Origin of the sequence: Lentibacillus jeotgali, from assembly GCF_000224785.1 — a bacterium.
Lineage (GTDB): Bacteria > Bacillota > Bacilli > Bacillales > Amphibacillaceae > Lentibacillus > Lentibacillus jeotgali.
Genome location: NZ_AGAV01000011.1, coordinates 1 through 44967, shown reverse-complemented (window position 1 = coordinate 44967; position 44967 = coordinate 1). Strand labels below are relative to the sequence as shown.

Below are 44967 nucleotides of genomic sequence, written 5' to 3'. Positions count from 1 at the left end.
GGTGTGACTTAAAACATCTATTCAAAAAACCAAATACAGCTGCCAATGTAATGATAATAAATCGCAACCCACAACGAGTTCATATTATCATCTTGTTTGTAAATTGAACTTCGATTACCGCGCCTTTTTTTGAATAACCATCTTGCGTAAACAGTACCATTTACCCCATGAAAATGGTATTTTCCTAAATAACTACCGTTAAATGTATACGACAGCCGCATCGAATATGATATAATAAGTAAAGGTAGTACCCCCCCTTTTGAATAAACGAATAAAAGACTGTGGACTTTGCAATGACAATGTCCGGTATAATGACATCTTTCCATCGAGCGATGGCATTTAAAAAAGATAGCTCCTTTCATGAGTTACATGCTTTGAGAGGAGCTATCTTTTTCGATTCACATTCATAACAAGCGATTACGAGCGGAAAACGACTTTATTGTTACTGGTTACTACGTAGTGAGTGAATCCCGTAATTATGGTACAGGTTCTAAATGCTTGCATAATGTTTCACGACCACGGTGCACTCTTGTTTTTACCGTTCCAATAGGAATCTGCATGATGTCACTAATCTCCCTCAGTGACAAATCTTCCATATATTTCAATACAATGGCCGAGCGATATTCTGGTGCTAACTGAAAAACTGCTTTCTGTACAGTATCCTGTAATTCCATTCCGATTACTTGATCCTCCGGTAATTGATGATTGTCAGGAATCCGGGTATACATCGTCATACCTTCCGCACCAGCCACTTCAGCATCTAAATAATAATCCGGCTTTTTCTTTTTCAACCGATCAATTGTTAAATTTGTGGCAATGCGGAATAACCAGGAAGAAAATTTTTTATTGCTGTCATGACTGTTAATGTTCTGATAAGCTCGCAAAAAGGCTTCTTGGGCAAGATCTTCTGCTTCATAGCGGTTTCTGATTAGTCGGAAACAGATTCGGTAAACCTCATGTTGGTAGAGCTTGATTAACTCACTAAAAGCAAGTTGGTTTCCTTGTTTCACCTTTTTGACCAGACATTTGACTGTATCGTTCATTGGGCTACCCCCACACCTGTGAGCACTGATTCAATTTTAACATGATTTCATTCCGCAAAATCATCCAATAATGCGATTTTATACCCTGTCATCTATTCCGTTTTTTCGCCCTTAAAGGTACTATATACAACATAAACTAGAATTGGGTGAAGATGTATGCAGCAAAGCTTACAATATAAAGAGCAAATAGTCCTAATGCGGACTTGGTCCACTTGTTACCCAAAAAGGATGTTTTATGTTTTTCAGAAAAGACATTTTGAAGAAAATTTAAGATGCTGGTCAAGAATAGAACAAAGCATCCACCTAATGAAACCAAAGCAATGATCATTGTTATCTGTTCCAACGGAAACCCTCCTTGCAAAGCATTTGTAATTCAAAATAAAGGATAAGAAGGATTATGTAACATCGATTTACCTTACCTCTTTCTTACAATTCTGTAAGAAAGGAAAGTGGCCAAGATATATTTACTTAAAAGGACAAGACATTATTCCATAATCTGGCCCTTCGTATATAAGCAAAAACGGCGCAAGTCTTATTCCGGTATGGCGCCCGAAACAATCTTTTCAGATATATAAGCTGGTGTTACTGAACAACCTAACTATCTATAATTCACTTATTCATGGCATCTATTTTATCAATACCATAGGTTTGCTTGCTCTAGTAGCTAATCCAAATAGGACAACTGGCAGTACAAAGGGGCTACTTAGGGTCTACTGAATAACCAGTGTTACAAAAATTCAATTACTCAAATACTGTAAAGATGATTATTTTTTCTTGAAAGTGTCACATGGAAAATAAACAAAAAAGCGAAAACCCCGAAGGATCTTTCCGATGTTCATCATGAGTAAACTGATTGATATGGCTGTCTCGCTTGTGCCCTGAAGGCATGCTGAAATAAGACCCACCCCATACGTGCGCTTGCCTTCTCCAAATTTTCCTTCGATCGCGTTCCGCTCGGAGACATCCTGACGCTCCACCCGCTTTTGGGCCGCGTTAATCTGTTCATCCTGGACGGTCTGCCAAGCTTCGGACCACTCAGGCGAATTCTGCGTTTCTTGCAGTATTTACGGTTTTCGCGTGTCCGATAGATGGTATCGGCTAATACGGCCTCCGGATAATGTCCATGGCGTTCTTGATACTTTTGAACCGAGTCCCGCAACCGGGTGCCTTCGTGATAGGGATCCCACGACAACACATCCAGAAAAGCACACCCTTCTACGAGGCTGACAGATAGTTTGGCACCAAATTCGACACGGGCGTTTGTCTTTCCACGCACAACGGGACGAACATGGGGTTAGTTGATACTGACGATACGGTCTTCGATGCTTGAGCTTTTTGTTTCAAACATGATGGCTTGTTGGCGATACAATTCTTGAATGACCAGAAGATCTCGATATTTCTTTTTATTTAACCTGTGGAGACCAGCCCCCATGGTAAGTATCCTAACATGTTTCAAGTTACGGCGAACATAGCCTAGCTGCTGATGAATGCCTTTCCAGATTTTATCTGGACTAGGCTTGCGTTGTTTGGGCAGAGATAGATACTGTTTGCGCGCTCTACGCCGATACGTGCGGGGTTTACGCTGTTGGCCCACCAATGGCCCATTAAGTGTATCGATGATACTCTCAAGCTTTTCACGGGCTTCATTCAGTGACCCTATATCGGTCGGATAAGCAATATCTGAAGGAGCACAAGTGGCATCCAACAAGAGCTTACCCTGATTGGACGATGGCTCATTCTGATTCCCTTTCGGCTGGCTTGATCCACCTCCGGTTGCAGAAGGAGGGCCATCATCATGATCCGATGGATCATGTTTCGACCGCTTTTGAGATTTTGTTTTCTGTTGTCCTTCAACGATACGCTCATTGAGATCGTTGACAAAATCAACGTCAAAACGCTTGCGGAAATGCGTTATCGAGGAAGAATCAAACGGTGCTTTTTCCTGAAAAGCATGCAGGCCGATGAAGTAATGGAAAAAAATAAGGTCCCCAAGTTACATAAGAAAATCTTCGGCGTGTTTGGACAACTTTTCCTTGGCAATTGTCTGCAGCTTGAATTTTTGAATCTTTCCCGTTCCGGTTAATGGCCAGTCATTGGCTGTAACAAACCAAACATAACGCGGGATTTTAAAACGGGCAACGCGCTCTTTGCACCATTCCCTGATTTCACGCTTCGTACAGTGAACACCCTGCTTTAATTCAATAAAGGCGGCACCGGCTTCCGTTGTCAATTTATCAGGAACACCGATGATATACACTTGGTTAACCGCTGAATGAAGCGAAATGACGTCTTCTATTTCTTTGGGAGCAACCGTTTCACCAGATACTTTGTAAAGATCCTTGCTTCTTCCAAAAAGCTGAATATAACCCTGTTTGTCGATTTGACCCAGGTCCCCACTACGGAGGAAGCCGTCATGATTGATTGCAAAGGCGGTTTCCTCAGGGTTTTTGTAGTATCCAGGAGTAACAACATTCCCGCGCACTGCAAGTTCACCAACTGACCCCTCTGGCAAATCAGCACCGGTATCCGGATCAATCACTTTATACATTACACTTGCAGAACCAAATTCTGGATCACCTGCTGCACCAGCTAATTTGATTTTGCCGACTTTCGTGGAAATAATGTCCAGCGAATCACCGATTTCAGTCAGCATAGTCGTGGAAGAGGCCTCCGTTCCCCCACATCCTGTCCCAATTTCCGTTACCTGTAATGCTTCGACAGCACGTTTCCAAAGTGGTACAGGAGAAGGAGCAGCACAACATAAAAGTGCATATAGATGATCCAGCTGGAACGTTTTACATTCGGACCGATTCAACATGGCGACAAGCATGGATGGCACTGCAAGAAAGTCATGGACTTGATACTTTTCCATCAACCCAAAGGCTTGCAATGGAGAAAAACCAAGGCAGGTGACCATAGTTCCGCCGACAAATGAAACCGCGAACAGACCTTCCTGAAGAAAATAGACATGATAAAAAGGTAATGGAGCGAAAATACGTCTGCCGTCTTCATAAGCCCTACTCAAACAAGTCGCAAACCCCGAACGTAACATCATTTCATCGGTTAGCATTACCCCTTTTGGCAATCCTGTTGAACCAGACGTATAAATAATCGCAACACAGTCGTCAGGCTCATCTACTTCCTGCCACCGTTGATCCACCTCATAGTCAGAAACAGTATCCGCTCCCGAAATAAAATCCGACCAACCGATAAAACCATTTGGTACGGGAGCATCTGCATTTGGTATACAAACAACCTGTTTGAGATAACTATTAGGTGATGCGTTAAGGTTTTCGGCAATCCTTTTAATCACTTCCGCATGGTTTTTCTTCCCTGAAAATTGATGGAACAACAACCAATTCGTATCAGATTGCCTGATGATATAAGTTAATTCCTCCTCCCGAAGCTGTGTGTTTATTGGAACGACAACTGCTCCAACAATGGAAGCAGCAGTGAACAAAGCAAGATAATCAGGATGATTAGTCATCAGGATGGCAACATGATCTCGACGTTTAACCCCCATGCTAAGAAATGCCTTTGCATATAAAAAAGATCTCTTCCACATTTCTCCATACGTCATAACATGGTCTGGCATCACGATAAGCGGGCGATCATGATACATGTGACATTGCTTTTTAAAATGGGTGGCAAGGCTATTTTTTTCCCATACCGGAAATTGTTCTTCTAAAGCTCGCCGTCTTTCCAGAACAGAAGGGATGGTTTGCTGGTTGCTTGACATCGTATCATCCTCCATTTTACGTAATTGGAAAACTTGCCTATGTCTTCTTTGTCATTGCTGAATATCAAGGGGCTTGCCAAATTAAAATACCATTTTGGCCACCAAAGCCAAATGAATTACTCATCGCCGTTGTAATACGTTGTTTTCGACTTTTATTTGGTACCACATCGGGCGGCGTTTTCTCATCCCGTTTTTCACAATGTAATGTAGCGGGAATAATTCCTGATTCCAATGCTTTGATACACGCTGTACTTTCAATCGCACCTGCAGCGCCAAGTAAGTGGCCGATGCCTCCTTTAATCGAGCTGACCGGAATTGAATCCAACTTTTTGCCAAATATCGATTGTAATGCTGTTGTCTCTGCAGCATCCCCAGCAAGAGTTGAAGTCGCATGCGCGTTCACATAATCAATGTCGGAGGCAGTTAACTGTGATGAACGAAGAGCCCGCTTAATGGCTAAAGCAGCACTGTAACCTTTTGGATCCGGCGCCGTATCATGATGGGCATCATTGGATGCCCCATAACCTTTTAATGTGGCATATATATGGGCACCACGCGCTTTGGCACGTTTTAGTGGCTCGAGCACAAACAATGCTGATCCTTCCCCCATTATCATCCCCGTCCGATTGACATCAAATGGACGTGACCATGTAGTTGGGTCGTCCGGACCTTTCACTGCCAAAGCACCCGCATCACGCAATCCTGATAAGAAAACATTGGACCATAAGCTATCAACTCCACCCGCTATTACGAAATCAACATCATCACGAAAAAACCAGAACATGGACTCACCAATCGCATTTGCCGAAGCCGCACAAGCGGTCACATAGGTAACAGATGGTCCATGGAAACCATATTGCATAGAAATGGTGCTGGATGCTGCATTGGGAATCGCCTTGGAAATCATTCGCGGTCCGACCCGCTTGGAATTTCCAGTTGCTAGTTTTTTGGAACCAGATTCAAGGGATTGAATACCGCCAAAGGCTGTGCCAATTGCGCTCCCGACTCGATCCGGATCAATTCCGGAAACAAGGGTCTCCCCATCCTTGTTTAACAGTTGTGCATCGGTTAATGCTTCTTTTGCCGCAATCAGGGAAAGTTGGGTAAAATAATCCGTATTTTTGGTAAGTTTTTTTGGAAGAAATTGCAATGGATCAAAATTAGGAACACGAGCTCCTACCGGGGAATAACTGCGTAGTTGTTTATCCTCAATTTCATCTACTGCCGAACGATTGGCAGTTACATTTTCCCAAAAGGTTGGAATACCCACACCATATGGTGACACGGTCCCCATTCCAGTTACAGCTATTGTTGATTGGTTCATATAAAACTCCCTAAGGTTTGACGTAGTTGTAACCCTTGTATGTTCATATAGGACAATGTTTTCCGTGATTCTATCATTTGTTTTGGGCTACTAAACTCACTTAACATGAGGTTAAAAGATATTGAAAATGGTTATTATGAACATAATTATAACGAATAAAATGATTGGACTCAAACAGGTCCCATTGCAGATACCTAGTAATTCAATTCAAAAATATTATAAATATATGGTGTTTTGTGGTACCCTAGTGCTAAAGACATTTTGGGAGAGGATACCATGCCATTCAAACGAAGAAAAGCTGAACTTCATTTATCGTAGGAAAATCGTGATTTTTTAGAGAAAATCAATCAGTCCCGCACAGAGGAAGTACGCCGTGTACCTCGTATATATTTTTTAAGTACATATACCTTAATTTTAACACAGGCGAGTATCTTGATCTTCCAAATAATTAAATAACTCAGAAAAAATGAACTCAATATTTATTCCGTTAAATGCCCTCATGTATGGAACAGGCGCTAAGACTTATTCAAGAATGGCGCCCGTTCGTATTCTTGAACAAGCTTTTCTGATATTAGTTTGTATAATTGAACAATTAGGTTTTATCTAACCAAATTCAGATCTTTCTTCTTGCTTAGTTTTTTTGATAATACGTTCGCTGATAAACCCCACTAATATCCCAGCAGTGATTGGTAGTAGCGAAATCTCAAAATATGGCAATGACATTCTAAATACAAGAAAATCAACATCAGCAATATTCCCTATCAAATAAAGCAAAATCATCGTTCCAATAGAGGTAAGCAACGGAATCCAAAAAGGTTTATTCAGAAAAAACCACCTTTATTAAAATCAATATGCTTATAAGAAGTCTTATTCCATTAAATAACCAGATTCATTCAGAAGGAAGTAACCTTATTCGATTACTGCGCCCGATCGTATTATATGGTCAGCCGGTCATTGAACTGGTTGACCTATTTTTTATAGGTCTCATTGATGAACAGTTTCTCACTATATATAAAATAGTTACTATTGTATTTTTACTATATGCTGGTTTCTTGAAGCTCTCCTATTTTTAATTTGGATGAACAGGGGTAATAAGCCAAAAAATCCTATAATACAGAACAAAGAAATTCCAATTATTAATCCTAGGCTTATCCCTATGTTGGCTAATAATCCTTTCTCATTTTTTTCGTAAAGCTATTATACCTAGTACTATGGAAACAGGGACACTTATTGGTACTAAGTATACAGTTAGCTTTAAATAAATTGGTAGTGCATTGGAAAAAAATGAAATAATTACAGCAAAAGAAGAAAAAATCCCCAATCCAAAAGATGTATAGCTCAACCAAGAGTACTTTTTCTCATCTTGCAACATTATCCCCGACCTTATTGTCCATTAGTATTACAAAAGAGTTATCTCACAAAATGGCCCTTATGTATGGAACGGGTGCCAAGTCTTTTTCCGGAACGGCCCCTTTTACAGAAGACGAATAAATAAAATTTAACCACCTATATAGCCATAGACTTTCGCATAATTATACTTTGCTTTAATTGTAATGCATTTTCAACCTGATTCTTTTCAAGCATCTCATAAACTAAAATGCCTACAATTACGCAACCTATAAACAGAGAAACCACTAGAATAATTGATAAGATAATATCCCATTTATCAACTTCATAATCTTCATCCTTATTCATCTAATCACCCTCTTACTTTTTAGCTTAATAAAATCTTCTCAAATCCCCACCATTTTCAAAACAAGTTATTCCGCAAAATGGCCCTTTCGTATTACGCAGGATTGGGAGCCAAGTCTTATTCTGGAATGGTTAGCAATAGGTAAGCCTTTGAGGTTATCTCCAGCTTTTCCTCCAGGTAGAAGGGACACTCAGTTGGTGGCCTCAACCCCCACAGAACCCGGCGTGCAGATTTCCCGCACCGGGCTCTTCAGAAATGGTTTCACAGCCGTACGTACCCTTTCAATTTTCCATATGGAATTGAAAGTTTCGGACGTACCAATGGAAACAAGGACTTAATATGCTGGAATTTCTCCCAGTTTACATATCCTTTCCGACTCCGGCTACTCAACATCTTTCGCCAATACTTTTCAGTTTCATTGTATAGCCTGCATAGTGATTCTAAATTTCCTGCTACACCGTAATAATTATAGTGCCCTTGTAGCTTTTGGTTGATTTTGATTACTTGATCCTGTATCGGCCAATGTCGAATGTACCGCAAAGTTTCCTGCATCTTTGTAACACTTCTTTTCAACCTACTCTTTTCCGTCTTTCGTCCCACCATAAAGTTTCCTCTCTTGTTTTGGGTGCAGTAGTGTGTAAACCCCAGAAAATAAATGGTGTTTAACTTCTTTCCCCATTCTTTGGCATGCTTCTTGGCAAACCGCCCAAACTCAACTAATCCCGTTTTGTCGGGTTCTAACCTGAGCTCAAATTTACCCAATCGACGCTGGAGTGCGTCGTGAAAACGTCTGGCATCGGCACGATACTGAAAACAGACAATAAAATCATCAATGTTCCGAATAAGATAAGCTTCTCCTTTAAGCTTTGATTTGACACTCTTTTCGAACCACAGATCCAAAACGTAATGAAGATAAATATTGCTTAACAAAACACTGATTGACCCACCTTGCGGGGTTCCCTGTTTGCTTCTTACAATCTCTTCATTTTCCATAACCCCTGCCTTTAACCATCGTTGTATAAGGCTAAGAATTCTCGGATCTCCGATCCGATGCCGGACGAATTTCATCATCCACTCATGATCAAGACTGCCAAAGTAATTCTTCAAATCTGCTTCAAGAACCCAGCCAACTTTCTTACCGGATATGATTTCATTGAGTGTAGCCAATGCATGGTGGGCGCCACGTCCTGGTCTTCCACCAAATGAACAGTCCAGAAAGTCCTGCTCATAAATGGCCGAAAGCATGTGTGCTGTACTTCTTTGTAACGCACGATCAGCCACTGCAGGCACACCAATTGGACGCTTTTCCGTTTTTCCCGGCTTAGGTATCCAAACTCGACGCACCGCAGGCGGTTTATAACCTTTCTGATGGATATCACGCATCATCTTATCAGCCCATAACGGAAAATTCCTTTGGGCTTCGGTAGCTGTTACCCCGTCTATCCCAGGTGCTGTATCCTCTGGCATATGATGGAGACTTTTCCAAATCAGTTCCTTTGTGACATGGTGAGTCAAAGACGTAAATTGTAGTGTTGGTTCCTTCTTTGCTTTCACTGCTATTCTTTCTAATTTCGTTGTCATGACTGGGTTTCCCCTCCCTTTGTATGAAGGCCCGTATCCTCCCATTGAATGGAGCCCATGTTTCCTTAGAAAAGATTCCATTTCTGCTGACCGCTTCCCCACGTAATAGGCTCTCCCTACTTCAGAGTACTATCAGTCAGTAAGACTTCTGACAGACCTTCGAGTTTTCCTCGCTTTGTAAGGCTTGTCCAACTCTATCCGCTTTCCTGCGGAAGCCTGTCAGACCTCCCTTGTTCCCAAAGAGCCCATTTGATGACATGCCGTAGGTACGAACCCCGGAAGCAACGAAACATCTCCTCGCCTTTACCGGTGATGCCGCTTCTGCCTTCCCCATAGCAAGACCAGGTCGGCTGCTTCACAATTCGTGTGATTTCGGGGCTAATTATCCTTTTCACTTTATTCCGGCCTGTTCATCTCCCTGTCTACGCTTCGCCGTGTATGTTGCCATATCACCACGCAAGACTCGGTACATGACTGCTGGCTAAGCTTTATCAAGGCAGCCATTTCAGGCTGCATGCGCTCTTCGAGCTTGCAAGGCGCAACCTGCTCCACACCAAGACGTGCTAGTTTCCCAGCATCCGGCGCTCCATCTAACGATATGTACTAGGTGATAAGTTCCTCGTTAACTTCAGAAAAGAGGAAAACTATCGTCCAAACAGAAAACTCTTGTCTGAAGCTCGCACTGTGTAAAATCACACATTCCTACCCGATCGGCGCGATAAACGCTTGGAAAACCATCGTTCCATTCGCTAGACTTGGGGCTGTTCCTCCACTTCCATTACAGAAGATTCACAGGTCGTACCCCTACCTTCACAAGGATAAATACCTTTCAGCATATGCCTTATAGTACCGTTTCGGATGACAGTCCTTGTTTCAACGTCCCTTGCTTCCCAAGTCCCTTACAACGTAGCTATCCATACTGGACGTAGGTGCTTCCTTTAAGCCTGTGAGCTGGATACCGCCTTTGTTCGGTATAGCGTATTTCAGAGGGCGCATTTTTACTCTACACCACTCACGTCATCGTTGGATGACACATAAGTTTCCCTATGTTTTAACTCTAGACCCGTAATAACGATAGGTAACCTACTAAGTGTAAAACTCTTACGAGTTCCATTCTCTTTTCAGTTTTCCCTCGTCCCACACCGTGCGTGAGACTTTCACCTCACACGGCGTTCCCTCGAAAATTATGTTTTCTTTATCATTCAATCATGATTTATCCTTTGGACTATTTGAGTTTCTATTTTGTATTTAGAACAACGTTAGTTGTTCATATCTAACTTCATTGTTGAAAATATCTAAATCATTTCCTTTTTCATTAATACGATTGTTCCCCACCAACACTCTTAATTTATCCAGTTTTTCAATAGCTTTTTTATTCAGATTTAACCTTTTCAGAAGAGTCCTTATGATTGTTGTTTTTGTTGCGTGTATTAGCTTGTGAACATCTGATTTGATTAGAGTTAGGTTTTGGTAGCTGTCATCGTGTGCTATATGCCACGGTATTTTATGGTGACAATGCATGTCTAATAGATCTAACTGCTCGCCAGTAACCGAACATTTTCCGTTCTGAGCCACATAAAGCGATAAGCGATTGTCGTTGTATTCTACCGTTGCTCTACCTATCAATACAGGGTGTTCCCGTAACCACTTAAGTTCTGTTTCGGATACGTTTGTTAGATTCTTATGAATTAACTTTCGTCCTTCTTCAGTGTACTTGTTGATAGAGTTACGTTTCATCATTGGTTTTTTATTTCTAACATCGGCTAGATGAAGTACTGGATTTTTCATAAGGTATCGAGTGTAATTGTTCTCTCGTTTAGTATACTTCGTTATCCCTTTGTCTTTGCCCCTATACTCCCCATATCTAGTAAACCCATTTGCATTCTTGTCGTTCGGTTTGCTTTTTGGAAATCGGTTGTACATTTGCTTCAGCAGTTCGTGACCTACTTTTTTCAGGTCTAGGTTCACATGCGTAGCGATTTCATAATAATTATGTATTCCAATTATCATGCTGTTGTATTTTGCGATTTCCCTAATGCAATTTGAGCTGTTTGGGGTTTTTTGTATCTTTTTAATTTGTTCAATTAGTTTCGCTTTCTCTGTTTTTATTGCTTTTTGGGACATATGTGTTTCTGCTACGTATTTTGTTGTACCTGTTTTCGTTCTGCCTTTGCTTTAAGCGCGAATCCTAAGAATTCACTTTTTCGCTTCTTTAAGTTTGTTACCTTCGACTTCTCTTTTGAGATTGGTAACTTTAGGCGCTCTTCTAACCACATTTGCACAGCTTTAAATATCTTCTCTGCGTTGCTTCGAGTAGTTGTGAAGATTTTGAAATCATCTGCATAACGCACAATGTACATTGGCTTCAACTTGGTTTTCTTCAAGGCTCTGTTGTCTCTACCTGTTCTACCTTCTTTGTTTTTATATTTGAAGCTATACCGTGTCTTCGCTGTTTCCCATTGGTCACTTATCCACCAGTCAAACTCATTTAGGTTGACGTTGGCTAATAAGGGACTGAGTATCCCCCCTTATGCAAAGAAAGTAATTATGCAAAGTAATCGATTAAAATCCTTGTATTTCAATGATCCTATTCATTTTTCTTAGCATAATATCCGAAGTATCGCAAAATGCCAAAGCCTCGAATGCTTCAAGCGAAAGACTACATCGAATAGATCCATGATGATGCAGGAAATGCTACAACTTGGTAATACTCATTCACTATGTCCGTAATTTTCCCGGATGTCGATCTGAAATGACAGAAGTATCCTGACTTAAATAAAAGCGATGGGACATTGGTTTTTTGGTTTTCTGGAGTAAAAGAACCCTGAAATTATGCAAAGTAAATGGAATGAAAAGCCCGTATTTATAGGGAATATAAATATTACTTTGCATAACGCTTAACTTTGCATAAGGCGGATTATGCAAAGCTTCGCATAATCCTCCTTGCGGGGTTCCTTTTGTTGGATTAACGACTTTCCCATTTTCCAACTGTATCGGTGCCTTTAATATCTTTCGTAGTATAACCAGTAGCTGTTTATCTTGTATCCCGATCGTCCATAATTGACGCATCAGTTTTACATGATTTACCTCATCGAAGAAACCTTTAATGTCCACATCAACCACATACATTAAGTTTGTTTGGTTTATTTTGAAGTTTGCATCTGCGATAGCGTGTTCTGTACTTCTATTCGGTCTAAAACCGTAGCTTCTAGTGTTAAATTTGGCTTCACATATTGGTTCCAAGACTTGCAATATACATTGTTGGACGAGTCTATCCCAAAACGATGGTATTCCAAGGGGTCTCGTTTGCCCGTTTTGTTTTGGAATATCCTTCCTACGAACTTTTCTTGGTTGGTAGTTGTTGAAACGATTTTCTATTTTCCTTAGAAGTTGATCTTGGGATATCCGTTCAATCGTCTCTATGGTTGTTCTATCCACCGAAGGTGTGTAACTTCCTTTGTTTCGCTTAATATTTCTATAAGCAAGAAGGATGTTATCCTTTGACGTGATAGTCCTCATGAGATGCTTAAACTTTTTCCCTTCGTTAGACTTTTTGTACAATTCATCAAACACCGCTTGCATACCGTAGTATTCTGCATGTCTGTTTTTGTTGTCCTTGAGTACTCTGTCCTCAGATTTTTCATTCATGGTCTATCACCTTCCTTCATGAGAATGTATATGGTAACTTAAAAATCGACCACTATGTTCATTGAAAATCCGGCCAGTAGATTGATAATCTCACTTGTAAAATATACAAGTGGGGGCAGGAGAGATGATCACAATGAACCAGAAATACCAGGCATTAATTCTGTATGCACACGAAGGGAGGTCGATGCGGCAGATTGCGAGGGATACCGGTATCCACCGGGAAACCGTCAGTAAATACGTTAGGGAGTACGAAAAGAAACGTAGTCGTCTTATGGAGGGAGGCCAGCATGTTCATGTCGAGGCCCTGATTGAATCCTTGACGGAGAAACCCACTTATAAAACAGGTAACCGGGCTAAACGTAAGTTAACACCTGAAATCAAACAGCGGGTTCAGGAATTCCTTCAGGAAAACCGGGAAAAGCGTCACAAAGGACAAGCTAAACAACAAAAAACAATCATCGACATGTATGAGGCGTTGGAAGATGAAAAGATGGATATTAGTTACAGTAGCGTTCGGCGATTCGTGAGGCAGCTGGAACGCAGGCCCAAAGAGGCTTTTATTAAAGAGACGTACCTTCCTGGAGATGTTTGCGAATTTGATTGGGGAGAAGTCAAACTGACGATTGGCAGACAGATGCATACATTCCAAATGGCGGTATTTACACCGGCTTATGGAAATTACCGTTGGGCCTGCTTATTTCCCAAACAAACCACGGAGTGCTTCCAAGAAGCACATGCCCGTTTCTTTGACCATATAGATGGTGTTTACACGACCATTACCTATGACAACATGAAAGTGGCCGTCAAACGTTTGGCTGGTGATAAAGAGCCGACTGAGGGATTAATGCAACTTATGCTTTATTATGGTTTTGGATACCGGTTCTGTAATATACGCCGCGGTAATGAAAAAGGCCATGTGGAAAGGAGTGTGGATGTCGTCCGGCGCAAAGCATTTGCCTTTCAGGATACGTTTAATAGTTTGGAAGAGGCCAATCAATACCTGGAGGATGTGTGCCTAAACAAACTGAACGAGAAACCTTTTAGCCAATATGAAGGACAAACCCCCAGGCAGCGACTGGACCAGGAACGTGAACATCTTTTGCCAGCACCACCCAAATGGGACGGGGCTCGTGTTGATTATGTCCGGGTAGATAAATACGCTACCGTGATCATCGATCAAAACCGTTATTCGGTTCCGGATCATTTGGTTGGGGAAATGGTGATGGTGAAAGTTTACGCCGAGCGTATCCGTTGTTTTTATGAAGAAACATGTGTAGCCGATCATGAGCGATTAAGCGGCCACCATCGGTGGAATCTGGAACTCTCGCATATTTTAGAAACACTAAGAAAAAAGCCTGGTGCATTGGCGGGCAGTCTAGCCCTGCATCAGGCCGATCAAAAAATAAAAGAAATTTACAAGTCTTATTATACAGGTAAGGAACGTGATTTCATAGGATTATGTCATTACTTACGGGATGAAGGTAATCTCGATGACGTTTTAGCCAGTATTGACAGACTCGAATCTATCCATCCGCAACATGTGACGACTGATAAAATTAAAGTGATGTGTGACAAGCATAAGGAGAACCCCGGCCATACAAAACCATCATCGCAGGCCACAAAAACGATTAACGAACAGGCTCGGAATCATATGAAAGATTATGATCAATTATTTCAAATAGCACAACCAACGGAGGTGGCTCATTGACACTCAAAACCCAAAAGGAATGGCTCGCAGATGTTGAAGATTATGCGAAAGAACTAAAGTTGCCGATGATACGCAAACACGTGGCGGAGCATGCTTCAGAAGCCAATCTGCAGGATAGTGGTTATGAAGCGTTTCTGGCCCATCTTCTTCAGAAAGAGCGTGATGCACGCCGGGAATCCGCCCGATACAACCGTGTCCGTCGGGCTGCATTTAGTCAGAAAAAATACTTGGAGGACCTTTCGGTTCCAGACTTGCCAGAAGATGCTCAGAAGAAACTTAAAACCTTGAAATCCCTGGATTTCATCCGTGAAGGACGGAATGTCATTTTTTCAGGAAATTCCGGGACGGGGAAAACGCATCTATCTATCGGTTTGGGGATGAAGGCCTGTTTGGAAGGATTCAAAGTGTGGTTTACGAGTGTCCCCCTCCTTGTGAATCAAATCAAGGAAACACGGGCAGAGAACACCCTTCGAAACTTTCAAAGTCGGTTTGAAAAATATGACCTTGTGATTGCCGATGAAATGGGCTATATTTCATTTGATAAAGAAGGGGCTGAACAGCTCTTCACCCACCTTTCATTGCGGGCAGGTCGTAAGTCGACGATTATTACAACGAATTTATCTTTTGAACGCTGGGGCGAGATTTTTCAGGATGAGGTGATGACAGCAGCGATGATTGACCGGCTTACCCATCAGGCCCATATTGTTAATATGAACGGGAGCTCTTACCGTATGAAAGAAACCAAGGAATGGCTGGGAACTCAGGGTAGTGGCTAACCGTGAATATTACCTGCATAAGCAGCAAGCAGGCTTTAGAGGGGGGGATTAGTGTAATAAGACTCAGCTATTCATACACAGATATTGATGCCGATAAAGCCAATGAGATTAACTGTACCTTGAAAATTTCATAGATAGAGAGCTTATTGGACGGTGTTGACATGTAAGATATTTTTTGTGAAAAACACATGTGAACTATTCACAATTGGTCGGAAATTAAATGAACATTTGGCCGGATTTTGAGTTGACAAATACAATTTTGTTTAGGCAGCTAAAATATAAAACTATCAGAAGGCCTTCTTTCTCTTTCTGCTACCCTTAAGTTTAAGTATAATAAATAGCATACAAAATCTAAATGTTCTTTTTCTGGCACTGTACCCATACAGAAATGAGGAAAGGAGGACATCATGAAATATATAAAGATTATGAAGGAGATCGACCAACGGATAGTTGCAGGCAAACTAAATCCGGGAACAAAATTACCTTCCATAAGAGCATTATCTGACAAGCTGAAGTGCAGTAGAAATACAATTATTAAGGCTTATCAAGAAATGGAAAACAAACATATTATATACGCTGTACCCAAAAGTGGTTATTACCTTGTGGAGGGTTATCGTCCAGCGACAAAAGAGAAACAACAAATCGATTTTTTGTCTGCTGGCCCCGATAAACAGATAATGCCTTATCGTGACTTTCAGCATTGCATTAATCAGGCAATTGAAATATATAAGGAAGAAATGTTTACTTATTCGGAGATACAAGGACTGCATTCATTGCGCGTTCAACTGGCCAATCATTTGCAAGATTTACAGGTTTTTACTGTGCCGGAAAGAATTTATGTTGTGTCAGGTTCGCAACAAGCGCTTGACCTTTTTGTCTCGCTTCCTTTTCCCAATGGCAAAAACAATATTTGCCTAGAACAGCCAACTCATGCAGGGTTTATTGAATCGGCTCGACTTAAAAATGCTGATACATTTGGAGTAGAGGTTACTAGATCCGGCATAGACTTTCAGCGCTTAGAAGATATTTTTAAGCATAACAATATCAAGTTTTTTTACACGGTACCAAGGTTTCATAACCCTACTGGACACAGCTACACGAACGTTGAAAAGAAAAAGATCGTGGAATTAGCTCAAAAATATGATGTTTATATTATTGAGGATGATTACATGGGGGATCTCGATTTAGATATAAAAAAAGATCCTATGTTTGCTTACGACACCTCGGGAAGAGTGATCTATACGAAAAGTTTTTCAAAGGTTATGCTTCCTGGACTAAGGCTTGGTTTAACAGTTATTCCAGAAGAAATGAGGGGAACCTTTTTGCGAGCAAAATTCGCTGCTGATTTACATACACCCGTACTTACACAAGGTGCGCTTGAAGTCTATTTAAAAAGCGGAATGTTCCATACGCATATTCAAAAGATGCGAAGGATATATAGTAACAAAGGCTCACTTTTGCAGGAGGCGTATAAAAGATATCTGCCACCTTCGACGTCTTATTCAGGATCGGTATCAGGATTCTACTCCACTATTGAATTACCTCATCAGCTAAAAGCAAAAAGGCTCATTGAACACTTAAAGAAAAAGGATGTATATCTTGCCGATGCGAGAAAAATGTACCTACCGGAGTTCAAAAAAGAAAATATTCTTAGGCTCAGTATTTCCCAAGTTGATGATTCATCAATCAACATTGGTGTTCAAAAAATTGCAGACGGAATTCTGGAGTTGTTTAAAAGGAGAAATCTGTAAACCTGGTATCTATTCGAGAAGCGCTCCCGATTAAGGAATAACACATGATTAACAAAAAAGCACCGTTTTATGTTGTTTACTTTCAAAATAGCAATCGAAGAGAAATCAAAGCATCATTTAGATGCTACAATTGAAAAACAAAAACTAAGGAGTTGATCATGATAACAGTGAAACTTACCCCTTATTTAAATATGGAAGGGAATGCAAAAAAGGCGATTCAGTTTTATGAACAAGCAATCGGCGCCGAAGTCCTCTCAATTATGACTTACGGAGATATGTCAGAAATGCCTAATACTTTTACAGATGATTTGAAAGATCTTGTGGCACACGCAAAACTACAAGTTGGTGGATCGGAACTCATGTTTTCGGATGCTCCCGATTCTTCACCTATTGAAAAGGGCAAACAAGTAACAATTTGTATTTCAACGAATGATGTGGAAAAATCAAAACGAATTTTTGAAGCCTTGCAGCAAGACGGTAAATTCAATATGCCGTTTGGAGAAGAACCTTTTAGCCCCGGTTTTGGAGATGTAACAGACAAATTCGGTGTGACCTTTCAGGTTTATACTGAAATTCAAAACTGAAATAAAACTGGAGTGTAAGCCTTAATGCAAGCGCTCCAGTTTTATCACTCCCCATTAACTGGCCCAATTCAGGCATATGCTTATTCAATGACTGCGCCCGTTTACTTAAGATTGTCTTTCGAACACCCACATTTTAGATACATCTCGGTAACCTAGTTTTAGATATAAAGGATGCCCCATTTGACTAGATGCAAGGACACCTTTGACAGCACCTTCCTCCTTTGCATCCAAGAGCATTTTTTGGCAAAGTGCTTTAGCAATCCCTTTTCCCCTGTGAATTTCTGCGGTGAAAATTCTATCCAGACAAACAGTATTATCTAAAATCGAATATCGACCATGAGATGTAAGCTCTCCGTTCTCTTCACCAACATAATAATGCAGACATGGATCGTCCATTTTTTTAAGGTCAATAACTACTTTATCGAAAAAGTCATTGATATATTGTGCTTCCTCTTTTGTTTGGACTCTCCTTATAACCTTATCGCCTGTTTCAAAAGAATGGTCTTCCAAATCTAATATCATAAGATATTCTGAATTTGAAAACTTATATCCTTCAATATCGTTATTATCCGGCTTTTCATTGGTAAACACGGTCAGCCAATGCTCTTTCTGAGCAAATTGTTCATGTATCGTACTTATAACATGCCTAAGATTTGAATCCCAGACAAAAAATTCATTTGTTCTCCCAACAACTTCTGTACCAAAATTAACATGCTTCATGGTATCGAATTCATGAAGTTGAGTTGTCGGTTCACGACGACAATAAACCCAGCCTTGAACAAACAAGTTTACAACTTTTTTTAACGCTGCGTTTGAACCCAACATTTTTTCCATCAAAAAAACCTCCCAATTCACCTTGTTCAACAACCTAGAGGGCACTAAGACTTATTCCGGATAGGCGCCCGTTGATTGAGTAGACCATTTTCTGTTATTAGCTAATATCCACAAACATACAAAAGAACCGTGTAAATCATTTTTTCCTTCTCTTTTGTGAATTATAAAACACCCCAGAAAACGCGGCTATAAATATACCAGTGGAAACTGCTATCCATGCGCCTATTGACATTTAAATTCACCCTTTTCAAAAAATAGGAACTATATAAACATCGTAACACAGTTCGTTTTTTAGCTGAAAATGGCTTACTCCATTATTATTAGATTCTCGCGCCCATTTCTGGAAGACTATTCTATGTTCCAAATAACGTAATCCCTTAAATCAACCTACGATCCCGCAATCAAATAGCCCTATATACCAAAATAAGACGCAAATCATTACAAATCTGCGTCCTGATGAACAAACATAAATTGTATTTTCCTGTATTTTTGATTTTTATCCTAATTCCCTTTTTATTAATTTGAATCGTTCGTCAAGCATATTATGTGGATTGATATTTTTGGATGAAGCAACCTTAGTAGAAAAACTAGCAAAATTCAACCCTGCACCAAACATTTGTAAGGCTCCATCACTAAGGTTCCCTTTTTTAAATGCCTGTATTCCATCTTCAATAAAATTATTACTTTCGTCTAGATGACAATCTGCTATATACTTTTCACCCTGATGAAATAGTTCCAGGTTATCCAAAATTTGATTTGCTGTTTTTTCTGATATATCTGCATCGACATTTATAAGCATGTCGTTAATAGGCTTTACTAATTTTCCATATAAACTGTCATGTTCTTGACAACTAGCATCAATTTTTTCTCTCAATTCTTTTGAATTCATTGATATCCCTCCTATTTTCACTATAAAGTATGTTACCTTTTTTATGTTTTATCAAAAAATCTGCCTGGAATGGAGGAAAACATTGAAAGGACACATTTGTGAATATAATTGATTTCCTTACCATGTACATTCTGTTACTCCTATATGCAGTTTGGCGGTAATTTCTTATTAGAGATTAGCGCCCTTTTGAGGAAGACTGCCCAATATTACAGGTTGATAACTAGATATAATGAATAAAGATAACGACTAATCCAAAAAAGTACAAATTGATGAAATGAAAATGAATAAAGCCGCCAGTATAGTCGTTATAATTTGTTTTTTTTGACTCATTTCAGGATCGAAAAAACCGAACATGAATGCTCCTGCTACAAAAAATATAGTAGACATCAGCTCAAAATGTCCGGTAAGTGTAAAATAAAGTGATAAACCGACACCAGCTGTTAATATGATAATTCTACTAATTTCAAGCAATATATTTTTCCTCTTTGGCATGGCACGCTGTTGGTATATGTCCACTTTGTATACCTCCTTCAAAGTCATAATCAAAATTGATTTTTATTTTAACACATGGTTACTCAACAATATGGCTAATATACGGTGTTGGCACACTATTAGTGAATAGCGCCCGATGATTGAATAGTGTTTTTCTGATATTAGCTGGTCTTGCGGTATATTCAACCCACTTGATTATAAGTATTTTTCGCGTTAAAAATTCCGACTCTTCTTATCATCTATTAGGGGTAGTACCAGCGAAGCTGTCACCAGGGGCAAAGTAAGTAGATTACAAGTGGAAGGTAATAATTTAATTTTTGCAGCTAAAATAAATAAGAAAACAGCCTTGACCCTTACAGATCGGGGGGGTATTGGCTGTTTTCAGATATCAAAAGTTATAGTGGATTTTCACTATCAAGTTATAGATATTGACAAGCACACACTTTGTCCTTGTTTCATTCTTAATCTGATTGAAGCATATCTTTCAAGGAAAAATCGGCTTCTTTTCCGGCGAATTCTTCATAGCCTTTCATATATTGAATACGGCGTTGTGCGGATGCCGCAGTCACTTGTTCATCGGCATGATAAGAAGAGCGCACCAGCGGGCCTGACTGACAATGATGAAACCCTTTTTCAAGTGCGATTTTCCTTAGCTCCTCGAATTCATCCGGATGATAGTATTTTTCCACATATAAATGCTTCGTGGAAGGTTGTAAGTATTGACCAATAGTCATAATATTCACATCGTGTGCTAAAAGATCATCCATCGTCTCTAAAATTTCTTCTTTCGTTTCCCCAAGCCCGAGCATTATACTCGACTTTGTTGGGGTATTTGGCGCAATATTTTTCACACGCTGCAAAAGTTCAAGGGAGCAATCATAAGTTGCTTTTGCTCGCACACGTTTTGTCAAACGACGTACTGTTTCAACATTATGGTTGAATATATCCGGTTTTGATCCCATTAGCATATTCAGGCTGTCATAATCCCCTTTCATATCGGATGGTAGGATTTCGACAGTCGTTCCGGGATTGCGTTTATGCACTTGATTCACTGTTTCTGCAAAAACAGCTGCACCACCGTCGTTTAAATCGTCCCTTGCAACGGCTGTAATAACGACGTGCTTGAGTCCCATAACCTCGACAGACTCAGCCACACGTTGCGGCTCCCCCCAGTCAAGTTCATTTGGTCGTCCTGTTTTCACAGCACAGAAACGACAACCACGTGTGCATGTATCACCTAATATCATGAAAGTTGCTGTTTGTCGCTCACTCCAGCATTCGTGCAAGTTAGGACACTTCGCCTCTTCACAAACAGTATTCAACCGTTTCTCTCGCATTAATTTCTTAAGTCTCTTATACGAATCACTTGTGTTTATATTAATTTTTAACCAGTCTGGTTTTCTAAGCATTGTTTTTGTTTTATTGTTTGTCATTGTTATACTATTTCACTCCTGTCTTTCTATTTTTCTGTTTATTGTTCCATGTTTTTGTTGCATATTTCGTATCACGCAAATGAGTCACGTCTTCCCATAAAGCGTCGGTGGGTTTGAACGCTTCCGTTTCAATATGTAAACGTTCTTTAAAACCCTCGAGGAAAACCGGAATAAGATCATCATATTCTAGTGCTTCCTTTACCTGCTCATAAATGCCAGTGGCTTTACGGGCAAATCGTTCCTGCTGACGATTTCTTAATCTTTCACTCGGAAATCGAAAAAGATCAAACAACATGGTCGTATCGTAGCTTATCGGCAGCGATCCGTGCTGTAAGAGAACTCCCTTTCGCCGTGTCTGGGCATTGCCGGATAACTTTTTTCCATCAGCGAGTATTTCATAAATAGCCGGTGTTTCAAAACATACTGCTGATCGGTTGTCACCCGATTCCTGCTGTGGGCGTGCAAAGGTCGCATCGATACCGAGACTTTGATAACCTTTTAGTAACCCATCTGCGAGTACATAATATGCCTCATTGACGGTGTGCGGAATTTTTGAATGGTTTTCATTTACAATAATACTATACGTCACTTCATGGTCGTGTAGGACAGCACTTCCTCCAGTTAACCTTCTAACAAAATGACAGTCATGTTTGTGAATACCCTCGAAGTTAATTGTTTTTTGTTCATTTTGAAAATGACCAACAGAGAGACTCGGTTTATCCCAACCATAAAAACGAATAATCGGTGGAATTTTACCTTCACTGTGCCAGTTGAGTAATGTTTCATCAATGGCCATATTCGTTGCCGCATCATGAAAACCACTGTTTAAAAAAGCCCATGTTTCTTTCAAAATTGTCACCTCTAAAATACTGTAATGTAATTTTATCGTATCATTAAATAGTTGGAATGAATATCCTTTTAACAAAAAGCCTTTAACGAAAGGTAGTTGGACGGCGGTTAGCAAGCCACCAGCCTATTAATAGACCGATGACTATTCATGACATGATTAATTGAAAACTACACATTTGTTGCTTGTTTCTGTTCCGATGGCCACGTTTCAAATGTATAGGCCATTTCCCAGAAGGCGAGTTCATATTCTTTGGCCGTCACAAATTGAGCCTTCATTTTTTCCTTTTCCGTCTCGCTCACTTTAGCTGCTAGATCATCTAGTAAGTCAATCATTTCACGAGTAGATTCTTGGAACCAGTTACTTGCATACATCTGGATCCAATTGTTATAAATCTCCACTTCGGGTTTAGCATCCTGATTTTCCAAACCAATGTCAGCATATAACCAATAGCATGGAAGCATCGATGCAACTATTTGCGCCAAACTGCCGGATAATGCGGCCCGATACATATGGGATGTATAGCCATAGGCCGTTGGTGCCGGCTTAAAGCGGTTTATATCGTCATCTGTGATATTGAGAATTCTGGCGTGTTCCTTATGAACAGTAATTTCTGCTTCAGCCGTTTTTTGTGCTTTTTTAGCTAAAGATGCGGCTTGGCCAAAATCATCCGCATGAGCAGCTGCAAATGCATGGATTTTTCCATAATGCTTCAAATAATAGATATCTTGCATAATATAATGTTTAAATGTTTCCAATGGTAAATCACCTTTGACAATCTCCTGAACAAACCGATGATTCATACTGTACGTCCAGCTTTGTTTAGTTGCAGCTTTTAAAGATTCCGAAAAGCGCATTGCTATGCCCTCCTTAGATTTGTTGAAAATTATCTACTTAGTAGCCCACTTCAACTGCAGCATTCACGATATACATCAAATCGTTTTTATCTTGCTGATCTTCCAGGAAAATGCCGCTTGTCGTTGCCATACCACCTGTTACAACTTCAATCGTGACGTGACCATATGGAATCAACTCTTTGATTTTATTGTATTCCAATTGTTCTGAACCTTGGGGAATCGCGAGCTTAACATTGACCTTCATATTGTTTAAATCGCCATCGGGTAGCATACTGCGAATACCAGGCATTGAATTATAATGAATGGCATCCCTTACAGACCGATATGCCGCCACATTAACATCTTGGCCATGTACATCAAGACCAGTACCAGTTTCTATAAAAAGTATTTTTTCCATATTGGTATTCCTCCGAAAACCTTAATTAGTGTCACGTCTTAATCTTTACTTCAAGACAAGCTATTGTTCAATTAATTTACTAGAGTGAACAATGTTAGCAAATGTACCTTTCAATAGATGAAGTGCATATTCATGCTTTTCCTCATCATCGGATGCGACGCAGTCATATGGAACTGTGACGCAAAAATCTCTCATATATCCGTCTCGCGCTGTACTGTCGATACAAACATTGGTATAAATCCCAACCAAAATAATATGTTCGATTTGGCTGGCTCGCAATATTAACTCCAAATTTGTGTACAAAAAAGCGCTATATCTATGCTTGATAATAACCTTTTCGTTAGGTTCTGGTTCAAATAGATGATAAATATTAGCGCCCCACGTTCCTGGTTGACAATAAGAAAGAGTATTTTTCTGTTCCTGACGACCAAACCTTTCTTTTCGTGAAGGCGATTGGCTCCAAACACTATGTTCCGAAATCGTATGAATAATAGGGATATTTTCTCTGCGTGCAACATTCAATAAATGAACAATGCTCTTAAAAGTATCTTGAAAATTAGTGATGCTTTTCCCACGCTTAGAGGCTGTGCCATCGAGATGACAGAAATCATTTTGCAAGTCAATCAATACAAGGGCTGTTTTCCTATCAAACAATGACTCTCGCACCTTTTCCTCCGCTTCTTCATACATTGTATATTTATTGCTCCAATCTCTGATGTGTGGCAACGGTTTCCTCATTTAAGAAATATAGCTGATCTAAAAGAGCAGGTATGAATGATCCCGGTCCATCAGCTTTTTTCATGGCCAATTCTGCTGCTATTCCATATCCCGTTACGGCCTCAATGCTTGCTTCGTATATTCTCTCTCCGGCTATGCTTACAAAGGCACTAATAATAGATGTAAGCAAGCAGCCACTGGTTGTGATATTTTGTAGCATCGCATCTCCATTTTTACAAAGGGAAGTCCTATTGCCATCGGTGACGACATCTGTTTGGCCGGTTGCAATAACGACTGTTTCATATTTTCGAGCAACTTTTTCGGCAATAGATGGATCATTTTCTTCGAGAGAACTATCTGGGCTAGTTGTTTTTTTCAATGCTCCACCCAAAACGGCAATTTCTCCAGCATTGGCACAAATAGCGGTTAATTCAACGTTGGACAGGATGTCATCAATGACAGATGTACGAAAATTGGTGGCTCCAATTGCAATTGGATCTAATAATACAGGGACGCCTGCTTCGTTCGCTGCCCGACCTGCCAACATCATTGCCTTTGCTCGGTCTTTACTTAATGTACCTAGGTTTAATACGACAGCATCTGCTTTGCTCGCCATTTCCTCTGCTTCTTCTGGCATGTTAGATATTGAAGGTGAAGCACCCACAGCAATCAATCCATTTGCTATAAAATTGGAACCTACTTCATTCATAATATTGTAAACAAGGGGTGATTTTTCTCTTATTTTCATTAAGTAACTCACGATATAGACTCCTTTCATTAAATAAAGTTTGGATGACTAAACCAATCAATTTTAAAAGTTCACTTTAGCTTTTTCGTTAACTGGGCATACAGCTTGTTGTTGTTACCTCTTATAATCTGTCTACCACATCCTTGATATTTTGGGCTTTTGTAATAGCTGAAATAATGGAAACCCCATCTGCCCCAGCCTCAATAACCAATCGGGCATTATCGCGGGTATTTTGACTGTTTCCTTGGTTGTCGTTGAAAATATCGGACCGGCTCCAAAATAATCGACCGATTCGATGGGACTTTCATTTAATTCCTGATTGGTTGATACCGAGAGTCCAATCAATTTGTGAGGCAGACGCTTCCGTATTTCTCCAACAGGCATATCGTCTTGTCCGACGTGAATCCCATCTGCATCCAATTGGGCAACTATTCCTTTTTCACGGAACTGAAAAGCGGTAATCCCACTTTGAATCGCCTTTTCTAACGTTTCAACCGGATGATGCTCGCAATTTTGGCTTCCCATAATAAAATACTTTCGGAGTCGCTGTCTTAATTCAGTCATTATAGTCCCTCCTTTGAATTGTTGGTTCTAGAAGCAATTATTGTGTCACGTTTTGTTTTACACTTCATCAATTCGGGGCGCCCAATGATTGGTTGGTCCACTCCCCTGACCGAGAGATAATGAATATTGAATCGCAAGCGTCACATACCTTTTCGCTTGTTCAACGGCCCTATACAAAGATAAGCCGTGACTTAAATAAGCCGTAATAGCGGCTGACAAAGTACAACCTGTTCCGTGCGTGTTGTGGGTATCAATCCGATCAGCTGAAAAAGAATACGGATCCTTTCCGTCGTATAAAAAGTCAGTAGCGTCACCTTTTGTGTGCCCACCTTTAATAAGAGCAGCCTTTACACCAAAATGTTTAACAATATCTTTAGCAGCTTGTATCATGTCTTCTTCGTTGTTTACTTTTCTATCAAGTAAATGTTCTGTTTCAGGAATATTTGGTGTGACAATTGTTGTTAATGGAAGTAATTCATCTCTTAAGAAAACGCGAGCATTATCATCTATTAACGTACTTCCACTTGTTGTCACCATTACCGGATCCATTACATAAGGAGCATTTAAACTCGTGATTTTCCGCTTAATGATTTTCATCATATCTGTATTTGCTATCATTCCTGTTTTCAATGCTTGCACAGGAATATCATCAATAATTGAATCGAGTTGGGCCTCAATCATGGAAATAGGCAAATGGTGAACATCCTGGACACCAGTTGTGTTTTGAGCGACAACCGAAGTAATCACAGACATTCCATAGCTTTTTAACTCCTGAAAGGTTTTCAAATCGGCTTGGATCCCTGCTCCTCCTGTTGGGTCTGTGCCAGCAATTGTTAATGACGTTGGTATGGATTGCATTGTAATTTTCCTCCTTTAGGCATGACTTTTCCATATATTCGCCTGTTTCATTTTTGCTACGATATTAAAGCACCAGAAATGCTGCTGACAAGAAACGGTGGTATAAAGAAAAAAGCACCAGCTGAATCCCCCAACAGAATACGTGCAAATGGAACAGCGAACAGAGAGACTACAATACCTGTTCCGAAAGATTCGCCAAGGGCTGCCATGTAGTTTTTTGCGGTCATCCGATAAAGCCATGCAGCTAAAAAAGCACCGAACATGCCTCCGGGAAAGGCCAATAACGTACCTAAACCAAGCATATTACGAAGAAGTCCTATCATAAATGCGATGATAACAGCCGGTCCAGGGCCTAGCATGATAGCAGCTATGACATTCACGGCGTGTTGCACAGGATAAGCTTTTGCAACACCCGCCGGAAACCATATGAACTGTGAGCCTAGTATTCCGATAGCGACAAAGACGGACATAGTTGTTAGTAGGCGTGTGCGATTCAATTTCATGCTCCTTTCATTCCTACCAGGAGAAAACGAAAAAAGCCAGATCCAACAATTGGACCTAGCTTGAAATAGTTCTGATTTTAAAACATTGTCATGTCAGACTACTTCCCTACGCTGGTATTAACCAGATCAGGTCCGTAAGAGTCGGAAAGTTTCTAACGCCTTTCCTCTCAGCCCACGATTTTCGGGCACCCCTAGTAGTTTTTATTTTAATTTTCACATCGAGTATAGCACAATAATTATAATTTGTCCCAATTTAAAAAACCCCTTTGAATCCTCTTTACCGCCTAACGATAATCAAGACTTTTAGATACATTAGTTTAATTTAGAACTTAAAAAAGACGTCAGTTTAAAAACATTAGGTATCAGAAGGGGGTCGCAGTTATGTTAAATTTTGTTTAGTGATAAAAACCTCGCCGTTTTGGCGGCACTCTTTATGTGTAAAATACAAAAGTTCCGTAAATTACTTCGGAAAAAGAACTTGACCTTTAAAAAGTAATATTGCCTCGACAATTGAGTTTATTTATACTTAAAATTAACAGTGAAGTTCCGATACTTGCCGTTATAGGAACAATTTTAATTACTGTTTACAGCCTTTTTCACGGCCAACAAGCAACCGACACAACCTTGATAATTAATATCCTCTAAATCCGTGAAGTTCCTTACTCAATTCATCATTCCTCTTAATAAAATCATACAAAAAATCTTTTGTTATATAGGCCTGCTTTCCATTCTTATATTTAGTGGCTAATATTTGATTATTCTTTATCGTCAGATATACCTTTTCCTTTAGGAGCAGTAACTTGGAAACTGTGCATGATCCTATTTCTTACTTGAATAACTTCATCAAATTTATTAGCAATTACGGTGTTTGAACTTTTGGTTATGGTGTTCTTAATTGGTTTTGATAAATTTCCCGATGTACAATCTATTAACTGATGCCAAGTATATTCATCCGTTTCGTCATTCCTTAATATATTTTCAATAACAAACGCATTATTAGAATTGAAAACACAAATTGCGCTTCCTAATAATTCCCTATACTGCCTAGAAGGCAAGGATTGCCTGCTGTATTCTTCATACATTTTCATATTTCTCCTCTCTGTTTAGGGGATAAGTTTATTTCCAATCTTCAACAATCTGGCACAATCTTAGCATACAATCGTTCGTCAAAAGCGCCCGTTAACGGAATACATCTGATAAAGGTTTAAATTGTTTATTCTATCTCTAATACAAAAACCTTGGAGATAGTGCCAATGAATTTTCCATCATCATACCAACTACCAGTTATTAAATATTGTTTTTCGCCATCTCCATTTATGTCGATTTTATTATTTTTCAGTGTTCCATCTTTATATGATCCTTTATCTGGATCATACACCGTATACCCCCATTGAGTGGGTTCCATTCCTTCAATATTTAAAGATAATCTCTCATCATTAGTAATTTCGTTTGGCTCTATATCTTCGGTTAGTTCCTCCATATTAATGTTCTCGATTTTTCCAGACTCTTCACTACAATCATTATCTGCCCAGCAGTTTACTATTGTATCGGTATTTATGCTTTTGTCGCCTTGAGTTATAGTGATTTCTGGCTTTTCGTCTAATGTTTTTTCTTCTTCGGGAGACTCAGTATCAGTTGATTGGCAACCCGCTAAAAATAAAATAAGTAAAAATAATAGTAAACCCTTTTTTATCAAATGTAACTCTCCCTTTTTTGTTGCTCTTTTACTAATTCTATCTTTCGTTATATGGCCTTATTGATGTTAGCCTAATAATTGGACACAGAAAACAGAGATTTTTATACTGAAACTATTAATTCTTAGGAGTGTCCAAGATGAGCGGGAAACGATACGATAAAGAGTTTAAAATGTATGCTGTAAAGATGGTGACGGAAGATGGCAGAAAGGTGGCAGAAGTAGCACGAGAACTGGATATAGTCCATCAAACATTGCATAAATGGGTGGCTAAATATGAAGAAGAACAAGAAGATGCCTTTGTAGGGAGCGGGAACCTTCCTGCCAAAGATAAAGTAGAGTATGAAAAGGATAAGCGTATTCGTGACTTGGAAGAGGAGAATGCCATACTAAAAAAGGCTATGGGCATCTTCGCAAAAAGCCGGAAGTAATTTATGACTTCATCGAAAAACACCGACACGAATTCCGTGTGGCGAAGATGTGCGAGGTATTAGGTGTTTGGAAAAGTGGCTATTACGATTGGAGGGTTCGATCCAAGAGTAACCAGGAAAAGCGAAAAGAAAAGCTCACAGCACAGGTGAAGCGAGTATATATAGAGTCCTATAGAAGATACGGCAGCCCAAAAATCACAGAAATATTAAAACAGGAAGGCTGGGACGTATCACAAAAGACTGTGACCCGTATTATGAAGGAGAATGGCTTACGTTCGAAAACAGTGAAGAAATATAAAGCAACGACAAATTCAAAGCATTCTTATCCTGTTTATCCTAATTTATTGAATCAGAATTTCCACGTAGACCACCCAGGAGAAGTTTGGGTTAGTGATATCACTTATGTATGGACCAATGAAGGGTGGTTGTATTTAGCCACTGTCATGGATTTATTTTCAAGAAGAATCATCGGTTGGGAAATGAGCAGGCGAATGACAAAGGCTTTAACGATGACAGCTTTACAAAGAGCGATTCGTCAACAGGAACCACAGGAGGGACTGATTCATCATTCTGACCGTGGCAGTCAATATGCAGCCCATGACTACCAGGCCATTCTACGAAACTATAAGATCACGACAAGTATGAGCAGAAAAGGCAACTGTTATGACAATGCTTCTATCGAATCTTTTCATAGTGTCATGAAGAAAGAGCTTATATTTCATCAAAGATATCAGACACGTGCACAAGCAAAGCAAAGTATATTTGCCTACATCATGACTTTCTATAATTATAAACGTGTTCATTCGTCTATAGGATATTTGTCACCGATAGCTTATGAGAAAAAGTATGCGCAACGAATGGCTGGAACGAACGGAGTGGAATTTCTGTTACCTAAAAAGTAATGATGGGGAGAATTTGTTTCTCTGCAGCGAAGGCTACAGGAGCAGCCTGATAAATACTTAACAAGAATTCCAAATTTTAAGTGTCCAATTTCTTGACATAGGTCCATATAGCCAAGACTGCACATACCTTTCTTCCGGAAGTGCGCCCGTTTATTTCATAGATCTGCTACTATTCCTTATGTTATCTCCCAACACTTTCTCTAACCTGTATGCTATGAAAACAAGTGCTCCTGCGCCAGCTCCAATCATTACGCCATCTGTAAAAAATCCAATTATTCCTCCGATCAAGACAAACGTCGTTACCTGCAATTTCATCATAAATATTTTTCCCCTTGTACCAGTGACTTGCTTTCAAAAGTTACTTAACAAAATTCGTTATTGGATATTTTAATTATTTTGTCAGCAACTTCTTCTGGTGAACTACCATTTGTATAAACGATATGCTTAGCTAAGAATTTGTTTGATGTATGTTTAACGAAGTGCTCATTAAGTTTATATATATCATTGTTGGTGGTCTGATCTTTCAGTCTTGCATTTAAAACATTAATGGATTCCTTTTCATTTTGACTTGGCAGCAATAAAAATATATTATCGTATTTATCAAGGACATTCTTAACTTCTTTAAATAAAACTTCATCTTCATAAACAGAATGTCCTGCACCGAAATCGTGAATGCAATTTGGATAGTCATCTAATACTCTTTTAACTGCATGTGCTTCAAATGGCTTCCAATATGCATACATAGCCATATAGCCATCATTTTCATGTATTCTATTTTGCGTTTCCTTACTAAAACCTTTTTCTTCATAATAATCAAATCGTAAATCATCCATTGGTCGTTGAGGAATACCAGTTTTATTGGAAATAATTTCAGCTACTGTACTTTTGCCAGCGCAAATTGGTCCTATTAAAATAATAGTAGCCGACATCTAAATTCCTCCAACATTAATTTCTTCTAAAAGCAAATATATCCCGCAATATAGCACAACTCTATTGGAGCCTTCTTCCGCGAAAGCGCCCTATAATTTAATACTTCACAAAATACGAGGTAATTATAGGGCGTAAACAATAAGTACGATAAGCAATAGGAAAATTAAACCACACTCAATAGCAATACGTTTTTTGCTTTTATCCTTTTTTTTGATTTCTCTTTGTTTTTCCTTTTTAATTTGTTTATCTGTATTCATTATGATCCACATTATAGATACTGTAATAAGAACCACAACAATTCCATTCAAAAGCTTATTAAGACTTACCATCTCACCTTGAATAAGCGAACTATATAAATAAACTGCGAAACTTATGGTTATTGGGATAGAAACAAAAGTACGAATCAGTAATTTATTTTTTATTCTATTATATTCATTAACAGGAATGGAATCATTAATATCCAACACCTCCTCAACACCAATACTGATAGACGGCTTCTTCTTCCGGGAAAGCGCTCCTATTGCGGCAGTTTGTCACTGCAAATTTATTTACTGTTGTCTTTTACAAATATCTTGGGAACGAAATATGCAAGTGTTGCGGCAAGAAAGGCAATAAATAATGATGTGAAAGAAGAACCACCTTTAATAACAGTGGTATTCGATAAACCACCAACTTGGTTCCAAGCGCTCGTTATATCTGGAGTATAAAAAAACGTCACCAAATATCCAGATAAAATTTGGAATACCGCAAACAAAATTATAAAACTAATGGCAAATACAATATACTTTTTCATTAAACATCCTCCCTACATTGTTTTGTTCCGTTTTAGCGCCCGTTCGGAGGGAATATGATTTATTTCTTCTCAAAAATTTTAATAAGCCTTATAAGCCAATATAATCCTATCCAAGGGAGTATAAACTTTGTCGCCCATTCTATTAAATTTGGAACTACATATGATATGTTTACATTCATAAAATCAAGAACAAACCAAAGTAACAATATAAGTGCTATATCAATAACTATGTTTATAATTGGTATATTATCAATCTGTTTGGATCTTTTAATCGTTTCCCGAAAAGCTAACACAATTAGTACAATCGTTAGTATTAAAATTACAAAAGTAATTAATTGGAATATAATATCACTCCAAACAATTTCATTCATATAAACAACACTCCGATTAGGTATAATCAAGATTAAAATATTATACCAATTGTTTCAAATTGGCTTTATTTTTGCAATAAGTTATTCAATTAAATGGTCCTTATATGCGATACTGGCGCTAATCCTTATTAGAGAAAAGCGCCTCGATTGTTTAAAAAAGCATTATAAGACCTGAAATTAAAAATGCTATAACTAGAATTACTTTTATGTAGCCACTATACCTTGGAGTTTCATGCTTTTTTTCTAAATAATGCAGGTAGTTCACAAGTAAAAAAGATCCAACAACTAATATAGTAAACCCTATTGTATCATTTTGAATAAGCAAAGCCCTTAACGCCATAAATACTATTAGGAAATACCCTAAATACCCCAGTGTAAATTGGAGAATATGCTTCATATCTCCCCTCCTATGTTTATTTAACAATCTTGCCCTTTTGTATGGGAACAGGCGCCAGGTGTTATTCCGGAATGGCGCCCGATTGCTTAAGATGGCTGCCTAACTGATTCACCCCTTCGTTGCGTATAAAAAAGCATGAAAAACTCCAAGTATTAAATACTCATCTTCTATAAAATCGTTATCATATATGCGTACATTAACCCTTTGTTCACTGACATGTATATTCCAATCAGCTATTAATTTTTCACCTAGAAATATTTCTGCTGACTCTGATTTTAGGGTTAAAGCCTTCTTCAATGATTCCTTTTTGTATATTAAATAATCTTCACCCTTATACCGAAATTCTATTTGTTTAGGTCCAAAATTTGCATCCTTTCCATGCATCATTAGAATTTCACATTTTTCATTGTTGGAGTCAAAATAAGTAATAGCAATCTCACTTTTAAAGGTTCGAGGTTTAGAGTGTAACCGAACGTTTCCAAATTGATCCTTTAACTGGAATTTAAGAAACATAGGCACCCCACCTACAATTTCATCAATAAATTTCTTAATTAGATTGTCAAAGTAACCTTGAATAACCCCGATTTGTTCAATTCCTTTGTATACATTTAAGGGCTTTGTAGTAAAACCATTTAAACTGGTCGCATAATTATAATTCATCATTTCCAATTCACCTTTTGTTCTTATTACTATTTCCATACGAAGGAATCATATTTTCAGTTTCAATTACCCCCATTAAACGGACATCATATGCGGGTATTGGTGCAATTCTTGTTCCTGATTAGCGCCCGTTTGACGAAGATCATGGCAGATGGGCATGAGCGCTTTGTCTATTATCAAATAAAAAATAAAGAGAGGCTGCATGATTAACAGCCCCCCTTTACGATTGACAAATTATTTTTCTAAAAGCTTTAGAGATTCGCGATTGAATGCAGGAAGATCATCAGGTGTTCTGCTTGTTACAAGGTTTCCATCTACGATTACTTCTTCATCTTTTACAGTTGCTCCTGCATTTTCCAAGTCTTTTCTTACGGAAACAAAACTTGTTAGCTCTCTACCTTTTAGTTGGTCTGTATTAACGAGAAACTGTGGACCATGGCAAATTGAAAATATGGGTTTATTGTCTTGGAAAAATGTTTTCGCAAACTCACTATTCTTCGGATTAATACGTAGTAAGTCAGGAGAAAACCCGCCAGGTACGAGTAATGCATCATAATCGTTTGCATTTACTTCATCTATGCCTCTATCCGCTTGTATTTCGTCTCCATTTTTGCCATTGATGGTTTTTTTTGCTTCATTACTGATAATATCTACCGTATGCCCAGCCTCTTTGTAAGCTTTCACAGGATCAGTTAATTCAATTTCTTCTACCATGTCTGTTACAAGGACTGCAATGTGTCGACTCATATAGTACTTCCTCCCTTTATCATTCTCGAATATATTCTAGCATACTGCTCATAACTTTATTAAGCAGTATGCTCATGAACCGTATTATGCACGAACCAAATAACGATGCTCTAACTGACAGGCACTTGTTCCCTTCTACCTTATCGTGTTACATAAACGTGCCCTACAATGGCATTTGGGCGCTGGTCTTTATTCCCCAACTGCGCCCTATTCCTGAACAGTCATTTCTTTATTTCTTTTGTTTTTAATAACCAGCATTGCAACTAACCAACCAATTTGAATGAGCAAAGGGATCAAAAAAGGTAATGCTAAAACCAAAATATTTAACATAATGATTTCCGGAGTTTGAATAGCACCGGTCGCATCTACGTCTCTTTGTGCTAAAAAAATCGATCCTGCTGCGAATAAGGCCAACCAAAAAGCATTTACGATCCACCAAGCAATCCAAGCAAATTTCACCAAACCACCCCTCTTATGAACTAATAGAATAAAAGCCATCTGGCCCGATTCAGAAGTACGCAATTGCTCAATTAGCGCGCCCGATTATGGAACAGTCTTTTAGCTGTTATCGTATTGAGGAAATAGTATTTCCACCATTTTCACGTTGACAAAAACAATAACGCCCTCCATACGCAAAATCAACTAACCCTAAACAGCCATAAATCCTTCCGAAAAAATATTATGGAGTACTCACTATGACTAAAACCAATCATAACTTTTACTAAACTTGTCTTCAATTTGTTTTAGTATAGAATTATAGTAGGATTTCAGAAGATCTCTTTCAGTTTTACCGACATAACTATTGTGTGCAATTAAATTTCTACAATCGGCCATTTCATTAATCTTGGGCAATATAAAATCCTGAGTGTCAAAATACTCCTCAAACATATCCCAATTATTATTGATCAATGTACCTAAGTCTTTAAAATCCAAATAAAACAAGCTATTGTCCCCTCTGACGCTTAACCATTTTTTCTTTTCTGCTTTCTCTTTTCTACTTGACATGGTATTTTTTAATGATTTTGTCACATTTAATTTACTAAAATAATCTTCTCCGTATTTTTCCTTTGATACTATTTCAATAAAAACCCTAAGTGAATTTTCAACTGAATAAAGGTATGTATAAACCTCTGCCATGTATTTACCCTTTTCCCTGATATCTTCTGGTAATATATGTTTAATTATCGAATTAGTTGTTTCACTCACTTGATTTTCCAAGTCCGAGACAATATCATCATCAAAGCTGATACTAAGATCGGGGGCAAATTCAATTTCCTTAAGATCAAAGCCAACCTCTCCTGGTATCAAATTATTGCATATTGCAAACAAATTGTTTTTGTTTGCACCCGTATTGAGAGTGTCGATGTTCGCTGGATGAACATAAAACTTAATACCGACACCCTCTGCGTCCCACCTACCGGAATGATTAACGTAATAGGAAATCCCTAATTTATCTACAGAAAGTCTGGATTTTTTTAGGAAATTATATAAATTTGTTTTACCTTTTCTTTTAAGCTCATTTCGTATCCCAATAAGAAACTGCTCATTAGTAAATGGTAAAGTATAGGTAAAATCACTCATTTGACTAACCACCTGTTTAAATAAATTTCTACTTTTTCCGTCCAATTTAATATATTAACTTGTTCTTTTAAAACATAACTAAAATACTTCAATACTCCGATTTACAAGTTTTTTTCTACTCAACTTTCGGAGTTGAATACCGAGGATAAACGCTTGCCAAGTCAGCACTTATCGTCCTTTTTCTATCAAAAAGTATAAAAAAACACCCTTTTCTTTGGTAAAATATAGGTAACCAAACCAAAACCAAAGAAAGGATGTTTTCTATGGCTACTTTACCAAATTCTGATCAAAATGAAAAGCTGAATTCCCGGGTGACCCGTTTTTTTAAACAGGCCAAGATTGGTACTTTTCTGCATCGGGCCAACATTCACAAAGAAAAAGGCGTCTCTGCGTTACTGATTGTTCAATTCATTTTTTCACTTGTGCTGCAAGGTAAAAACTTGTATCGAACACTTGAATCCGGACGTCCATCCAAATCGTTGCACAAAGACGCTGTGTATGATCTCTTGAAACGGACGACCTATAACTGGCGCAAGCTTCTTGTGGATGTGGGCGAACATCTTATCGAAAAGTACATCCTTCCGTTGACATCAGGTGACCGGGAGCGCGTTCTGGTATTGGATGATTCCACGTATGGCCGCAACCGCAGTAAGGCTGTGGAACTTTTATCCCGCGTGAAAGATCATACCACCGGCGATTATGTCAAAGGTTTTCGCATGCTCACATTGGGCTGGTCGGATGGTGCCACATTCCTGCCGCTTTCCTTTTCCCTGTTGAGCTCGAAAAAAGCTAAAAACCGTTTTCAGGAAATCAATCCGGCTATCGATAAACGAACAGTCGGATATCGTCGTCGGAAGGAAGCATTGCGAAAAGGAACAGAAACCATGTTTACGCTGCTGGATGCGATTAATCCTGTAAAGCTTGGTGCCAAAACGCTTCTCTTTGACAGCTGGTTCGCGTATCCCGGCATCATTAAAAAAGTGGTCATGAATTATCCGCTGCATGTGGTCTGCATGATCAAGCGTTCGCCAAAGATCCACTACACCTACAAGGGGAAGTCCTATACCCTTAACCAGCTTTATAAAAAGGTGCGTAAAAAACGTGGTCGTGCGAAAATCCTTTCCTCTATCCTTGTCGGGATAGGCCCCGATGAAAACGATGATGACATCCAGGCCCGCATTGTCTTTGTACGTGATCGAAACCGTTCCAAACAATGGTTGGCTCTGCTTACAACAAATTTGGAACATTCCGAGGAAGACGTGGTTCAGATCTACGGGAAACGCTGGGCCATCGAATGCTTTTTCAAGGTTGCCAAATCCAACCTGAAACTGGCAAAAGAATTTCAGTGCCGCAGCTATGATGCCCTGACGGCTCACACAACCATTGTTTTCCTGCGCTATATGATGCTCGCTGTCAGTTCCAGGGAAGAGGAAGATCCTAAAACCATCGGCCAGTTGTTCTTCGTGTGCTGCGACGAAATTGAGGATATTCGTTTCGCCGAAGCTCTTTTGACCATTCTGGAATTATTGGGTTCGATGTTAGCTGATGAATTCCTGCTGACCGATCAGCAGATTCAACAATTCCTGGACCGCTTTTATGATAAGCTGCCGGATTTTTTACAAAAACCATTGCAGGATCCAGGTGCGGCCTGATAAAAGAATACGAATCATCCTTTACATATCAGGGTTTGCGTTCCGAATTTGGTGTCCGAAAGTTGAGTTTTTCTAATTAACCTTTACTATTCATTATGCTCCTATGTCCCAATCGTCCCCCATTCATCTGCCAAATGGGAAAGTTTATTCCAGATAGGCTCCCGTTTCCGAAACAACGAATTTTTATTTAGCCTTTAATATCATTTTCATAATCTTTTATGATTGCATTTTTTATCTCTAAGTATAGATGGTATATTTCATACGTATCCTCTGGTTCAGGCCCCATAACTTCAGCTCTTTCCTCTACAAAATCTATTCTTAACACATTCTTGACTACCTTTTTATCAAACAAATGCAGATTTTCATATAAAATCTTTCTGGTACCCTCAGCATATGCTTTCGATTCAAAATCTTCTTTCTCTCCATGATGCATTGGTATTACCAAGGGAGAGTTTTCTCCCTCAAGTAAAAGGAAATTATTATAAGCAATGTGCTTTTGGCGTTTATCATTTTTCTTCTCAGTTTTTTCTTGGTGCTTTGTTTGTGCTACATATGATATGACACCACCAATTACAACACCAATCAAACCAACTAAAGGTTGTAATATTTCATTCATAAAATCTATTTTCCACCTTCAAAGATTATTATTCCCACTTCAACAATCTGACCGATGAAGCAATAACTGGAGTGTTCCTGTTCCTGATATGCGGTCATTAATGGGTAAAAATTTAACCATCATCTTGATGGGTTTGTATCAGGAATAGGGACATGGAACCAGCTAAATTAACTGCTAGTTCTGCATGACGAATATCGGGCTTATAATATCGTACCTTACCTTTTCCATGAGCGTCTCCATGTGCATTTCTTAAATTACCTAAACCATTAACGATTGATGAGCATCCGCCTAAAATTTTTTTGAAAAGCTTTAAATCATGTTGTTCTGGTGATAAATTAAGTTCATTAGCCACCATCTTATACATGTCGGGTAAATTAGTATTTTTGTGGTATGTTATATTTCTTTCATCTAATATATGTTTCAAAACACCTTCCACCAGTGTCCTGGAAAAGTGATAGCACCTTCAGGATCATTGGCTTTTCTCTCTATAGCTGTGTTCCAATAATTGATAACGTGTTCAGAATTAAGTACACGCAAATTATCATTAATTGATTCAATTAAAGGTGAATTTTCATGATCCTCAAGATATGACAGTAGCTTATTAAAATCATCCCAAATAAATCGTCTTCTTTCAGCATATGTAGGGAATTTATATTTTATAAACTGCCAAAACTGTGAAAGATCTCTATTATTTATTACATAGCAAGGTAACAATTGTTTAGTTTTTTCATTTTTTAAGAAATGCCTTCTAAGTTCTATATAATGTTCGTTATCGACTGGTCCGTCGTTAGTACTCATATTAATTAGTAGCCTCTGTAGGTATTCTGCTTTTTCAAAATCACTTATGAACTCTTCTAAATCAGTTTTTTTATTTTCCTCAGATAAATAATCAAAAATATTATTCAAGTGACCCCCCCTTTTTTTAATAAAACACTATTTGGCGTCCGTTCTTATTGACAAAAGTTACTTTTCCAAAATTTAATTTTAAAGCCTTATCCAATCCCTTAGCTCCTTGGCGGTTCTATAAGACCTTGCTAATGGCGAATTTTCATCTACATACTTTTCACCTAACGGAGTGGGTCTCGGTCTTCCTAAAAGCGATGTTTTTGTAAAGGTAATTCCAGTAATATACCCATCATCCTGCAGTTCACGAAGAAATTTCACATAATCTTCCTGATTAACGCCAAACGTTTCATGAGTAGGCCGTTCTCCTTTATCAAATTCTTTTATTATTGAATATCTCAACTTTCTTCGGCTGAACCCCATAAATTCAACATCTCCTCATCAACAATTTATTTCAATTCTTTCCTACACTATTATACAATGTAACCCAATGAATGAGGGAACCATTATCCAAGAATGGTTCCCATTTACAACATAGATAGTGTGGCAGGCTATCTCGCAAACATGCTACAATTTAAACCATTCCCTTACTTCTTTTAACCCTTTATACGTCTTACTTAGTGCGCTATGTTCATCTAAATACCTTTCACCTTTTTCAGTCAACTCAGGGCCGATTTTATTTAAGTGAGGTCTATTATCAGCGTACATAACACCCATTAGATAATTCTCCCTCGTGAGAAATCTTACCGCCTCATCGAACTCCTCTTCTTCTACATGAAAGTCTTTTTCTGATAAAGGAGTATTATTCTCATACACCTCTTTTAAAATTGCATACCTTAGTTTCTGTTTTTTATTCAATTTTCTCCACCTCCTCCCTTCGAATAACTTCTACAAAAAGAAGGATTTTCCTTTATTTAAATCGAATTATGTCACTATAGGGGAGGTATGTAAATGACTGAAGAACAATCAGATAAGATTATCAGTTTGCTCACTTTAATTCATCAAGAGCTTGAATCCATAAGTTCACATACATCGGGGACTGAAACTTACGTGATGAATTTGGAATCTAAGTTAGATGACATCGAAAAATCCTTAAAGAGCTAGAAATTGGCACCCAGCAGGGTGCCTTTCCACACAACCCTTATTCTAATCTGGACTTATCAAAAAGACTGGACACAATTATTCCTTTCTTGCGCCCGGTTGACGAAGATCATGGCAGATGGGCATGAGCGCTTTGTCTATTATCAAATAAAAAATAAAGAGAGGCTGCATGATTAACAGCCCCCCTATACGATTGACAAATTATTTTTCTAAAAGCTTTAGAGATTCGCGATTGAATGCAGGAAGATCATCAGGTGTTCTGCTTGTTACAAGGTTTCCATCTACGATTACTTCTTCATCTTTTACAGTTGCTCCTGCATTTTCCAAGTCTTTTCTTACGGAAACAAAACTTGTTAGCTCTCTACCTTTTAGTTGGTCTGTATTAACGAGAAACTGTGGACCATGGCAAATTGAAAATATGGGTTTATTGTCTTGGAAAAATGTTTTCGCAAACTCACTATTCTTCGGATTAATACGTAGTAAGTCAGGAGAAAACCCGCCAGGTACGAGTAATGCATCATAATCGTTTGCATTTACTTCATCTATGCCTCTATCCGCTTGTATTTCGTCTCCATTTTTGCCATTGATGGTTTTTTTTGCTTCATTACTGATAATATCTACCGTATGCCCAGCCTCTTTGTAAGCTTTCACAGGATCAGTTAATTCAATTTCTTCTACCATGTCTGTTACAAGGACTGCAATGTGTCGACTCATATAGCACTTCCTCCCTTTATCATTCTCGAATATATTCTAGCAGACTGCCCATAACTTTATTAAGCAGTATGCTCATGAACCGTATTATGCACGAACCAAATAACGATGCTCTAACTGACAGGTACTTGTTCCCTTCTACCTTACCGTGTTACATAAACGTGCCCTGCAATGGCATTTGGGCGCTGGTCTTTATTCCCCAACTGTCAGCAATAGGTAAGCCTTTGAAGTTATCTCCAGCTTTTCCCCTGCTCCACAAGGAGCGTGCAAGTTTCCCCGCACTCCGCGCTCCCTCTAACTGAGTCTACTAGATGATAAGTTCCTCGTTACCTTCAAACAAAGAGGTCACATCAAACCTTGTGTTTGAAAGCTCGCACTGTGTAAAGTCACACATTCCTACCCGATCGGTGCGATGCACGCTTGGAAAACCATCGTTCCATTCGCTAGACTTGGGGCTGTTCCTCCACTTCCATTACAGAAGCTTCATCAGTCATGCCCCTACCCTCACAAGAATAAATGCTTTTTGGCATAAGCCTTATAGCAACCGTTTCAGATGACAGTCCTTGTTTCAACGTTCCTTGCTTTCCAAGTGCCTTACAACGTAGCTATCTATTCTGGACGTAGGTGCTTCCTATAAGCCTGTGAGCTGGATACCGCCGTTGTCCGGTATAGCGTATTTCAGAGGGCGCATTTTTACTCTACACCACTCACGCCATCGTTGGATGACCCATAAGGTTTCCTTATGTTCAATCTTTAGACCCGTACATTCGGAAGTTCGTCAGTTCCCTTTCACGAGAACATTCTCACCTTATCCAGTTTTTCAGCCGCGCGGCATATCCGTTAGCATACCTTCTCCTATGGAGTGGCTTCAGCCTTCGTTCTGCCGAATCTACCTGTTCTTCAAACCCCATGACCTGTCAGTCATGACGCAGGCAGGAGTATTGACGGGATGGTTTCGGGAAACATGGTTCCGTCATTCCCATCCTCCGTTGTAAAGTTTGGATTAATTAAGTAATCCTCTGCATTTCACGCTTCAAAACGCTTATAGCATATCTTGTCGAACGGCGCCCGATTGATGAAGAAATATCATATAAAAATTCACCTTATAGGTTTAGCTTTAAACAAATAAACAACATCATATTTTTTCATTTCACTAGAATCCTCGTAAAAATTTGACCGAAAAGACATTGAATTATTTTCGTTATTAGATATAGCAATCCCTGACAATACTGCTTCTCCGTTTTCTATAGATATTTCATTTTCTTGAAAGGTTCCCATAGTACCTTTTTTCTCTATATCATTATCTAATACACTTGTCGATCCTGTACTTCCGCCACTGCTGATACCAATATTAAATGCAGAGTGATTCACCTCAGCATTGTCTTTCTGAGATGTAATAATAATCGTTCCCTCACCATCACTAACCTCTAATGATATTTGGGTTAATTTATCATCGACTAGGTCTCCTTTTTTATATTTCTCTACCTTTACAGACATTTCATTATATTTGTTATCTATATTGAAATTAAAAACAAATGATTCATCTGAAGTTGTTGAAAGAATCGCTTTTTCCATCTTTGATAAATCAGTACTGGAAATAGTGTTCGTATCGGTATTGATATTACTGCTGTCGTTATCACAAGCACTTAAAACAAAAGCAAATATGATGGTTAATATTAAAATACCTAACCTTCTTTTCAATTCACTTTCCCCTTTTTATAGCGATTTTGTTTTTCATTCACAATACGCCATTTTTCTTAAACTAGCCTAATTCCGTTAAATGTTCCGATGAAGCAATAATATGCGCAAAGAATTATTTCGCGGAAGTTTCGATGGCAAAAATATCCAATTTTAATTGGCTTTTTCTTCTTCTGGCATCTTTTCTAAGGTTACTAATATAAGGGTTGCTATCGGGCCAAGGAACAAAGAAATGAAAAACCAATTAAGACCCGATCTGTTTTTCCCTTGTGCCAATCCAGCGTTAATAAGGGTAAGAGTTCCCCAGCCAACAAAAAATTGGTCTTCCACGCTGATCCCCCCTTAGTAATTGATTAAGCAGTGCAAAAATAAAAATAATACGTAAAAGTTCTAATAACGTCCTCATTTTCAACATTACCCCCTATACGTTATCAGGTCTAATTCCTAACTTAGGAAAAGCAGCCGTTAGCGAAAGAAAACAGCATATATTATAAACCCTAATATCAATACAAGAATGATTATACCAGTACCCTTCCAACCTAAACCACCAACTAATTCAACTAGACTTCCATTAGAACTTCTATGAAATGAATCCCTTAAGTTACCAGTTGGGTTGCCTTTCCATTCTTCTTGTCTTAGTCTCTCTCTTCTTTCTTCAGGTGTTTCGTTATCACTGCCCAATTTATCCCCCCCTAAGAAATTTATATCTTATTTCACAATCTGGCCCTTATATGCGATTGTGGCGCTATCCCTTATTAGGGAAAAGCGCCCGTTAATTGAATACCTTATTCAAAAAAGACACTCGGATATTCAATTACACCAGAAACATTATCAAGGGAGCCTTCCTGTAATTCAATAGCCATTAATGCTTCTTCAGGTACTGCAAATGGCGCTTTAATTTGCCATAGAGATGCCTTCTTAAAGCCAAATTTCGGATAATATTCTGGATGACCTAATACAATAATTGACTGATATCGAAGCTCCTTTGCTTTTTCTAATACCCTCTTTATTAGGGACGTTCCTATACCTTTATTTTGATAATCAGGTAAAACAGAAACGGGTGCGAGTGCCAATGACTTCACTTTTTGATTGTCACCATTACCAATTAACACCTTCGATAAAAGAATATGCCCGAGTATTTCATTCTTATCTTTGTCAACAGCCACTAAAGATAATTCGGGAACCAATACATCGGATTTCCTGATTCGTGAAACCAAGTTATGCTCATCCTGATCACTTTGTTCCGCAGAAACAAATGCAATTTTTACAACCTTCTCAGTTGATTCATAATCAATTTCCTGCTCCTGTCTAATAATAAAATTCATACATACAACTCCTAATTTCATAATCTGGCCCTTATAAACAGGCGCCAAGTGTCATATTCCAGAATGGCGCCCTTCGTATTGTTGAAGATTTATCTTGTCAATTTATCCATTATGTACATTGCATCTTTCCCAACACCACAAACAAGGGCTGACCCACGACTATGTTGCCAAGGTAGTCCAATGTAATAAAGCCCCTCAATTGGACTGATACCTCGATGATGTAAAGGTCTTCCTCCATTTTTATCAAGTGCTCCATCTATATGAATAATTTCACAAGAAGGAATAAAACCAGTTGCCCATATGATTTGATCAATTTTCATTGTGCTTCCATCAGAAAAGAAAGCTTGATTTCCAATAACTTCAATCACCCTTGGTTTAATCAATATCTTTTTATTTTTAATGGCTTGTTTTAATTCTTTTCCAAATATAGGATCATTTCTTTTTTGAAAGAGTTTGCCTCTAATTGTATCTGTACCGGCATATAAAAGTTGAAGTTTCTCCAACCAATAAAAAATACTTTTTCCAAATACTTGTAAAGGGAGGAATTTTAACTTATGTGATATCGCAAGGATGACTTCTCTATCCTCCGATAGCTCCACCGCAATTTGCGCTCCTGAATTACCGCCTCCTACAATCAATACAATCCCATCATTAAGATCTTCAGGTTCAGTGTATGAGGAAGAGTGGATATGTGATAACTCGTTCTCATTATGAATTACAGGTGGTATATATGGTTTTTGAAAGGCCCCTGAGGCTATAACTATTTTTCTTGATTGAAACCTTTCATCTTCTGTAAATACGTTAAAATAATTATTTTCCTTTTCAACCCTTGTAACCATAGTATTCATTTTATGAGGCAAATTAAAGTGTGCTACGTAACCTTCTAAGTAATCAGCCATTTCATCCTTTGTTGGGTAAGAATCGGGATTACCTTGCATTTCTAACCCTGGAAGAGCAGAATATGACTTCGGTGTGAATAATACTAGCGATTTATAACGGGAACGCCAAGAGTCTCCAATACGTTTTTGGGGATCGATCATCAGTAGACTTTTGATGCCTTTTTGTTTTAATTGATGGCTCATAGCAATACCAGCTTGACTAGCACCAATAATGATAACTTCATAAATATGTTCCACGTTGTCCCCCCCCCCTCCCTTATTCCGTATCATTGCCCTTACATATGGAACGGGCACCAAGACTTATTCCGGAATGGCGCCTCAATTGCTTTAAAAAACAAAAGCAAGTAATATAGCAATGACCAAACTTTGTGTAACCACCACTTGAATTGTCCTCTTATCAAGTTTATTCTTGTTTACAATTAACCTTTGACCTATGTAACTTAAAGTCAAGACAATGAGAAAAGTGACAATAAGAGTAAAAAAGAATCCTTGTATCAAACAATCTCCCACCTATTTGTATTTCTGTTTTAATAAAATTTTAGCATATTATTGGCCATTCAGACTTTAAGTTATCAAGAATATGACCCTTATATGCGATACTTGCTGAGCTATTCCTTATTAGAGAAAAGCG

48 protein-coding genes, 4 pseudogenes and 1 riboswitch are annotated in these 44967 nt (G+C 38.7%); of the genes and pseudogenes, 7 read left to right on the top strand and 45 right to left on the bottom strand.

Annotated elements, in window-relative coordinates; all coding sequences use genetic code 11:
* Window positions 1–476: 476 nt before the first annotated feature.
* The 11 genes and pseudogenes from sigW to ON01_RS08510 form a co-directional block, all read right to left on the bottom strand.
* On the bottom strand, window positions 477–1043 hold the full coding sequence (sigW, locus tag ON01_RS08560; RefSeq protein WP_010530615.1) for an RNA polymerase sigma factor SigW: 567 nt from the start codon (window positions 1041–1043) through the stop codon (window positions 477–479).
* 136 nt (window positions 1044–1179) lie between these two features.
* The gene (locus ON01_RS08555) at window positions 1180–1386 is read right to left on the bottom strand and encodes a hypothetical protein (protein WP_010530614.1); all 207 of its coding nucleotides are present in this window, start codon (window positions 1384–1386) and stop codon (window positions 1180–1182) included.
* Window positions 1387–1807: 421 nt separating this feature from the next.
* Window positions 1808–2020: a transposase gene (locus ON01_RS20225; protein WP_029329063.1), complete on the bottom strand. Its 213-nt coding sequence runs from the start codon at window positions 2018–2020 to the stop codon at window positions 1808–1810.
* 47 nt (window positions 2021–2067) lie between these two features.
* Window positions 2068–2238, bottom strand: a pseudogene (locus ON01_RS20220) (IS5/IS1182 family transposase); the annotation flags it as partial.
* Window positions 2239–2337: 99 nt separating this feature from the next.
* Window positions 2338–2748, bottom strand: a complete 411-nt coding sequence (locus tag ON01_RS18560) for a hypothetical protein (protein ID WP_029329062.1) — start codon at window positions 2746–2748, stop codon at window positions 2338–2340.
* A 288-nt stretch (window positions 2749–3036) separates the two neighbouring features.
* Window positions 3037–4782, bottom strand: coding sequence for a class I adenylate-forming enzyme family protein (locus ON01_RS08545; RefSeq protein ID WP_010530613.1), 1746 nt, complete (start codon window positions 4780–4782; stop codon window positions 3037–3039).
* Between the two features lie 64 nt (window positions 4783–4846).
* Window positions 4847–6106, bottom strand: a complete 1260-nt coding sequence (locus ON01_RS08540; protein WP_010530612.1) for a beta-ketoacyl-[acyl-carrier-protein] synthase family protein — start codon at window positions 6104–6106, stop codon at window positions 4847–4849.
* Window positions 6107–7612: 1506 nt separating this feature from the next.
* On the bottom strand, window positions 7613–7801 hold the full coding sequence (locus ON01_RS08525) for a hypothetical protein (protein WP_010530610.1): 189 nt from the start codon (window positions 7799–7801) through the stop codon (window positions 7613–7615).
* A 259-nt stretch (window positions 7802–8060) separates the two neighbouring features.
* Entirely contained in the window at window positions 8061–9380 is a 1320-nt protein-coding gene (gene ltrA, locus ON01_RS08520; RefSeq protein ID WP_040912405.1) for a group II intron reverse transcriptase/maturase, read from the bottom strand.
* A gap of 1248 nt (window positions 9381–10628) precedes the next feature.
* Window positions 10629–11908, bottom strand: a pseudogene (locus ON01_RS08515) (reverse transcriptase domain-containing protein); the annotation flags it as partial.
* Window positions 11909–12302: 394 nt separating this feature from the next.
* A pseudogene (locus ON01_RS08510) lies at window positions 12303–13028 on the bottom strand (reverse transcriptase domain-containing protein); the annotation flags it as partial.
* Window positions 13029–13152: 124 nt separating this feature from the next.
* On the opposite strand from ON01_RS08510, the gene istA reads away from it, so the two are divergent.
* From istA to ON01_RS08490, 4 genes are all read left to right on the top strand, one after another.
* On the top strand, window positions 13153–14736 hold the full coding sequence (gene istA / locus ON01_RS08505; RefSeq protein WP_010530605.1) for an IS21 family transposase: 1584 nt from the start codon (window positions 13153–13155) through the stop codon (window positions 14734–14736).
* Window positions 14733–15512 (top strand): IS21-like element helper ATPase IstB, encoded by a 780-nt coding sequence (gene istB / locus ON01_RS08500; RefSeq protein WP_010529048.1) that lies wholly within the window; start codon window positions 14733–14735, stop codon window positions 15510–15512. Before istA ends, istB begins: the two co-directional genes overlap by 4 nt.
* Before the next feature lie 407 nt (window positions 15513–15919).
* Window positions 15920–17263 (top strand): aminotransferase-like domain-containing protein, encoded by a 1344-nt coding sequence (locus tag ON01_RS08495; protein ID WP_010530604.1) that lies wholly within the window; start codon window positions 15920–15922, stop codon window positions 17261–17263.
* A 161-nt stretch (window positions 17264–17424) separates the two neighbouring features.
* Window positions 17425–17847, top strand: coding sequence for a VOC family protein (locus ON01_RS08490; protein ID WP_029329060.1), 423 nt, complete (start codon window positions 17425–17427; stop codon window positions 17845–17847).
* Between the two features lie 105 nt (window positions 17848–17952).
* Here the strand turns inward: ON01_RS08490 and ON01_RS08485 are convergent, their stop codons facing one another.
* The 14 genes from ON01_RS08485 to ON01_RS08420 form a co-directional block, all read right to left on the bottom strand.
* Window positions 17953–18681 carry a GNAT family N-acetyltransferase gene (locus ON01_RS08485; protein ID WP_010530602.1) on the bottom strand — a complete coding sequence of 243 codons (729 nt, stop codon included), beginning with the start codon at window positions 18679–18681 and terminating at the stop codon, window positions 17953–17955.
* 496 nt (window positions 18682–19177) lie between these two features.
* On the bottom strand, window positions 19178–19570 hold the full coding sequence (locus ON01_RS08480) for a hypothetical protein (RefSeq protein WP_010530601.1): 393 nt from the start codon (window positions 19568–19570) through the stop codon (window positions 19178–19180).
* 246 nt (window positions 19571–19816) lie between these two features.
* Window positions 19817–20086, bottom strand: a complete 270-nt coding sequence (locus ON01_RS08475) for a hypothetical protein (RefSeq protein WP_010530600.1) — start codon at window positions 20084–20086, stop codon at window positions 19817–19819.
* A gap of 437 nt (window positions 20087–20523) precedes the next feature.
* Window positions 20524–21495 (bottom strand): lipoyl synthase, encoded by a 972-nt coding sequence (gene lipA / locus ON01_RS08470; RefSeq protein ID WP_010530599.1) that lies wholly within the window; start codon window positions 21493–21495, stop codon window positions 20524–20526.
* Window positions 21496–21502: 7 nt separating this feature from the next.
* Window positions 21503–22348, bottom strand: a complete 846-nt coding sequence (locus ON01_RS08465) for a lipoate--protein ligase family protein (RefSeq protein ID WP_029329059.1) — start codon at window positions 22346–22348, stop codon at window positions 21503–21505.
* Between the two features lie 164 nt (window positions 22349–22512).
* Complete coding sequence (gene tenA, locus ON01_RS08460) at window positions 22513–23199, bottom strand: thiaminase II (protein WP_010530597.1); 687 nt, start codon at window positions 23197–23199, stop codon at window positions 22513–22515.
* A 37-nt stretch (window positions 23200–23236) separates the two neighbouring features.
* Window positions 23237–23596, bottom strand: a complete 360-nt coding sequence (locus tag ON01_RS08455; RefSeq protein WP_010530596.1) for a Lin0512 family protein — start codon at window positions 23594–23596, stop codon at window positions 23237–23239.
* A 60-nt stretch (window positions 23597–23656) separates the two neighbouring features.
* Complete coding sequence (locus ON01_RS08450) at window positions 23657–24286, bottom strand: cysteine hydrolase family protein (RefSeq protein WP_010530595.1); 630 nt, start codon at window positions 24284–24286, stop codon at window positions 23657–23659.
* 7 nt (window positions 24287–24293) lie between these two features.
* Entirely contained in the window at window positions 24294–25073 is a 780-nt protein-coding gene (gene thiM / locus ON01_RS08445; RefSeq protein WP_010530594.1) for a hydroxyethylthiazole kinase, read from the bottom strand.
* A gap of 120 nt (window positions 25074–25193) precedes the next feature.
* Window positions 25194–25625 (bottom strand): thiamine phosphate synthase, encoded by a 432-nt coding sequence (locus ON01_RS08440; RefSeq protein ID WP_010530593.1) that lies wholly within the window; start codon window positions 25623–25625, stop codon window positions 25194–25196.
* Window positions 25626–25682: 57 nt separating this feature from the next.
* On the bottom strand, window positions 25683–26483 hold the full coding sequence (gene thiD / locus ON01_RS08435; RefSeq protein ID WP_010530592.1) for a bifunctional hydroxymethylpyrimidine kinase/phosphomethylpyrimidine kinase: 801 nt from the start codon (window positions 26481–26483) through the stop codon (window positions 25683–25685).
* 56 nt (window positions 26484–26539) lie between these two features.
* The gene (thiW, locus tag ON01_RS08430; RefSeq protein ID WP_050901112.1) at window positions 26540–26980 is read right to left on the bottom strand and encodes an energy coupling factor transporter S component ThiW; all 441 of its coding nucleotides are present in this window, start codon (window positions 26978–26980) and stop codon (window positions 26540–26542) included.
* A gap of 92 nt (window positions 26981–27072) precedes the next feature.
* Window positions 27073–27189, bottom strand: a riboswitch (TPP riboswitch).
* A 552-nt stretch (window positions 27190–27741) separates the two neighbouring features.
* On the bottom strand, window positions 27742–28068 hold the full coding sequence (locus ON01_RS08425) for a hypothetical protein (protein WP_010530590.1): 327 nt from the start codon (window positions 28066–28068) through the stop codon (window positions 27742–27744).
* Window positions 28069–28199: 131 nt separating this feature from the next.
* A complete protein-coding gene (locus ON01_RS08420) occupies window positions 28200–28682 on the bottom strand; it encodes a hypothetical protein (protein ID WP_010530589.1) in 483 nt (160 codons plus the stop codon).
* Between the two features lie 137 nt (window positions 28683–28819).
* Between ON01_RS08420 and ON01_RS19215 the strand changes: the two are divergent.
* Window positions 28820–30012 (top strand): annotated as a pseudogene (locus tag ON01_RS19215) (IS3 family transposase).
* A gap of 362 nt (window positions 30013–30374) precedes the next feature.
* On the opposite strand, the gene ON01_RS08405 reads toward ON01_RS19215, so the two are convergent.
* The 9 genes from ON01_RS08405 to ON01_RS08365 form a co-directional block, all read right to left on the bottom strand.
* Window positions 30375–30941: a shikimate kinase gene (locus ON01_RS08405; RefSeq protein ID WP_010530588.1), complete on the bottom strand. Its 567-nt coding sequence runs from the start codon at window positions 30939–30941 to the stop codon at window positions 30375–30377.
* A 123-nt stretch (window positions 30942–31064) separates the two neighbouring features.
* Window positions 31065–31406: a hypothetical protein gene (locus tag ON01_RS08400; RefSeq protein WP_010530587.1), complete on the bottom strand. Its 342-nt coding sequence runs from the start codon at window positions 31404–31406 to the stop codon at window positions 31065–31067.
* Between the two features lie 80 nt (window positions 31407–31486).
* On the bottom strand, window positions 31487–31735 hold the full coding sequence (locus ON01_RS08395; RefSeq protein WP_010530586.1) for a hypothetical protein: 249 nt from the start codon (window positions 31733–31735) through the stop codon (window positions 31487–31489).
* Between the two features lie 59 nt (window positions 31736–31794).
* On the bottom strand, window positions 31795–32106 hold the full coding sequence (locus ON01_RS18550) for a hypothetical protein (RefSeq protein ID WP_010530585.1): 312 nt from the start codon (window positions 32104–32106) through the stop codon (window positions 31795–31797).
* Window positions 32107–32257: 151 nt separating this feature from the next.
* Window positions 32258–32503, bottom strand: a complete 246-nt coding sequence (locus ON01_RS08385; RefSeq protein ID WP_010530584.1) for a hypothetical protein — start codon at window positions 32501–32503, stop codon at window positions 32258–32260.
* Window positions 32504–32611: 108 nt separating this feature from the next.
* Window positions 32612–33202, bottom strand: a complete 591-nt coding sequence (locus ON01_RS08380; protein WP_029329056.1) for a tubby C-terminal domain-like protein — start codon at window positions 33200–33202, stop codon at window positions 32612–32614.
* A 195-nt stretch (window positions 33203–33397) separates the two neighbouring features.
* Window positions 33398–33910: a type 1 glutamine amidotransferase domain-containing protein gene (locus tag ON01_RS08375; RefSeq protein WP_010530576.1), complete on the bottom strand. Its 513-nt coding sequence runs from the start codon at window positions 33908–33910 to the stop codon at window positions 33398–33400.
* A gap of 207 nt (window positions 33911–34117) precedes the next feature.
* Complete coding sequence (locus ON01_RS08370) at window positions 34118–34369, bottom strand: DUF3923 family protein (RefSeq protein ID WP_010530582.1); 252 nt, start codon at window positions 34367–34369, stop codon at window positions 34118–34120.
* A gap of 240 nt (window positions 34370–34609) precedes the next feature.
* Complete coding sequence (locus ON01_RS08365; RefSeq protein ID WP_010530581.1) at window positions 34610–35491, bottom strand: Swt1 family HEPN domain-containing protein; 882 nt, start codon at window positions 35489–35491, stop codon at window positions 34610–34612.
* 263 nt (window positions 35492–35754) lie between these two features.
* Between ON01_RS08365 and ON01_RS08360 the strand changes: the two genes are divergently transcribed.
* On the top strand, window positions 35755–37143 hold the full coding sequence (locus ON01_RS08360; protein WP_010530580.1) for an IS4 family transposase: 1389 nt from the start codon (window positions 35755–35757) through the stop codon (window positions 37141–37143).
* Window positions 37144–37330: 187 nt separating this feature from the next.
* Here ON01_RS08360 and ON01_RS08355 read toward each other — a convergent pair whose 3' ends face one another.
* From ON01_RS08355 to ON01_RS08340, 5 genes are all read right to left on the bottom strand, one after another.
* The gene (locus ON01_RS08355; RefSeq protein ID WP_010530579.1) at window positions 37331–37759 is read right to left on the bottom strand and encodes a hypothetical protein; all 429 of its coding nucleotides are present in this window, start codon (window positions 37757–37759) and stop codon (window positions 37331–37333) included.
* A 112-nt stretch (window positions 37760–37871) separates the two neighbouring features.
* Window positions 37872–38183 carry an abortive infection family protein gene (locus ON01_RS19895; RefSeq protein ID WP_245544996.1) on the bottom strand — a complete coding sequence of 104 codons (312 nt, stop codon included), beginning with the start codon at window positions 38181–38183 and terminating at the stop codon, window positions 37872–37874.
* On the bottom strand, window positions 38180–38665 hold the full coding sequence (locus ON01_RS19890) for a hypothetical protein (RefSeq protein WP_245544995.1): 486 nt from the start codon (window positions 38663–38665) through the stop codon (window positions 38180–38182). Before ON01_RS19890 ends, ON01_RS19895 begins: the two co-directional genes overlap by 4 nt.
* Window positions 38666–38743: 78 nt before the next feature.
* A complete protein-coding gene (locus ON01_RS08345) occupies window positions 38744–39025 on the bottom strand; it encodes a YjcQ family protein (protein WP_010530578.1) in 282 nt (93 codons plus the stop codon).
* A gap of 144 nt (window positions 39026–39169) precedes the next feature.
* The gene (locus tag ON01_RS08340) at window positions 39170–39460 is read right to left on the bottom strand and encodes a YjcQ family protein (protein WP_010530577.1); all 291 of its coding nucleotides are present in this window, start codon (window positions 39458–39460) and stop codon (window positions 39170–39172) included.
* Between the two features lie 93 nt (window positions 39461–39553).
* Here ON01_RS08340 and ON01_RS19510 point away from each other — a divergent pair, with 93 nt between their 5' ends.
* Entirely contained in the window at window positions 39554–39706 is a 153-nt protein-coding gene (locus tag ON01_RS19510; RefSeq protein WP_175284943.1) for a hypothetical protein, read from the top strand.
* Between the two features lie 198 nt (window positions 39707–39904).
* Here ON01_RS19510 and ON01_RS08335 read toward each other — a convergent pair whose 3' ends face one another.
* The 6 genes from ON01_RS08335 to ON01_RS08315 form a co-directional block, all read right to left on the bottom strand.
* Window positions 39905–40417 (bottom strand): type 1 glutamine amidotransferase domain-containing protein, encoded by a 513-nt coding sequence (locus tag ON01_RS08335; protein WP_010530576.1) that lies wholly within the window; start codon window positions 40415–40417, stop codon window positions 39905–39907.
* A gap of 1095 nt (window positions 40418–41512) precedes the next feature.
* Window positions 41513–42115 carry a hypothetical protein gene (locus ON01_RS08330; RefSeq protein ID WP_010530575.1) on the bottom strand — a complete coding sequence of 201 codons (603 nt, stop codon included), beginning with the start codon at window positions 42113–42115 and terminating at the stop codon, window positions 41513–41515.
* 150 nt (window positions 42116–42265) lie between these two features.
* A complete protein-coding gene (locus ON01_RS19505) occupies window positions 42266–42442 on the bottom strand; it encodes a hypothetical protein (protein WP_010530574.1) in 177 nt (58 codons plus the stop codon).
* Between the two features lie 135 nt (window positions 42443–42577).
* On the bottom strand, window positions 42578–42793 hold the full coding sequence (locus ON01_RS08325) for a DUF6366 family protein (RefSeq protein ID WP_010530573.1): 216 nt from the start codon (window positions 42791–42793) through the stop codon (window positions 42578–42580).
* A gap of 104 nt (window positions 42794–42897) precedes the next feature.
* Complete coding sequence (locus ON01_RS08320) at window positions 42898–43437, bottom strand: GNAT family N-acetyltransferase (RefSeq protein ID WP_010530572.1); 540 nt, start codon at window positions 43435–43437, stop codon at window positions 42898–42900.
* Between the two features lie 89 nt (window positions 43438–43526).
* Window positions 43527–44573 (bottom strand): NAD(P)-binding domain-containing protein, encoded by a 1047-nt coding sequence (locus tag ON01_RS08315; RefSeq protein ID WP_010530571.1) that lies wholly within the window; start codon window positions 44571–44573, stop codon window positions 43527–43529.
* Window positions 44574–44967: the final 394 nt, after the last annotated feature.

What these genes read in the sequence shown, in the direction of transcription:
- ON01_RS08335 (WP_010530576.1), bottom strand. Translation starts at nt 40,417, where the DNA reads ATGAGTCGACACATTGCAGTCCTTGTAACAGACATGGTAGAAGAAATT.
- ON01_RS08480 (WP_010530601.1), bottom strand. Translation starts at nt 19,570, where the DNA reads ATGAATTCAAAAGAATTGAGAGAAAAAATTGATGCTAGTTGTCAAGAA.
- ON01_RS18550 (WP_010530585.1), bottom strand. Translation starts at nt 32,106, where the DNA reads ATGAATGAAATTGTTTGGAGTGATATTATATTCCAATTAATTACTTTT.
- thiD (WP_010530592.1), bottom strand. Translation starts at nt 26,483, where the DNA reads ATGCAATCCATACCAACGTCATTAACAATTGCTGGCACAGACCCAACA.
- ltrA (WP_040912405.1), bottom strand. Translation starts at nt 9,380, where the DNA reads ATGACAACGAAATTAGAAAGAATAGCAGTGAAAGCAAAGAAGGAACCA.
- ON01_RS08485 (WP_010530602.1), bottom strand. Translation starts at nt 18,681, where the DNA reads ATGGAAAAAATGTTGGGTTCAAACGCAGCGTTAAAAAAAGTTGTAAAC.
- ON01_RS08345 (WP_010530578.1), bottom strand. Translation starts at nt 39,025, where the DNA reads ATGGGGTTCAGCCGAAGAAAGTTGAGATATTCAATAATAAAAGAATTT.
- ON01_RS08395 (WP_010530586.1), bottom strand. Translation starts at nt 31,735, where the DNA reads ATGAAAAAGTATATTGTATTTGCCATTAGTTTTATAATTTTGTTTGCG.
- ON01_RS08375 (WP_010530576.1), bottom strand. Translation starts at nt 33,910, where the DNA reads ATGAGTCGACACATTGCAGTCCTTGTAACAGACATGGTAGAAGAAATT.
- istA (WP_010530605.1), top strand. Translation starts at nt 13,153, where the DNA reads ATGATCACAATGAACCAGAAATACCAGGCATTAATTCTGTATGCACAC.
- ON01_RS08405 (WP_010530588.1), bottom strand. Translation starts at nt 30,941, where the DNA reads ATGTCGGCTACTATTATTTTAATAGGACCAATTTGCGCTGGCAAAAGT.
- ON01_RS08365 (WP_010530581.1), bottom strand. Translation starts at nt 35,491, where the DNA reads ATGAGTGATTTTACCTATACTTTACCATTTACTAATGAGCAGTTTCTT.
- ON01_RS08495 (WP_010530604.1), top strand. Translation starts at nt 15,920, where the DNA reads ATGAAATATATAAAGATTATGAAGGAGATCGACCAACGGATAGTTGCA.
- ON01_RS08440 (WP_010530593.1), bottom strand. Translation starts at nt 25,625, where the DNA reads ATGACTGAATTAAGACAGCGACTCCGAAAGTATTTTATTATGGGAAGC.
- lipA (WP_010530599.1), bottom strand. Translation starts at nt 21,495, where the DNA reads ATGACAAACAATAAAACAAAAACAATGCTTAGAAAACCAGACTGGTTA.
- sigW (WP_010530615.1), bottom strand. Translation starts at nt 1,043, where the DNA reads ATGAACGATACAGTCAAATGTCTGGTCAAAAAGGTGAAACAAGGAAAC.
- ON01_RS08360 (WP_010530580.1), top strand. Translation starts at nt 35,755, where the DNA reads ATGGCTACTTTACCAAATTCTGATCAAAATGAAAAGCTGAATTCCCGG.
- ON01_RS08425 (WP_010530590.1), bottom strand. Translation starts at nt 28,068, where the DNA reads ATGTATGAAGAATACAGCAGGCAATCCTTGCCTTCTAGGCAGTATAGG.
- tenA (WP_010530597.1), bottom strand. Translation starts at nt 23,199, where the DNA reads ATGCGCTTTTCGGAATCTTTAAAAGCTGCAACTAAACAAAGCTGGACG.
- ON01_RS08540 (WP_010530612.1), bottom strand. Translation starts at nt 6,106, where the DNA reads ATGAACCAATCAACAATAGCTGTAACTGGAATGGGGACCGTGTCACCA.
- ON01_RS08450 (WP_010530595.1), bottom strand. Translation starts at nt 24,286, where the DNA reads ATGTATGAAGAAGCGGAGGAAAAGGTGCGAGAGTCATTGTTTGATAGG.
- ON01_RS08380 (WP_029329056.1), bottom strand. Translation starts at nt 33,202, where the DNA reads ATGGAAATAGTAATAAGAACAAAAGGTGAATTGGAAATGATGAATTAT.
- ON01_RS08385 (WP_010530584.1), bottom strand. Translation starts at nt 32,503, where the DNA reads ATGAAGCATATTCTCCAATTTACACTGGGGTATTTAGGGTATTTCCTA.
- ON01_RS19510 (WP_175284943.1), top strand. Translation starts at nt 39,554, where the DNA reads ATGACTGAAGAACAATCAGATAAGATTATCAGTTTGCTCACTTTAATT.
- ON01_RS08320 (WP_010530572.1), bottom strand. Translation starts at nt 43,437, where the DNA reads ATGAATTTTATTATTAGACAGGAGCAGGAAATTGATTATGAATCAACT.
- ON01_RS08525 (WP_010530610.1), bottom strand. Translation starts at nt 7,801, where the DNA reads ATGAATAAGGATGAAGATTATGAAGTTGATAAATGGGATATTATCTTA.
- ON01_RS08355 (WP_010530579.1), bottom strand. Translation starts at nt 37,759, where the DNA reads ATGAATGAAATATTACAACCTTTAGTTGGTTTGATTGGTGTTGTAATT.
- ON01_RS08545 (WP_010530613.1), bottom strand. Translation starts at nt 4,782, where the DNA reads ATGTCAAGCAACCAGCAAACCATCCCTTCTGTTCTGGAAAGACGGCGA.
- ON01_RS08455 (WP_010530596.1), bottom strand. Translation starts at nt 23,596, where the DNA reads ATGGAAAAAATACTTTTTATAGAAACTGGTACTGGTCTTGATGTACAT.